The sequence below is a fragment of the Mesorhizobium sp. M7A.F.Ca.CA.001.04.2.1 genome, assembly GCF_003998485.1.
In the GTDB taxonomy this organism is placed as follows: domain Bacteria; phylum Pseudomonadota; class Alphaproteobacteria; order Rhizobiales; family Rhizobiaceae; genus Mesorhizobium; species Mesorhizobium ciceri.
The window spans coordinates 1-49,164 of the sequence record NZ_RZQT01000039.1; the positions used below are offsets into that span (position 1 = coordinate 1).

A 49,164-nucleotide genomic window follows, 5' to 3' on the forward strand; every position below is an offset into this window, starting at 1 on the left:
GCTCGCCGAAGCGGCGGGGCAGCTGGCCGGCGTCGGCGGCTCGACGTCGCTGCTGGAAAACCTGCGCAGCGCCATTGGCGTCGACGATCTCGACGTCACCACCGACGATCAGGGCGGCACGGCGGTTTCGGCCGGCAAATACCTCAACGACCGCACCTATGTCACCATCCAGAAGGGCGACAAGCCTGGCTCGGGCAAGGCGACGATCGACCTCAATGTCGGGCGCGGCGTCAAGCTGCGCGGCGAGGCCAACGATGCCGGCGAAGCCAAGGGCGGCATCTTCTACGAGAAGGAATACTGACAGTTCGGCGGGGCTTTTGGCCTCATGGTGGATCGATTCTGGTGCTGTGCGGGCCAGAGTAAATGTCTCAGTTTAATCGACTATCGCGATTCCAGAAGAATCCGTCGGGCAGTAGCAAATTTGCGCCAAGACTGTCGTTATCACGCGAACCGCTCCCCTTTCAAAGTTGCACATTCCCTAACATGTTCTCAATCCACGCCGTCTTTGACATCATGGCCTGGATGCGGAATGTTAAAAGGCGGAAAGCCAACAATGGGAGTTAAGTCATGACAATTTATAAGAGTAATGGCGATCGCGTTCCGGATCACATCCTGGCCATGGCCGAAGAAGCCAAGGCAGGCAAGGTGGACCGCCGCGAATTCCTGGCCATGGCCAGCGTCTTCGGCGCATCGACGGCAATGGCTTACGGCTTGCTCGGCCTCGCCGATCCGACGCCGGCGAAGGCCGAAGAGGTAAAGGGCAAGAAGGGCGGCACGCTGAAGATCGCCCAGTGGATCAAAGATCCCAAGGACCCGCGCAAGGCCGACTGGTCGGAAATCGCCAATGCCGAGCGCCAGGCGCTGGAGCCGCTGGTCAAGTACACCTCCGAATACACGTTTCGCCCCTATCTGCTGGAAAGCTGGGACGTCAACGACGACGCCACGCAGTATACGCTGCATGTGCGCAAGGGCGTCACCTGGTCGAATGGCGATGCCTTCACCGCCGATGACGTCATCTTCAACCTGAAGCGCTGGGCTGACAAGAAAGCCGAAGGCAATTCCATGCCCGGCCGTCTCGGCTCGCTGGTCAAGGACGACAAGCTCGACGAAAGCGCCGTGACCAAGCCGGACGACCACACGGTCGTGCTTAAGCTCAGCAAGCCGGACATCGCGCTGATTCCGAACATGTGCGACTATCCCGGGCTGATCGTCCACAAGACCTTCGATGAGAAGGGCGGCGACTTCAAGGCCTGCCCGATCGGCACCGGTCCGTTCGAACTCGTCTCCTACGATGTCGGTCAGAAGGTGGTCTACAAACGCCGCACCGATGACAAGTGGTGGGACGGCGAAGTGTTCCTCGATGGCCTGGAATTCATCGACTACGGCACCGATCCGGCAGCCATGGTCAGCGCTTTCGAGGCCGGCGAAGTGCACACCAACTTCGAGACTTCGGCCGACTATGTGTCGATCCTCGACGGCATGGACCTGGTGAAGTCGGAAATCGTCACCGCGTCGACCATCGTCTGCCGCACCAACGTCAACAACAAGCCCTATGGCGACCAGAAGGTGCGCAACGCGCTGCAGCTTGCGGTCGACAACAATGTCGTCTTGCAGCTCGGCTACGGCAATGCCGGCTCGGTCGCCGAAAACCACCATGTCTGCTCGATCCATCCGGAATATTACGAGCTGCCCAAGGTTGCCCGTGATCCGGCCAAGGCGAAGGCGCTGATGGCGGAAGCCGGCCAAGCCGACTTCGAACACGAGCTGATCACCGTCGACGAAGACTGGCACAAGAACACCGGCGATGCGATCGCCGCCCAGCTGCGCGACGCCGGCATCAAGGTGAAGCGCACCGTTCTGCCGGGTTCCACGTTCTGGAACGACTGGACGAAGTATCCGCTGTCGATGACCAACTGGAACATGCGTCCGCTCGGCGTCCAGGTTCTGGCCATCGCCTATCGCACCGGCGAGGCCTGGAACGAGGCCGGCTGGTCGAATCCGGACTGGGATGCCAAGCTCAATGCGGCGCTCGCCGTTGCCGACGCCGCCAAGCGCAAGGACATGATGAAGGACATCGAGCAGATCCTGCAGGATTCCGGCATCATGATCCAGCCGTACTGGCGCAAGCTCTACAGCCACTCGGTGAAGGCGGTGCAGAACTATAAGATGCACCCGACCTTCGAGCGCGACTACGGCAAGGTCTGGCTCGACCAGGCTTGATATCGCATCGACATGGAGGGAAGGGGCTCGCTCCCTTCCCTCGCTCTTTGCATTGTCCGTCCCTGCTGGTCCGCACATTCTCAAAAAAGTTGCGGACTCGCGGGCAAGGCCATGCAACAAAAACAGGGTTGATCGCATCCGAAGGCCTGTTTGACAGCCAGCCCCGCCGGTCACGGCAGGGTTGGCTTTCATAGCCGGCTCAAACCCCAACCCATCGGCAGGGGGCCGCCATGCTTTCCTTCGTTATCAGGCGTCTTGGCACCATGGCATTGACGATGCTGTGCCTGACCATGGTCGTCTTCTTCCTGATCAACCTCGAACCCAATCTGAAGAAGCTGGCGATCAGCCAGACCGAAATGCATACGTCGGCCGAGCAGCTCGAGAGCTGGCTGGTCAACCATGGCTACCGGCAGAACTTCTTCGTCCGCTACGGCCAGTGGCTTGGTGTCTTGCCCAAGCAGCCGGTAACCGACCCGGCGACCGGTAAGCCGGCGCAGCGTTTCTCCTTCTGCAACGATCCGCTAGTGCCGACCTTTGCCGGCGTTTTCCAGGGCGATTTCGGCTGCTCGACCAAGTTCAAGGCGACCGTCGCCTCAAAACTGTTTCCGGCACTCGGCGCTACCGGCATCCTGATGTTCTGGGTGCTGGCGGTGATGGTGCCGATCTCGCTGCTGATCGGCATTCTGGCCGGCATGCGTGAGGGGTCGCGAACCGACCGGGTGCTGTCCGTGGCGTCGATCGCCTCGACGGCGACGCCTGAATATGTGTCGGGCGTCATCTTCACCGTCATCTTCGCCTCATGGCTAGGCTGGCTGAACGGCTCGGCGGCTTCGGCCAGCCAGGGCATCACCTTCTACAATTTCACACTGCCGGTGATGACGCTGGCGATCTACGGCATCGGCTATATCGCCCGCATGACGCGAGCTTCGATGGTCGAAGTGATGACGCAGCAATATATCCGTACCGCGCGGTTGAAGGGTCTCTCCTTCGGCAGCGTGGTGGTCAAACATGCCTTGCGCAACGCGCTGATCGCACCGTTCACCGTCATCATGCTGCAGTTCCCTTGGCTGCTCACCGGCGTCGTCATCGTCGAGGTGATGTTCCGCTACCAGGGCTTCGGCTACACGCTGGTCGAGGCGGCCGGCAACAACGATATCGACCTTTTGCTCGGCTGCTCGCTGGTCTCGGTGTTCATCGTCTTGATCACGCAGCTCATTTCCGATGTCGGCTACGCATTTCTCAATCCGCGTATCAGAGTTCAGTAGGGAGCGAAGCCGATGCCGGTTCAATACATCAGTGGCTTCACCGTCGTTTTCGAAGTGCTGTCGCGCTTCTGGCCGGTCTGGATCGCGCTCGTCATCGTCATGGGCGCGAGCTTCGCCTACAAGAAGAAGCTGGCGCTCTACGGCCAGCTGTTCGACAGCGGTGTCGGCATCGTCGGCGTCGGCATCTGCCTGTTCTGGCTGTTCACGGCGATCTTCGCCGCGACCATATCGCCCTTCGATCCGCTGGCCCAGATTCCGATCATGAAGGACGTGCTGCCGGGCGCCGTCGAACCGCAGTCGGGGCTGACCTATCTGTTCGGCGGCGACAAGCTGGCGCGCGACGTGTTTTCGCGCATGGTCTATGGCAGCCAGATCGTGCTGATCATCGCGCCTGCCGCGACCGGCTTCGCGCTGATGGTCGGCATCACGCTCGGCCTGCCCGCCGGCTATTACGGCGGCAAGATCGACACCGTGCTGTCGTTCCTGGCCAACCTTGTGCTCGCCTTCCCGGTGATCCTGCTGTTCTACCTCTTGGTGACGCCGGGTATCATGGACACGCCGATCCCGTACGGCATGGCCGGCGTGTTCTTCCTGTTTCCGATCATCTTCTTCAGCGTGCTGTTCTGGACCCGCTACAAGAACCGGCCCGACCGGCTCTACATCCTGCTCGGCATCACCCTGATCCTCGGTGGCTGGATCTATCTCGGCCTTGTGTTCGATAAGGACCCGCTGCACATCGTCCATATCGATCCAAACCAGCTCAACATCTTCGTGGCGGTGGTGTTCGCCTCCAGCCCCGGCGTGTTCCGCATCGTGCGTGGCCTGGTGATGGACATCAAGACGCGCGACTATGTGGCGGCGGCGCAGACGCGCGGTGAATCGCCCTGGTACATCATGCTGTGGGAGATCCTGCCCAATGCGCGCGGGCCATTGATCGTCGATGCCTGCCTGCGCATCGGCTACACCACGATCCTGCTCGGCACGCTCGGTTATTTCGGCCTTGGCCTGGCGCCGGAAAGTCCGGACTGGGGCACCGCGATCAAGGACGCCAGCCGCCTGCTGCGCTCCTTCATCCATCCGGCGCTGCCGCCGACCATCGCACTGATGTCGTTCGTGCTGGGCTTGAACCTGCTCGCCGACTCGCTGCGCGAACAATCGATGAAAGACTGATGTCGCGGGTTTCGACCCGATGGGCCTGAGAGAAACAGGCCTGGAAGAACCAGGATTGGAGCGACCCATGAACGAGGCAGTTCGAAATCCCGCCAAGCCGACCCCCGGGCCAACCAAAGGGCCGATCATCGAGATCGAGAACCTGTCGATCTCCTTCTTCACCCGCAAGGGCGAGATACCGGCGGTCATGGATTTTTCCTGCACCGTCATGCCGGGCGAGGCGATGGGCATCGTCGGCGAATCCGGCTGCGGCAAGTCGACCGTGTCGCTCGGCATCATGCGCGACCTCTCCAACATCGGGAAGATCGTCGGCGGCAAGATCAAGTTCCAGGGCAAGGACATGGGCGAACTCTCCGACGAGGAGTTGCGTTCCATCCGCGGCAACAAGATCGCCATGATCTACCAGGAGCCGATGGCGAGCCTGAACCCGGCGATGAAGGTCGGCCAGCAGCTGATGGAAGTGCCGCTGATCCACGACAAGGTGTCGAAGGAAGAGGCCTATAAACGCGCCCTCGATATGGTGCGCTCGGTCAAATTGCCCGATCCCGAGCGTATGATGCGCTCCTATCCGCACCAGCTCTCCGGCGGCCAGCAGCAGCGCATCGTCATTGCCATGGCGCTGCTGTCGAAGCCGGCGCTGCTTTTGCTCGACGAGCCGACGACGGCGCTCGACGTGACGGTGGAGGCGGGCATCGTCGATCTGGTCAAGGGGCTGGGCGAAAAGTTCGGCACGTCGATGATCTTCGTGTCGCACAATCTCGGCCTGATCCTGGAAACCTGCGATCGCATCACGGTGATGTATTCGGGCGAAGCGGTGGAGACCGGCAAGATCAAGGACGTGTTCGACCGGATGCGCCACCCCTATACGCAAGGGCTGTTCCGCTCGATCCCGCTGCCGGGCGCCGACAAGAACTCACGGCCGCTGATCTCCATCCCCGGACAGCTGCCGCTGCCGCACGAGCGGCCCAAGGGCTGCAATTTCGGCCCGCGCTGCCACCATTTCGTCGAGGGTGTCTGCAACGCCGCCGAAATCCCGATGATCGAGGTCGCTGGTCACGAAGGCCATTTCTCGCGCTGCGTGCGCTTCAACGAGATCGACTGGGAAGCGCTGCCACCCGGTGCCAAGAAGGTCAATGAGCGCGTCGTGCCCGGCGCGCCGGTGCTCAAGATCGAGGACCTCAGAAAATATTACAGGGTCGGCGGCAGCGAGGTGTTCGGCTCAAGCGAGGGCCGCGTCGTCAAGGCCAACGAGACGATCTCGTTCATGGCGCGCGAATCCGAGACGGTCGCCATCGTCGGCGAATCCGGCTGCGGAAAGTCGACGCTGGCCAAGGTGCTGCTCGGGCTGGAGACGGCAAGTGCCGGCACGGTGACGCTGGGCAACACGGAAATCCAGTCGACGGGGATCGACAAACGGAGCGTCGACACGGTGTCGTCGATCCAGATGGTGTTCCAGAATCCGTTCGACACGCTCAATCCCAGCCATTCGGTCGGTTCGCAGATCATCCGCACGCTGGAGAAGTTCAATGTCGGCAAGACGGTTGCCGATCGCCGCAAGCGCATGCTGGAGCTGCTCGACCTGGTGAAGCTGCCGCGGGCATTCGAAACCCGCAAGCCGCGTCAGCTTTCGGGCGGCCAGAAGCAGCGCATCGGCGTGGCGCGAGCCTTTGCCGGTGACGCCAAGGTGGTGGTGGCCGACGAGCCGGTCTCGGCATTGGACGTGTCGGTGCAGGCGGCGGTGACCGAACTGCTGATGGACATCCAGCGCAAGAACAAGACGACGATGCTGTTTATCAGCCACGATCTGTCCGTCGTTCGCTACATCGCCGACCGCGTCGTCGTCATGTATCTCGGCTACATCGTCGAGCAAGGCACGACCGACCAGATCTTCGCACCACCCTATCATCCCTATACCGAGGCGCTGCTGTCGGCGATTCCGATCGCCGACACGAGTGTCGTGAAGAAGCACATCGTGCTGGAAGGCGACATCCCGTCGGCGATGAACCCGCCATCCGGCTGTCCGTTCCAGACCCGTTGCGGCTACAAGAAGCTGGTGCCGGACAATCTCTGCGAGACCAAGGTGCCGCCGGTCAAGCATCTCGGCGACGGTCATATGAGCCTGTGCTGGCTCTCCGACGACGTGCTGGCCAAGATGGAGCCCGTGATCAAGTTCGACAAGGAACACGCCGCGCACGAAGGTATGCCGGACGACGCGCCGCATGGCGATGGCCCCGGTTTTGCCGGCACGCCACCAAAGCGTCCGCGCGGTAAAAGGCCGAGCTGACCGTCCGAAGATCGAGATCAACGATGCGGCAAGATCAGTTCCCGCACTCGCTCAACTGCTGGGCATAGTCCCGCGCCATCTTGTCGGTGGCCCGGGCATAGCCCTGCACACCGGCATCGCCCCTGTTGCCGCGGCCATAGGCGGTCCAGCCGAGATAGTAGGCAAGGTAGAGATTGTAGGTGTCGTTGCGGGCGACGCCGTAGGTGTCAGATGTCTTGGAATGATACCAGCCGACGAAATCGACCGCATCGGCGAATTTCGTCCGCCGCGCCGCCCAGTTACCGGTCTCGCGCTGATATTGCGACCAGGTGCCGTCCAGCGCCTGCGAGAAGCCGGTGGCCGTGGAGACGTGCTTCCACGGAATGAAGCCGAGCAGCTTGGTACGCGGCGGCCTTGCATTGCTCTTGAAGCCCGATTCCTTGCGCACCGTCGCCATCAGTACGGGAACGGGGATGCCGTATTTCTGCTGCGTGCGCTCGGCGGCAGACTGCCAGTTGTCGAACCAGCCGTCATTCTGGTCGAAGACGGCGCAAACATTGTTGATGTGGCTGGGCGGCGTGGCGCAGGCCGAAAGCGCCAGCAGCACGCAAACCGCACCAATTTTACTAAAACTCGAACTACGCATCGGCAGAGCAATAGGCCGAAATCATAAAGGGAATCTTGCAGCGTCCATTAACGCTTCGCCCGAGCGGTCGCTCGAGGAAATCCCGTATCAACAATCCGACATACTTCGTCGTATTCTATAAATGGATACTGCGGAAATGCCGCCGTGGCTAAAATCACGCCCGCAAACGGCGTATTTATGACAGCTTGCCTGGTTTGCCGGGGCTTTGATGCCAGGCATGAACGAACCAAGACGCAAACGCGGCGCCGAGCGCACCAGCAATCGGGGGCCATCGGCCATTCCGCAACTGCCGCTCAGGCGGGTGACCAATCCCTATCCGCCAATGGCCATGCTGTCGCCCGATCAGATCGAGCAGATCCATCAGGCGTCGATGCACATATTGGAGAATTTCGGCATCGAGGTGATGAGTCCGCGGGCGCTGTCGCTGTTCGAGAAGGCCGGCGCCAGGGTCGATCATGCCTCAGCGAATGTCCGCATCGATCGCGGCTTGATCGAAGACGTGCTGAAGACCACGCAGCCCAGCTATGTGTTGACGCCGCGCAACCCGGCCAACGCGGTTCATCTGGGCGGCAACACCATCAATTTCACCCTCGTTGCCGGGCCGCCCAATGTCCATGACATGGAGCGCGGCCGCCGCGCCGGCAATTTGCGCGACTATTCGGATCTCACACGGCTGGCGCAGCATTTCAACTGCATCCACATGCTGGGCAACCAGGTCTGCGCGCCGGTGGAGCTGCCGGCAAACTCCCGCCATCTCGACACTTATTTCACCAATCTGACGCTGACCGACAAGAGTTTCCATGTCTCGGCGATCGGCCGGGGCAGGGCATTGGACGGCATCGAGATGATGGCGATTTCGCGTGGGCTGACGCTCGACCAGATGCGCGACGATCCCGGTATCACCACCATCATCTCGGTCAACTCCCCGCGCCGCTTCGACGAGATGATGGCCGAAGGCCTGATGACCATGGCCGAGTTCGGCCAGTCGGTGGCGGTGACGCCGTTCACGCTGATGGGGGCGATGAGCCCGGTGACGCTGGCCGGGGCGCTGGCGCAGCAGAATGCCGAGGCGCTGTTCGGCGTCGTGCTGACGCAGCTTGTCCGTCCGGGCGCGCCGGTCATGTATGGCGCCTTCACCTCCAATGTCGACATGAAGTCGGGCGCGCCGGCCTTCGGCACGCCCGAGAACACCAAGGCCAACATTGCGTCAGGGCAACTGGCGCGGCGCTACGGGCTGCCCTACCGCACGACGCCGGGCTCGGCTTCCAATGCCGCCGACGCGCAGGGCGCCTATGAGACGCTGATGGCACTGTGGGGGGCGGTGCTCGGCCACGGCAACCTCGTCTACCACGCCGCCGGCTGGCAGGAGGGCGGGCTGACGGCGTCGTTCGAAAAACTCATCATCGATGTCGAGATGATCCAGCATATGATGGAGTTCTTGCGCCCGATCGAAGTCAATGAGGCGGAACTCGCCGTCGAGGCTTTGGGTGCGGTGCCAACCGGTGGGCATTTCTTCGGCGAGCCGCACACGCTGGAGCGCTACGCCACTGCCTTCTACCAGCCGATGCTGTCCAACTGGCAGAATTACGAAGCCTGGCAGGAAGCCGGCGGCCTCGACGCCACGGCACGCGCGACGCGGCTGTGGAAGAAAGCGCTGGAGGACTATGTCGAGCCGGTGATGGATATCGCCGTGCGCGAGGCGCTAGAGGCTTACATGGCCAGGCGCAAGGAAGCGATCGGGCAGGGCGAGCCGTGATCGTTCCCAGCTTGAATCCATTCACCCATTCAACTCACTGATATCAGAGAAAAAATCCATGAAATCGCATGCAAAGGTCGTGGTCATTGGCGGTGGCGTCGTCGGATGCTCCGTGTTGTTCCATCTCGCCCGCCACGGCTGGACCGACGTTGTCCTGCTCGAGCGCGACGAGCTGACCTCAGGCTCGACCTGGCACGCGGCCGGGGGCATGCACACCATCAATGGCGACCCCAACGTCGCCAAGCTGCAGAAATACACGATCAATCTCTACAAGGAGATCGAGGAGCTTTCCGGCCAGGCGACCGGCGTGCATCTGACCGGTGGCGTGCTTCTGGCAGCGACCGAGGCGCGGCTCGACTGGCTGCGCGGCGTCGTCGCCAAGGGCCGCTATCTCGGCATCGAGCTCGAGGAGATCTCGCCCAACGAAGCGGCCGAACTGATGCCGCTGCTCGATCCCAAACAGTTCGTCGGCGCGGTCAGGAACAAAGAGGACGGCCATCTCGATCCCTCCGGCGTCACCCACGCCTATGCCAAGGCCGCGCGGAAACTCGGCGCCGAGGTCGAGCGTTTCACCAAGGTCGAGGACATCGTGCGGCGCCCTGACGGGCTGTGGCGGGTCATCACCAACAAGGGCGAGGTGGTGGCCGAGCATGTCGTCAACGCCGGCGGCCTGTGGGCGCGCGAGGTCGGCCGCATGGTCGGCCTCGAACTGCCGGTGCTGGCCATGGAGCACATGTACCTGATCACCGAGGACATGCCGGAGGTCGCCGCCTGGAACGCCAAGACCGGCACCGAGATCATCCACGCGGTCGACTTCGATGGCGAGCTTTACCTGCGCCAGGAGCGCGGCGGCATGCTGATGGGCACTTACGAAAAGGCCAACAAGCCATGGTCCGAATACCAGACGCCATGGAATTTCGGCCATGAATTGCTGGCGCCCGACATCGACCGCATCGCGCCGTCGCTTGAGGTCGGCTTCCGCCATTTCCCGGCCTTCCAGAACACGGGCATTAAGCAGATCATCAACGGGCCTTTCACCTTCGCGCCCGACGGCAACCCATTGGTCGGGCCGGTGCGCGGGCTGCCGGGCTTCTGGGTCGCCTGCGGTGTCATGGCCGGGTTTTCGCAAGGCGGCGGCGTCGGCCTCGCTTTGTCGAACTGGATGATCGAGGGCGATCCCGGCGCCGACATCTGGGCGATGGATGTCGCGCGCTACGGCGACTGGGCGACGATGGCCTATACCAACGCCAAGGTGCGCGAGAATTATTCCAGGCGCTTTTCGATCCGCTTCCCCAATGAGGAGCTGCCCGCCGGGCGGCCGCTGAAGACGACGCCGGTCTACGACCTGCTGTCGGCCAAGGGTGCGCAATGGGGCGTTGCCTATGGGCTGGAAGTGCCGCTGTGGTACGCGCCGGAAGGCGTCAAGGACGAATTCTCCTGGCGCCGCTCGAGCGATTTCACGCAGGTCGCCAAGGAGGTCGCCACAGTTCGCGACGGTGTCGGCCTGTCGGAGATTTCGAGCTTCGCCAAATACAAGGTGACGGGTGAGGGAGCGGCCGCCTGGCTCGACCGGATGCTTGCCTGCAAACTGCCCAAGCCCGGCCGCATGACGCTGGCGCCGATGCTGAAGGAAGACGGCAGACTGATCGGCGATTTCACCCTCGCCAATCTCGGAAGTGAGGGCTGGTTCCTCGCCGGCTCCGGCATCGCCGAGCAATACCATATGCGCTGGTTCGAGAAGCACCTGCCTGACGATGGATCGGTCCGCATCGAGGCGCTGGGCGCGAAGCTCACCGGTCTGTCGATCGCCGGCCCGAAGGCGCGGGATGTGCTGGCAAAGGCGACGCGCTCGGATGTCTCCAACGCGGCCTTTTCCTTCATGGCCATTGGCCGGATGGATATCGGCATGGCGCCGTGCCTGGTCGGCCGTGTGAGCTATACCGGCGATCTCGGCTACGAGATCTGGGTGGCGCCGGAATACCAGCGCGCCGCCTATCAAGCGCTGATGGCGGCGGGCGGGGAATTCGGCATCGGCCTGTTCGGCTCGCGCGCCCTCAATGCGCTGCGGCTGGACAAGAATTACGGCTCATGGGGGCGCGAGTACCGGCCGATCTACGGGCCGCTGGAAGCGGGGCTCGACCGCTTCGTTGCTTACGGCAAGGACGCCGATTTCATAGGCAAGGCCGCGGCGCTGGCCGAGCGCAGGCAGGGCGGCAAATTGCGCCTGCGCGCTTTTATCGTCGATGCCGACGATGCCGATGTCATTGGCGATGAGCCGATCTGGTTCGATGGTGCGGTGCGCGGCTGGGTGACGTCGGGTGGCTATACGCATCATTCGAAGAAATCCGTCGCCGTCGGCTATGTGCCGAAGGAGATCGCTGATGAGAGCGACGGCTTCGAGATCGAGCTGCTGGGCAAGCGCCATGCGGCGCGCATTCAGGCGGTGCCGCTGTTCGACGCCAATTTCGAACGGATGCGTGCTTGAAGCGCTTCGGCTTCGCCGATGCGCTTCAGATTCCTGTTTTGTGGATGTCGTTGTCCCAAGACCGCCGGGCACTTTTGGGCGACATGCACCAGGCCCGCATCCTCTTTCTGGCGTCAGGCGCTGCGGCGGCTGTCCAGCGCGAAAGCGCCGGCGCCGGCAAACACCAGATAGAGGAAGATGAAGCAGAACGAGATCGCCGAATCGCCGCCATTGTTGACCGGGAAGAAGTCGCGCGGCATGTGCGCCATGAAATAGGCGATCGCCATTTCGCCGGCCAGAAGGAATGCCACCGGTCGCGTGAACAGGCCCAGCGCGAGCAGGATGCCGCCGGCGAATTCGAGGATGGCGGCAGTCGTGGTCAGCCCGGAAAGGGCGTGGGGATCGACGCTGACGGGGAAGTTGAACAGTTTCTGGCTGCCATGCTCGATGAACTGCAGCGCGGTCATGATGCGCAACACGCCGAGCGCCTGCGGCTGGTATCTGGAGAGGCTTTCGAAAAGCTTCATAATGACTCCATTTTCAATCCGTCCGGCCATAGATTATCGCCCAGGAATGGACCATTCACTTCCCATGGCCTGGCGTCAACAATCGGTGATTGAAAATGTCCCCAGCTTGACCCTTCATATTTTTCCCGCAAAGGTTGCATTTCTATCGTTTTGGTTGTATTAGTGCGGCCACTCTAGAAATGTGGGTTCCCTTTGCCATGAAAAAAGTCGCCATCAGCCTCTTCGCAATTCTTGCAGGCACCAGCTTTGCCATGGCCGAGGACGCCGGCTGTGAGGCCTTCAAGTGGCCCGTGACGCGGGAGCAGACCCTGTTTGCCGCGGCACCGGCAACGCCGTCCGGAGCGGCACTGGCGGTTGGTGCGGCTGCGGACCTGGCGCTGGTGCCGGTAGAGAAAGCCGGTTTTGCGGTAGCGCCCGAACGTGCGCCGGCATCAGACAGTTTCGGGGCCGTCGCCAGCGTGGAGGTGCCGTCCGAGGGAGCCATCCAGATAAGTCTCTCGGGGGAGGCCTGGATCGATGTGATCCAGGATGGCCAGGCCATCAAGTCGGCGGGCTATAGTGGCGTGAAAACATGCCCTGGCATCCGCAAGAGCGTGCGCTTCAAGCTTGCGCCCGGCCCGGCCACCGTCCAGTTCAGCGGCGCGAAAAAAGCTGAGTTGAAGGTTGCGGTGCTGGCGCCGGAATGAGGCGGCGCCAGGCAGGGGAGAGGCCTTCATCGGTGGTCCGATGAAAGCCCGCACTTTGTGTCAGCGGTGTTCGATCGCCGTCAGCGGACTGGCGCCATCAAGGCGAAGTGCGCGCCTTGCGGGTCCTGGCACTGCACGATCCAACTGCCGCCGGGGACCTCCATCGGCCCCATCAGGATCTTGCCGCCATTGTCGGTGACCCGTTTGGCCGCCGCGTCGATGGCCGCAACGTTGAAGTAGAATTGCCAGACCGGGACCGGGATCTGCGCGGGCTTGTTCATGATGCCGCCGCCGGATTCGGGGCCGGCCGTAAAAGTCTGGTACGTGCCCATCGGGCCCATGTCGAAATCGCCGGCGTCGACCCAGCCGAACTGGTCGGAATAGAAATCGAACGCGGCTTTCCAGTCCGACGTGTAAAGCTCGTGCCAGCCGATGTGGCCCGGCGTGCTGGCCGGCACGACAGGCTGGTCGGGACCGTTCGGCTGCAGGAACATGAAGGTCGCGCCTTGCGGATCGGCGACGACAGCAAAGCGGCCGACGCCCGGAATGTCGTCGGGCTGGCGGTGAACGGTGCCGCCGGCTTTCTCCAGCGATGCAGTTGCGGCATCGACATCCCTGGTGTGGATATAGCCGAGCCAGGCAGGCGGCATGCCCATCTTGGCGGCATCCTCGGGCAAGGTCATCAGGCCGCCGACGCCACGTTCGCCGACATTCATGACGATGTAGCGCGGCATGCCGGGTGCCTTATCGAAGGGCTGCGCCGTCCAGCCGACCACTTGGGTGTAGAACGCCTCGGCGGCGTCGAGATCTGATGTCATCAATTCGTACCAGAAGAAGGGCATCGGGGTTTTTGGCATTTTCGGTCTCCTCACCTTTCATGGATCGATCGTCGTCCATCATAGGACGATCCTCACGACGGAAATCCGACACCGCCCGGACAACAATGGGTGTGTGTGCCAAGCGTTCCCTGATTGCGCATCCAGCGGTTTTCGATTTCTCATGCGGTCATGAGGGGTTGTCGTCCATGCGCTTGATGTCGCTCACGCCCGAGCTTGTCGCACTGTGCCATCGGGAAGAGGCCGATCCCGGTCCGGACCCGAGCTGGACAGACATGAACGACGAGGACTTTCGAACCCTCGCCTTGCGACTGTCCAATGAAGCCGATGAGGGACCGTTATGGGTGTTCGCCTATGGGTCGCTGATCTGGAAGCCGGAATTCGAGTCGGTCGAGCAACAGCTCGCCACCGCGTTCGGCTGGCACCGCTCCTTCTGCCTCGACATGGTGCGCTGGCGCGGCAGCGCCGAGCAGCCTGGGTTGATGATGGCGCTCGAGCGGGGCGGGCGCTGCAACGGCGTGATCTATCGCTTGCCGGAGGGTGAGAAGCCGGCGCAGATCGAAAGGCTGTTGCGGCGCGAGATCAGCGACCATGAAAGCATCGAGACGGTTCGCTGGCTGCCGGTGCATACGCCGCAGGGTAAGCTGCGCGCGCTCGGCTTCTGGGTCGGCGTGAAGGGCAGGGGAACGTCGCTGAACCAGCCGCTGGACAGAGTGGCGAGCGTGCTGGCCAGAGCCTGCGGGCATATCGGATCCGGCGCCGAATATCTCTACAACACGGTCAGCCATCTCGAAGCATTCGGCATCCGCGACCGCAATCTGTGGCGATTGCAGGAATTGGTGGCGCAGGAGGTCAGGGCCATCCATGGCCGCAAGCTTGAGCCTGGCCTTTCGCTCGCACTGCAAGCCCGACCGCAGTCGCAATAATATGAGTAAAAAAATCATGTTATTGCCGAGCCTTTTCAGGGACTTGCGTCGAAAATTGACCAATTGATAAAAAAATAAAACGTGCTAGCCTTCTAAGAAAACATGGGGAACTGACGATGCCAGAAGGCCAATTCAGGGAAGGCATTGCGGGCGGCAGGCTCTCGGCCGACCAGTATGCGGATAATTTTTCCGACCTGCACCCGCCGCTCGACCACCACGAGGCGCTGGTCGAATCCGACCGCTGCTATTTCTGCTACGACGCGCCGTGCATGAATGCATGCCCGACCTCGATCGACATTCCGCTGTTCATCCGCCAGATCTCGACCGGCAATCCGATCGGTTCGGCCAAGACCATCTTCGACCAGAACATATTGGGCGGCATGTGCGCCCGCGTCTGCCCGACCGAGACGCTGTGCGAGGAAGTCTGCGTGCGCGAGGTGGCGGAAGGCAAGCCGGTGCAGATCGGCCGCCTGCAGCGCTACGCCACCGACGTCGCCATGGGCGAGAACAAGCAGTTTTATCCGCGCGCCGAGCCGACCGGCAAGACGGTCGCCGTGGTCGGCGCCGGGCCGGCCGGCCTTGCCGCCGCGCACCGGCTCGCCCGCCACGGCCATGACGTGACCATCCTGGAGGCGCGCGCGAAGGCCGGCGGCCTCAACGAATACGGCATCGCCGCCTACAAGAGCGTCGACGATTTCGCCCAGGCCGAAGTCGACTACGTGACCGCGATCGGCGGTATCGACATCCAGAACGGCAAGGCGCTCGGCCGCGACTATCAGCTGTCGGATCTGATCCGCAATTACGACGCGGTGTTTCTCGGCATGGGCCTTGGCGGTGTCAATGCGCTGCGTGCCGATGGCGAGGACGCTGACGGCGTCATCAACGCGGTCGAGTTCATTGCCGAGCTGCGCCAGGCCAGCGACCTTTCCGGCCTGCCGGTTGGTCGCCGCGTCGTCGTCATCGGTGGCGGCATGACGGCCATCGACGCCGCGGTACAGTCGAAGCTGCTCGGCGCCGAGGAGGTGACGATCTGCTACCGGCGCGGCCAGGAGCACATGAATGCGTCTGAGTTCGAGCAGGATCTGGCCGCTGCCAATGGCGTCAGCATCCGTCACTGGCTGCAGCCGAAGCGGGTGATCGCCGAGAGCGGCAAGGTCACTGCCGTCGAACTCGAATACACCGCCCTCAACGGCGACAGGCTTGCCGGCACCGGCGAGACGCTGACGCTCGTTGCCGACCAGGTGTTCAAGGCGATTGGACAGAGCTTTGTCCCGGCCGCCCTCAATGGCAGCGGTGCATCGATCGAGCTCGAAGCCGGCCGCATCAAGGTGGATTCGGAAGGTCGCACGTCGCTTGCCAAGGTCTGGGCCGGTGGCGACTGCATCTTCGGTGGCGACGACCTCACCGTCTCGGCGGTCGCGCAGGGACGCGACGCTGCGGAGAGCATCAATCGGGCACTGACCTCGAACGGGAGGGCATGAGCATGGCGGATATCAGAAACAATTTCGTTGGCATCAAGTCGCCCAATCCGTTCTGGCTGGCCTCGGCGCCGCCGACCGACAAGGCCTACAACGTCATCCGCGCCTTCAAGGCCGGCTGGGGCGGCGTGGTGTGGAAGACACTGGGCGAGGAGGGCCCACCGGTGGTCAACGTCAACGGTCCGCGCTACGGCGCGATCTGGGGCGCCGACCGCCGCCTGCTCGGCCTCAACAACATCGAACTGATCACCGACCGCGACCTGCAGGTCAATTTGCGCGAGATCAAGCAGGTCAAGAAGGACTGGCCCGACCGCGCCATCGTCGTCTCGCTCATGGTGCCTTGCGTCGAGGAAGCCTGGAAGGCGATCCTGCCGGTGGTCGAGGAGACGGAGGCCGACGGCATCGAGCTCAATTTCGGCTGTCCGCACGGCATGTCGGAACGCGGCATGGGCGCCGCCGTCGGCCAGGTGCCGGAATATATCGAAATGGTGGTGCGCTGGTGCAAGCAGAACACCCGTATGCCCGTCATCACCAAGCTGACGCCCAACATCACCGATGTGCGCAAGCCCGCGCGCGCAGCACATGCCGGCGGCACCGACGCGGTGTCGCTGATCAACACCATCAATTCGATCACTGGTGTCGATCTCGACAGCTTCGCGCCGCAGCCGACCATCGACGGCAAGGGCTCGCATGGCGGCTATTGCGGGCCGGCGGTGAAGCCGATCGCCATGAACATGGTGGCCGAGATCGCGCGCGATCCGGAAACGCAGGGCCTGCCGATCTCCGGCATCGGCGGCATCACCACCTGGCGTGACGCGGCCGAATTCATGGCGCTCGGCGCCGGCAATGTGCAGGTCTGCACGGCGGCGATGACCTACGGCTTCAAGATCGTGCAGGAGATGATCGCGGGCCTGGAAAACTGGATGGACGAGAAGGGGCACGCCTCGCTCGACGACATCGTCGGCCGCGCCACGCCCAATGTCACCGATTGGCAGTATCTCAACCTGAACTACGTCGCCAAGGCGCATATCGACCAGGATGCCTGCATCAAATGCGGCCGCTGCCACATCGCCTGCGAGGACACTTCGCACCAGGCGATCACCAGCATGGTCGACGGCGTCAGGCACTTCGAGGTCATCGAGGCCGAGTGTGTCGGCTGCAATCTCTGCGTCAATGTCTGCCCGGTCGAGAACTGCATTACCATGGAGCCGCTGGCAGCCGGTGTGATGGACCAGCGCACCGGCAGGCCGGTATCGCCGGTCTACGCCAACTGGACCACGCACCCGAACAACCCGATGGCCAAGGTGGCTGCGGAGTAGGAACTACCCCAAGAGAAAAGCGGCGCTTTCGAGCGCCGTTTTTCATTTTCCTATTGCAGATAGGAATTATCCACGATAGTATGTATCCATGAATAAGGAACCTGTTCGATGAAGCTGGGCGAGGGTGTTGAAGCAGCCATCCATTGCGCCGCCACGCTGGCCAGTGTGGAAGGCAATAGCACCATGCCGGGCGCCGCTCTCGCCGAGGCCTTTGGCCTTTCGCCGAGCTATCTGCTCAAGCATCTCAACATGCTGAGCGCGGCGCGCATCCTGGAATCGGTGCCCGGGCCTGCCGGTGGCTATCGGCTGGCGCGGCCAGCCGAGCGCATCACGCTGCTCGACATCGTGCTGGCCGTCGAGGGCCGCGAGCCGGCCTTCCGCTGCGGCGAGATCCGCCAGCGCGGTCCGGTGAAGCTCGATGCGTCGGCCTATGTGAAACCCTGCGGCATCAACGCCGCGATGCTGAAGGCCGAACGCGCCTATCGCGCCGCGCTCGCCGAGACCAAGCTGTCCGATATCGTGGCCACCTATGCGGCAGAAGGCGATCCCAGGTCGCTTGCTGCGAGCTGCGCCTTTGTCGAGCGCCACCAGCGGCCGCAGAAATCCAGTTAACCCCAAAACCTCAAAACCCAAGCAGACGTGAAAGGACGAGACGATGAAACAGAGGCTGCAATTTTTCGCCAAGGCGCCGGAGATCATGAAGGCGGTGTCGGCGCTCAACAAGGCGGTGGACGAATGCGGGCTCGAGGTGAGCCTGCTGCACCTGATCAAGCTCAGGGCTTCGCAGATCAATGGCTGCTCGTTCTGCGTCGAGATGCACAGCCGCGAGGCCAGGCGCGACGGCGAGACCGAGCAGCGGCTCTATCTGGTTTCAGCCTGGAAGGAATCGCCGCTGTTCTCGGAGCGTGAACGCGCTGCTTTGGCCTGGACCGAAGCCGTCACCCTGATCGCCAACAACGGCGTGCCGGACGAACTTTATGCACGTACGCTGGAGCATTTCTCAGAAGAGGAGCTGGTCAAGCTGTCCGTTGCGCTCGGCATGATCAACACCTGGAACCGGCTGTGCATCCCGTTCCAAGCCATACATCCGATGCCGGCGGCCAAGGCCGCCTGATTGTCCAATCATGTTGGGAGCGCCGTGGAGAGCGCGCTCCCACTGCCTTAAACCTTTAAAGGGGAGAGTTTGATGCCTGCGGATTTGCCTTCGACCTTGTTGTTTCTCGCTCGCTTGCTGCTCGGCGGCGCCTTCGTTTTCGCCGGCCTGCGCAACATCCAGAACGCGGCCTTCCTGACCCAGCTGATGGCCGCGCGCGGTGTGCCGCAGGCGCGGTTGGCACTGTGGACTGGTATCGTGCTTCAGGTCGCCGCCGGTGTGCTGGTCATCGCAGGATTGTGGACGGCACTCGCGGCCACGGTGCTGCTGCTGTTCCTCATCGTCGCCACGCCGATGTTCCACAATTTCTGGGACCATCAGGGTCCGGACCGTGCGTCCCGCATCAATGGCTTCGTCGGGAATGTTGCCCTGAGCGGTGGCTTTCTGACCCTGATCGCGCAATCCGTTTGACGCACAGTTCCATGCCGACTGCGGCCTCTGGTGCCGACGGCTCGACCATAAAATCGGAACCAATCGAGCCGTTGACGCATTTCACACCTGCATGCCCAGCATCCAGGATGAAATATGAAAATCGCCCATGTCGCGCCGCTTTATGAATCGGTGCCGCCAAGGCTCTATGGCGGCACCGAGCGCATCGTCTCGTATCTGACCGAAGCGCTGGTCGATCTGGGTCATGAGGTGACGCTGTTTGCCAGTGGCGACAGCCAGACCTCCGCGAAGCTGGTACCCAGCCGGGAACGCGCGTTGCGCCTCGATCCGCGTCCGCTCAAATCCGAGATCGCGGCGCATCTTTCGATGCTTGCGCAGGTGAGGGAACGGGCGTCGGAGTTCGACGTCATCCACTTCCACCTCAGCCACTTCCTGCACTTTTCCTTCTTTGAGGATATTGCGGAGCGGACGGTGACGACGCCGCATGGCAGGCTGGATTATGTCGACCTGGCGCCGGCCTATGAAAGGTTCCCGCGCTTTCCCCTGATTTCCATTTCGCACAGCCAGAAGGCGGGCCTTGCCAACGCCAACTGGTTGGCGACGATCCATCACGGATTGCCGACTGCTCTCTACGAGCCGACGTTCGAGACGGCCGCCGAAGAACCCTACCTTGCCTTCCTCGGCCGGTTCTCACGCGACAAGCGCCCGGATCGCGCCATCGAGATCGCCTTGCGTTCGGGGCTCAAGCTCAAGCTCGCGGCAAAGATCGGCGACGACGATCGCGCCTATTTCCGTGAGGTGGTCGAGCCTTTGATCGATGGCGATCGCGTTGTCTATGTCGGTGAGATCGAGGAAAACCAGAAGGCGGAATTTCTCGGCAAGGCGGCCGGCCTGCTGTTCCCGATCGACTGGCCGGAGCCGTTCGGCCTTGCCGCCATCGAGGCAATGGCCTGCGGCACACCGGTCATCGGCTGGAGTTGCGGTGCGCTGCCGGAGATCATCGATCAAGGCGTCACCGGTTTTATCGCTGACACAATGGATAGCGCGGTCGCTGCGGTGCCGGACTTGCTGCAACTCGACAGGCGAAAGGTGAGGGCCGTTTTCGAAAAGCGGTTCTCCGCCAGGAGAATGGCCGGCGACTATCTGGCCGCCTATGCGGGCCTGATCGGCGTCCCGAGCACGGCGAAGGCGTCTTGAGCGGCGACGTGCTCGAGCCACGGCAACGAAACAACAGGGATCTGTGACGAATGGCCCAACTCGATGAGCGCCAGCTCGATCCTGCGGTTGCGCTTGCATCGCTCGACGCCACCGCCCCTCGCGAGCCGCATCGGTTGTTTGCGCTCAAGCAGGGCGATTGCTTCGCCGTTGCCGACGCCTATGGCGACATACGTGGCGCCGGCGACGGTTTCTTTCGCGACGACACGCGGGTCCTTTCCGAGTTCCGGCTGACCGTCGGCGGCAGGCAGACATCTCTGCTCGGCGCCTCGCTCAGCCAGGACAATGTGCTGTTCACCACCAATTTGACCAATCTGCCGATACAGAGCGCCGGTGGACGCGACATCCCGCAGGGAGCCATTCACATCGAACGCGTCAGACTGCTTTGGCAGGACAGGCTGTTTGAACGCATCACCCTTTCCAATTACAGCCGGGAACACTCGACGATCAGCGTTTCCCTGCACTACTCCGCCGATTTCCGCGACATGTTTGAAGTGCGTGGCTCGACACGGCTGAAGCGCGGGCTGGCCCATGCCGCCGAAACAAACGCGACGTCGGTCCTGCTGCGCTATGATGGGCTCGATGGCCTGGCCCGCCTCTCGGCGATATCGTTCTCGCAGGCGCCGGACCAACTGAGTGCCAACCGTGCCGATTTCCTGATCGCCGTGACCAAGCGTAGCAGGAAGGTGCTTTATGTCGAGGTCGGTCCCGAGGTAGCCGACAAGCCCGACCGCGACCGGTTCCGCGCCGCTGCCGCCCGCGCCCGCTTTGGCATGCGGGCCAAACGTCGCCATGGCGCGACGGTGCGCAGCTCGGGCCGTGTCTTCAACGACTGGGTCGAGCGCGCCCGCGCCGATGTCGCGCTGCTGACCACCGAGCTGGCGACCGGCCCCTATCCCTATGCCGGCATCCCCTGGTTCTCGACGGCGTTCGGCCGCGACGGTGTCATCTCGGCACTGCAGATGCTGTGGCTCAATCCGGGATTGGCGCGGGGCGTGTTGGCCTTTCTGGCCCAGCATCAGGCGACCGAGACATCGCCGTTCAGCGATTCGCAGCCGGGCAAGATCATGCACGAGACCCGCAAGGGCGAAATGGTGGCGCTGCGGGAGCTTCCCTTTGGCCGCTACTACGGTGGCGTCGATACGACACCGCTCTACATCTATCTTGCCTGTGCCTACGCCGATCGTACCGGTGACATGGCGTTCATCGACGGCCTGTGGCCGTCGCTGTGCGCCGCGGCCGAATGGACGGAGGAGGCGGGCCGGGAGACCGGATTCGTGACTTACCAGCGAGCGGCCGAGTCCGGCCTCGCCAACCAGGGATGGAAGGACAGTTTCGATTCGGTCTTCCATGCCGATGGCCGCATTCCCAAGGGCCCGATCGCCCTTGTCGAAGTGCAGGGCTACGTCTTTGCCGCCTTCCGGGGGCTGGCGGCACTTGCCCGTCGCCGGGGCGAGAACGACAGGGCCGACCACTGGGATGATCGCGCCGAAGCGATGCGGGTTGCCGTGGAACGGGATTTCTGGCTTGACGATCTCGGCTTCTATGCGCTGGCAATCGACGGTGCCGGCGAGCCCTGCAAGGTGCGGACCTCGAATGCGGGGCATCTGCTCTTTGTCGGATTGCCTGAGCCTGCGCGGGCCCAGATGGTGGCTGACCAGCTGCTTTCCGCCTCCTTCCATTCGGGCTGGGGACTGCGGACGCTCGCCGACGATGCCGTGTTCTTCAATCCGATGTCGTACCACAATGGCTCGATCTGGCCGCACGATACCGCCCTTTGCGGTGCCGGGCTGGCGCGCTATGGCGAGCGCGAAAGCGTGGTTCGCCTGATGAGCGGCACGTTCGAATCCGCGGTCCATTTCAACATGCGGCTGCCCGAACTGTTCTGCGGTTTTACACGTGCGCCGGGCGAAGCACCCATCGCCTATCCCGTCGCCTGCCTGCCGCAAGCGTGGTCGGCGGGCTCCGCTTTCATGTTGATGCAGGCCTGTCTTGGCCTGGAGATCGACGGCTGGGAGGGTGAGATTCGCGTCGGCCGCCCCAGGCTGCCGATCGGCATCGACACGCTGACACTGCGGCACCTGGGCGTCGGCGACCGGGTCGTCGATCTCACCTTCCAGCGCGTCGGCGACCGGGTCGTCGCTTTCCTGGCCGACCGCCATGAAGGGCTGGTGCCGCTCATAGTAAGAACATGATCCGAACAAAATTGGCGGAACCGATCCAGGCCTTGTGCGTTGCAAAAACACTGGTCCGAACGCCGACCACGTGGCCGGCGGACCGTTTCAAACGGGAAACACGAACAAACGGTCGCCGACGGCCGGGGTGAGTTGACGTTCAATGACAAACTACGGTGCGGACCTGCTCTGGGTTCTGATTTTCGCGAGCCTCGGTTTTTCCGCTCTTGCCGTATTCCTCTCCATATCGCGGCACCGTCGCCGTCATCCTCCTGCCGTCCCACATACGGCAGGCGAAGATGTGGCGGCGGAGGCCGCGCGCAAGGTGATACGGGAGTTCGAAAAGAACGGCCAATCGGCCGATGCCGCGCTGGTGACCTGGTCGCCAGAAACATTGCGCAAGATCCTGGCCGACGATCTGCCCGATGCGCAGGTTATCGTGGTGTCCAATCGCGAGCCGTACATCCACAATGTGAAGGACGACGGCGTCGAGTTGCTCGTCCCGGCCAGCGGGCTGGTGTCGGCGCTCGAGCCCATTACCCGCGCCTGTGCGGGCACCTGGATCGCCTATGGCGGCGGAACGGCGGACCGCCTTACCGTCGACGACCACGATCGCGTGCAGGTGCCGCCTGGCAACCCGTCCTACACGCTGCGCCGGGTCTGGCTGACGGAGGAAGAGCATCAGGGCTATTATCTCGGTTTCGCCAATGAGGGCCTTTGGCCGCTTTGCCATATCGCCTTCACCCGGCCGATTTTTCGCGCCTCCGACTGGGCTGCCTATGAAGCCGTCAACCGGAAGTTTGCCGATACCGTGGTTGCCGAGGCGCGCAACGAGCGGCCGATCGTGCTGGTTCAGGATTACCATTTCGCGCTGCTGCCGCGCATGATCCGCGAGCGCCTGCCGGAGGCGATCGTCATCACTTTCTGGCACATCCCGTGGCCAAATTCGGAAGTGTACAGCATCTGCCCATGGCGTGAACGCATCCTCGAAGGCCTGCTCGGCAGCTCGATCATCGGCTTCCACACCCAGTTCCATGCCAACAATTTCACCGAAAGCGTCGATCGCTTCCTGGAAAGCCGCATCGAGCGGGCCGATGCGGCCATCTCCTACGGCGGACGGACCACATTGGTGCACGCCTATCCCATCTCGATAGAATGGCCGGCGGACCTGCTGGCGAAACTTCCCGCTGTCGACGATTGCCGCGCTCGCATGCGCGAGAGGTTCGGCCTTAAAGCGGATGTGAAGCTGGCCGTCGGGGTCGAGCGCCTCGATTATACCAAGGGCATTCTCGATCGGTTTCACGCTTTGAACGAATTGTTCAAGCGACAGCCTGAGTGGATCGGAAAACTGGTCTTCCTGCAGATCGCGGCACCCAGCCGCGGCACGCTGCCTGCCTACAAGCTGCTCCATGACGAGTGCCACCGTTATGCCGAAGAGCTCAACCGGCGTTATGGCAGCGAGGGCTACAGGCCGGTGATCATGGTGGCCGAACATCACTCGCAAGAACAGGTCTACGAGATCTATCGGGCCGCCGACATATGCATGGTCACCAGCCTGCATGACGGCATGAACCTCGTCGCAAAGGAATTCGTCGCCGCGCGCGACGACGAGCAGGGCGTTTTGATGCTCAGCACATTCGCCGGCGCCTCGCGCGAATTGCTGGAGGCGCTTATCGTCAACCCTTACGATGCCGCCATGATGAGCGGAGCGCTGTTGCAGGCACTGACCATGTCGCCCGAAGAACAGCGCGAGCGCATGCGCCCCATGCGCGAGACAATCCGCAACAACAATGTCTATCGCTGGGCCGGCAGCATGCTTCTGGATGCGGCACGTTTGCGCAAGCGCGGGGACCTCGATCGGGTGACCGGTGCCGTCAGCGACCCGCCGCCCAGCGTCGACAATGTCGTCTCCATTTTTGAGCGCAGACGGGTGGCGATGTCATGAGCGATGCGCTGCAAAATATTGTTGGCGAGACCCTGCACAAGCCGCAGGCCGTCATGGAGAAACCGCACACTGTGCTGACCGGCGAATGGGCGTTGTTCCTCGATATCGACGGCACCCTGCTGGAACATGCCGAACACCCGGACGCGGTCTCGGTCAGCGACGAGCTCCGCTCCTTGCTGCAAGGCCTGGATCGCAAGCTGAACGGGGCATTGGCCTTCATAACAGGCCGTTCCGTCGCGGCTGTCGATCATCTGTTTCAGCCTTTGAAGCTGCGCGCCGCCGGGCTCTATGGCCTGGAACATCGGCTCCTACCGAACGACGACGTCGAAGTCGCGGATGAGCCGGCGGATATTTCTGCGCTTGCCGACGAGATCGAGGCCGAGCTCGGTCGTGGCGCCTATATCGAGCGCAAAGGACGGGTGCTGGCCATCCACACGCGCGCCGCCCCGCATCTGCTTCCGCGCGCGACGCAGCTTGTCGAGCAGGCGCTGGCCACGCTGCCAAAGGGCTACCGGGTGGTTCCCGGCAATGCCGGTGTGGAACTGCTGCCGCTCGAGGCCGCTAAGGGCGCCGCGATCCGGCGTTTCATGGAAATTGCGCCATTCACGGGCCGTCGCCCGGTCTTCCTGGGCGACGACACGTCGGATGAAAACGGTTTTGAGGCCGTCAATGATGCCGGCGGCATATCGATCCGCGTCAAACCACCAGCGCACACCGCAGCGCGGTACGGGCTTGCCGACGTTGTCGAGACGCTGGCCTGGCTGAGAGGTCAACTTTAGATCCAGCCGACGCAACCGCGATCGCGCCTCCTGGAAAGGGCAAGGAAAGGAACGGTTTCGATGGGACGCTTTGCACAATTGGTCCGAGAGATCACCCCGAACTGGCTGCACTCTCGCTCCTCCCGCCATGACATTGCCGACGTTTCACCGTCCGACGCGGATTTCAGCTGGCAAGAGGCGATCGACAACAAGATGTATGGGGCTGATACGCCTGATTATTCCTATGTTCCGGAAAAGACCGCTTCAGATGCGGTGAGACCGGGCGGTGACAGCCCCGGCGAAAAGAGCGTGCGGGGCGGTCCAAAAAGAGCCAATTGAGGGTGAAAAGCCTGTCGGCGCCCGAGGAACGCTACGCCGCAAATCGCAGTCCGCCGTCGCAGGTCAGCACCTGACCGGTCATGAAGCCGTTGGAGACGAGGAAAGCTATTGCCGCGGCAACGTCTTCGGCGCGACCGATGCGGCCGACCGGGGTCCTGCCGGCATAGTCGGCAAACAGCGCCTGCCTCTGCTCCTCGGCCAGAAAGTCCCACCAGGGCGTGTCGATGACGCCTGGCGCCACGACATTGACGCGCAGCGGTTTCAACTCCATCGCCAGGATCGGCACCACGGTCAACAGCATGCCGTTGATGGCGGCGATACCGGCGACGCCGGGCGTTGCGAGCTGCGCCGACACCGCCGAGATGAAGGTGACCGATCCGGCCTTGTTGAGTGTCGGCAAGGCGGCCTGCAGGCAGGACAGCTGCGGGCGGACCTTTTCCTCCACGCCACTGCCGATGTCACTCAGGTCAAGCGCCGGGAACGGGCCGAGGCCCTTGCCGCCGCTGGCCGCGAGCACCAGATGGTCGAATGGACCAAGGCGCTCGAAGAACCGGGTGACTTCATCCGGCTTCGAGGCGTCGAATGCAGCCTTCCCGGCAGCGCCGCCAAGACTCTTCCAAGCGCTCTTCAGCTTGTCCTCGTTGCGGCCGGTGATGGTTACCTTCATGTCCGGGCCAAGCAGTTTGCGCGCCGTCGCCAGCCCGATGCCGGACGAGCCACCGATGATGACGGTGTGTTGGATTGCCTTGGTCATCAATGCTGTTCCTTCGATGTGGGGGAGGCCGGGCCGATGAGATCGAGGCTCAAGCTTCTCAGCTGTTGCCTTGCCTTGGCGTCGTAGGCCTGAGCATCGGCGCGGGATTCCCGCAGGCCGTCGAAATAGAGGCCGCTTTTCCCGTTAAGCGTGGGTGAGGTGGCGAGATTGAGGATGGCATCGGCGCCGGTCTCGACCGAGCTCCACGGCGTCACCCCGGCCTGCCGGACCATGGTTGTGTTCATGTAGCTCGCCGGATGCAATGCGTTGACGGTGACGCCGGTGCCTTTCAACTGTTCGGCCAAATCGACGGTGAACAGGATCTGCGCCAGCTTGCTCTGGCAATAAGCGCGCACCCCGTCATAGGAGCGGGTCAGCATGACATCGCTGAAGTCGATCGCCTGCTGCCCCGCAGAGGCGACATTGACGATGCGCGCCGGCGCACTGGCCTTCAGCAATGGCAGGAGCTCCGATGTCAGCAGGAAACCGGCGAGATAGTTGACCGCGAAGCGCAGTTCATAGCCGTCGGCACTCACCTGCCTTTTGGCACCTTGGCCCGCTGTGCCGATGCCGGCATTGTTGATGAGGATGTCCAGCCGGTTCGTCCGGGCGCGCACCGCCTCGGCGAGGTGGCGCACCTCGGCCAGCGAAGAGAGGTCGGCGACCAGAAGCTCTGCCTTGCCGCCGGCGGCTTCGATCTCGGTGACAACAGCCTTGCCGCGCATCGCATCGCGGCCGTGCACCAGCACACGGGCGCCCGCGGCGCCGAGCCGTTGCGCGACAACGCGGCCGACGCCGTCTGTCGAGCCGGTGATGAGGATCGTCTTGTCTTTGAGTTCCATGTTCAGAGCCTCCGTTCTGTTGCTCTGAACGGAAGATGGGCCAGTTGGCGCTGGCCAAACAGTTCAAACTTTATCCTGGTATCAATACTGCTATAATACGCGCATGGAGTCCCAACCTCACGCGGCCCCCACACGTTCGGCTGAAGACAGCCGCCGACGCGAACTCGGCGCCTTCCTGCGCTCGCGCCGGGAAAGGCTGACGCCCTCGGCCGCAGGCATCGCCACCGGTCTCAGACGGCGTACGCCGGGACTACGGCGCGAGGAGGTGGCGATGATCGCCGGCGTCGGCACGACCTGGTACACATGGCTGGAGCAGGGGCGGGAGGTCAGGCCCTCGGTCGAGGTGCTGACGGCGCTCGCCGAAGCACTGCGCCTCGACGCCGCCGAACAACAGCATCTGTTCATCCTTGCCGACCGCCAACAGCCGGAGCGCCGTGCCGTAGCGCCGGAAAAGGTCGATGGCCCGTTGCTGCACATGCTGCAGAGCCTGGTGCTGCAGCCGGCCTATGTCGTCGGGCGGCGCTGGGACGTGCTGGCCTGGAACCCGGCGGCGGTGGCGGTGTTCGGCGATTATGGCCTGCTGGAGGGTGACGCCCGCAACATCGTCCACATGGTGTTCACGAGCCCGCATCACCGGCACCTGCTGGTCGACTGGGAGCAACTGGCGCGCACCGTGCTGGCCTCGTTCCGGGCCACGAGCGCCCGCTATGTCGGCGATCCGGATTTCGAGCGGCTGATCGAGTTGATGACCCGTTCGAGCCCCGAATTTCGTGCCTGGTGGCCGCAGCGCGACGTCGCGCATCGGTTGTCGGGGGTGAAACATGTCCGGCACCCGAGCGCGGGCGCCATGACCTTCGAGCATATGAGCCTGTCGATCGGCGACGGCTCGGACATGAAGCTGATCGTCTACACGCCGTTAGCCGAGCAGAATTCGATCGCCAAGCTGCAGGCATTGCTGGACGCGCTGCCGGCCGAGCGGCGCAGCGCCTGAGGTTGGCTGGCGTCCCCCTCGGCTTCGTCATCCACGGGCGAAGCGGACGCGGAGACCCGAGGATCCATGCCGGGACGTTTGCCGAAGAGTACTACGGAGCAGAATTTGGACCTTTGCGGCGCGTTGAAGTCGCGGCATGGATTGTAGGGTCTGCGCCGCGTCGCTTCGCTCCTTGCTTCGCCCTAGAATGACGAAACCATTTAGCCCTTCGGCTTCAGCCCATCGAGGAACAACTGCTCGAGAAATCTTGCCGCATCCTCGAAGCGGCCGTCGCCGCCACGGTTCGGTCCGAGCACGGCGCGGACCTGGACGTCGAAATCGGCATAATGCTGCGTCGTCGCCCAGATCGAGAAGATCAGGTGCCACGGGTCGGTCTTGGCGATCTTGCCGGCGCGCATCCAGCCCTTGATGACGGCGGCCTTCTCGTCGACCAGCGTTTTCAGTTCGCCCGCCAGCAGCGGCATGATGCGTGGCGCGCCTTGCAGGATCTCGTTGGCGAACAGCCGGCTCTCGCGCGGAAAATCGCGCGCCATCTCCAGCTTGCGCCTGATGTAGCTGCGCAGTTCGGTTAGGGGATCGCCAATGTCGTCGAGTTCGCGCAGTGGCGCCAGCCAGGTGTCGAGCAGGCGCTGCATCAGCGTTTCGTGGATGTCTTCCTTGCGCCGGAAATAATAGAGCAGGTTCGGCTTCGACATGCCGGCGGCTTCGGCGATCTGGTCGATGGTCGAGCCGCGAAAGCCGTTGGTGGAGAAGACCTCAAGCGCCGCCTCCAGGATGAGTTCGCGCTTTTCCTGCTGGATGCGGGTGCGGCGAGGGGCATCCGTGCCGATGGTCACCGTTGCAAGCCCTCGTGTTGAGGCTCATCTGGACCAATTCTCTGGACCAGTTTTTCCCTAGCCTGTGGAACGCACTTCAGGTGCCGCATTTCCGCTAGTAATCCTTGACCGCCTAAAGGGCGGTGCTAACGTTTGTCCAATCGGTCAAAAATTTCCGTAGCATGAAAACGCGGCAAAGACCAAGCGTTGGGCGCAGCGAAACAGTTTACAAGGGGAAGTCCTGGTCATGTCCAACCGGCTGAAAGTCACGCCGAACGATCTCAGTGCATTCTGGATGCCGTTCACGGCAAACCGGCAGTTCAAGCAGGCGCCGCGCATGATGGTGTCCGCCAAGGACATGCATTACACAACCAGCGACGGCCGCAAGGTGCTCGACGGCACCGCCGGCCTGTGGTGCGTCAATGCCGGCCACTGCCGTCCGAAGATCACCGAGGCGATCCAGCACCAGGCTGCCGAACTCGATTATGCGCCGGCCTTCCAGATGGGCCATCCGATCGTGTTCGAACTGGCCAACCGCCTGGTCGACCTGGCGCCCAAGGGCATGGACCATGTCTTCTTCACCAATTCCGGCTCGGAATCGGTCGAGACCGCGCTCAAAATGGCGATCGCCTATCACCGTGTGAAGGGCGAGGGCTCGCGCACCCGGTTGATCGGCCGCGAGCGCGGCTATCACGGCGTCAATTTCGGCGGCATCTCGGTCGGCGGCATCGTCACCAACCGCAAGATGTTCGGCACGCTGCTCGGCGGCGTCGACCATATGCCGCACACGCATCTGCCGGAAAAGAACGCCTTCACCAAGGGTGTGCCGGAGTATGGCGCGGAACTCGCCAACGAGCTGGAGCGTATCGTCGCCCTGCACGACGCTTCGACCATCGCCGCCGTCATCGTCGAGCCGGTCGCCGGCTCCACCGGCGTCATCCTGCCGCCGAAGGGTTATCTGGAGAAGCTGCGCGAGATCTGCACCAAGCACGGCATCCTGTTGATCTTCGATGAGGTCATCACCGGTTTCGGCCGTCTCGGCACACCGTTCGCCGCCGACTATTTCGGTGTCACGCCCGACATCATGACCACCGCCAAGGGCGTCTCCAACGGCGTCATCCCGATGGGCGCGGTGTTTGTGAAGAAGGAGATCCACGACGCCTTCATGACCGGCCCCGAGCACATGATCGAGTTCTTCCACGGCTACACCTATTCGGGCAACCCGATCGCCTGCGCGGCCGCACTCGGCACGCTTGACACCTACAAGGAAGAGGGCTTGCTGACCCGTGGCGAGGAGCTGGCGCCGTACTGGGAAGACGCGCTGCATTCGCTGAAAGGCGAGCCGAACGTCATCGATATCAGGAACATCGGCCTGATCGGTGCGATCGAGCTGGCGCCGATCGCCGGCCAGCCGACCAAGCGGGCCTTCTCGGCCTTCGTCAAGGCGTTCGAGCGCGGCGCGCTGATCCGCACCACCGGCGACATCATCGCGCTGTCGCCGCCGCTGATCATCACCAAGGGCCAGATCAACGAATTGATCGACCATGTTCGCGATGTGCTGAGGTCAATCGATTGACGGACTGACGCGGTCGGTTGAGGTCGGCGCGGCAGCGCGCCGACCTGACCTTTTGCTTGCAACGAACCATTACAGTCAGGCGGGCAACGCACCGATCCCGGTCAGGATCACCCGCTTGATATTTTCCTTGGCTTCCCGCCATTGCCGGTCGGACAGAGGTTTTCCGCCATTGAGTGTCTCGATCTGATGGCCGAAATCGGCGTAGTGCTGGGTCGTAGCCCAAAGCATATAGAGCAGATGGCGCGGATCCACCGGGTCCATCTTGGCTTCCTCGATCCAGCGCCTGATGATCTCGACGCGGCCGTCGGTCCATTCGCGCAGCGTCGATTCCATATAGTCCTGAAGCACCGGCGCCCCGTGCATCACTTCGGAGGCCCAGACCTTCGAGCCGTCGGGATGGCGGCGTGATATTTCCATCTTGGCGTCGATATAGGCACTGATGCCGTCTATGGGCCCGCGCGCCGCGTCGAAGCAATTGGCCGCCTGTAGCCAGATTTCAAAGATGTTTTGAACGACCGACCGGTAAAGCTCTTCCTTGGTGGCGAAATAGTAGTGGAGATTTGCCTTCGGCAGTCCGGCCAGATCCGCAATCAACTGCATCGTGGCGCCGCCAAACCCTGCCTCCGCAAACACCTTCTCTGCAGCGACGAGAATGGTTTTTTCATTCTCTCGGCGGATCTCCTGTCGCCGCATGGGGCGGGTGGGTTCTGCCATGTCTACCCCAAGATTCTAGTTGACCGCTTGGTCAGGTTGTGTAGTTTAAAAGCTGACCATACGGTCAAGCTGTAAATCACTCAAGGGGCGACAAGACCCCCGGTGTAGATGGGAACTCGAGATGGCCGCACCCGGCGAGAATCTGCGAATCAATTCAGACCGTTTGTGGGATTCCATCATGGAGATGGCGAAGATTGGCCCCGGCATTGCCGGCGGCAACAATCGCCAGACCGTGACCGACGAAGACGGCGAAGGGCGGCATCTGTTCAAGCGCTGGTGCGATGCGGCCGGGCTCGAAATGGGCGTCGATGAAATGGGCACGATGTTTGCCCGCCGCGAAGGCACCGATCCCAGCCTGCCGCCGGTCTATGTCGGCAGCCATCTCGATACGCAGCCGACCGGCGGCAAGTATGACGGCGTGCTCGGCGTACTGGGCGGGCTTGAAGTGGTGCGCTCGCTCAACGATCTCGGCATCAAGACCAAACATCCGATCGTCGTCACCAACTGGACGAACGAGGAGGGCTCGCGCTTCGCGCCGGCTATGATGGCGTCCGGCGTGTTCGCCGGCGTGCTCGACCAGGCCGATGTGTACGGGCATGTCGACAAGCAGGGCAAGAAATTCGGCGAGGAACTGGAGCGCATCGGCTGGAAAGGCCCCGAGAAGGTCGGCGACCGCAAGATCCATGCCTTCTTCGAACTGCATATCGAACAGGGTCCGATCCTCGAGGACGAGGATATCGACATCGGTGTCGTCACCCATGGCCAGGGCCTTAAATGGCTGCAGGTGACGCTGACCGGCAAGGAAGCCCATACCGGCTCGACGCCGATGCCCAAGCGCCGCAATGCCGGGCTCGGCATGGCGCGGGTGATCGAACTGGTGCACGAGATCGCCATGGACTACCAGCCCGATGCCGTCGGCGCGGTCGGCCACATGGAGGTCTATCCCAATTCGCGCAACATCATCGCCGGGCGCACCGTCTTCACCGTCGATATCCGCTCGCCGGAAAAAGAAGTGCTGGACGCGATGGATGGCCGCATCCGCGAAGGCATCGACACGATCTGCGATGCACTCGACATCCGCTACGAGATCGAACAGGTCGGCGCTTTCGATCCGGTGACTTTCGATGCCGGCTGCGTCAAGGCGATCCGCGATGCCGCCGACCGCCTTGGCTATTCCCATCGCAACATCGTTTCCGGTGCCGGCCACGACGCCTGCTGGATCAACCGCGTCGCGCCCACCGCGATGGTGATGTGCCCTTGCGTCGATGGCCTCAGCCACAACGAGGCCGAGGAGATCACCAAGGAATGGGCTTCGGCGGGTGCCGATGTCTTGTTCCACGCGGTGGTGGAGACGGCTGTCATCGTGGAGTGAGCTTAGAATCCACCTTCCAAACGACGCTCGTAAAGAAGCGCGAAGAGAACAAGGGAACAGTCAATGACCAAAGTCATCCGAAACGGCACCATCGTCACCGCCGACCGCACCTGGAAGGCCGATGTGCTGATGCAGCACGGCAAGATCGTCGCCATCGGTTCGGGCCTGCATGGCGACCATGAGTTCGACGCCACCGGCTGCTACGTCATGCCGGGCGGCATCGACCCGCACACCCATCTCGAAATGCCGTTCATGGGCACCTATTCGGCCGATGACTTCGAGTCCGGCACGCGCGCGGCGCTCTCCGGCGGCACGACCATGGTGGTCGATTTCTGCCTGCCGGCGCCTCAGCAGTCGCTGCTCGAAGCCTTGCAGATGTGGGACAACAAGACCTCGAAGGCGTCGTGCGACTATTCCTTCCACATGGCGATCACCTGGTGGGGCAAGCAGGTGTTCGACGAGATGGCCACGGTCGTCGACAAGGGCATCACCTCGTTCAAGCATTTCATGGCCTACAAGGGCGCGCTGATGGTCGACGACGACGAGATGTATGCGTCGTTCCAGCGCTGCGCCGATCTCGGCGCGCTGCCGCTCGTTCATGCCGAGAATGGCGACGTGGTGGCGGCACTGTCGCAGAAGCTGCTGGCTGCCGGCAACAACGGCCCCGAGGGCCACGCCTATTCACGGCCGCCCGAAGTGGAAGGCGAGGCGACCAACCGCGCCATCATGATCGCCGACATGGCCGGCGTGCCGCTCTATGTCGTGCATGTCTCCTGCGAGCAGAGCCACGAAGCGATCCGCCGGGCGCGCCAGAAGGGCATGCGGGTGTTCGGCGAGCCGCTGATCCAGCACCTGACGCTGGACGAGAGCGAGTATTTCGACAAGGACTGGGACCATGCGGCACGCCGCGTGATGAGCCCGCCCTTCCGCAACAAATCGCACCAGGACTCGCTGTGGGCCGGCCTCCAGGCGGGGTCGCTGCAGGTGGTGGCGACCGATCATTGCGCTTTCACCACCAAACAGAAGCGCAACGGCGTCGGCGATTTCACCAAGATCCCGAACGGCACCGGCGGGCTTGAAGACCGCATGCCGGTGCTGTGGACCACAGGCGTCAACACCGGCCGGCTGACGATGAACGAGTTCGTCGCGGTGACCTCGACCAACATCGCCAAGATCCTCAACATGTATCCGAAGAAGGGCGCCATCGTAGAGGGCGCCGACGCCGACATCGTCGTCTGGGATCCCAAGCGCAAGAAGACAATTTCGTCCAAGAAGCAGCAATCGGTGATCGACTACAATGTCTTCGAGGGTTTCGAGGTGACCGGCCTGCCGCGGTTCGTGTTCTCGCGTGGCGAACTGTCGATCCAGGAGTCCGAGGTCAAGGCCAAGCCCGGCCATGGTGAATTCGTCGGCCGCGAGCCGAATGCGGCCGTCAACCGGGCGCTGTCGACGTGGAAGGAAATCTCCGCGCCGCGCAAAGTGGAACGCACCGGCATCCCGGCGACCGGGGTTTGAGGTGCGGCGCGGGGGACTTCTTTTCGCGGCAGTTTTGGTTCTGGTGGCCAGCCAAGTGTCGGCGGCCGGCATCGACCTAGCCAAACCTTATGGCAACAAGTCCGGCTGCATCAACAAGAACGGCCAGGAAGTCTACGCCGAGGACATGCTGCTTCTAACCAACACCGACTTCATCACGGCGACGAGCGCTTGCACCTTCACCGGCAAGAGGGTCCAGGCCGACGGCTCGCTTGTGGTGAAGGCGGAGTGCAAGGCCGAAGGCGAAGAGGGCAAGGCGCCCGCCACCTTCATCATCAAGCACAGCACCAAGAACGCCAAGAAACTGGTGATCGCGGATGCGGACGGCACCGTCTATGGGGAAGTGTCTCGGTGCCGATGATTGCCGAAGCTGGCGGGCGCAAACCTCTAGCAATTGGCCGACGGGCGCCTAGCCCGGCGAAGTCAGCTTCCGGCGACCAGCGCATCCAGTTCCGGCAGCAGGACGACGCTCTCCTGTTCGTTGGGATCGGTGCGCGCAATGACGGCAGAGGACGGGGCGCCGCTCAGGTTGGCCGGCAGATGCGGCACGCCGGCGGGGATGTAGAAGAGATCACCGGCCTTGACGACGATATGATGCTCGAGCCGGTCGCCATACCAGGTGTGGACTTCGCCGGAGAGCACATAGATCGCCGTCTCGTGGCTCTCGTGCATATGCGCCTTGGCGCGGGCGCCGGGCGGCATGGTGAGCATGTGCATGCAGATGCCGGACGCACCGACGGTCTCGGCGGCAATGCCGGCGAAATAGGTCAGCCCCTGCTTGCCTTCATAAGTGCTTTCAGGGCGGATAAGATGACAAGTGGGTTTGGGCGACATCGGGGAAACTCCGGGCGTCGATCGCGTGGGACAAGGTCAGAGGGACAGGGCCAAATGGGACAGGGCAAGTGGAAAACAACATCGCGATAAAAGCAATCGGATTCCAGCCGCCGCGGGAACGGAAACAGGCAGGCGGCAACCGATGACGGGGAATTCGCCAGCCGTCGTCGCGGCAAGCAAACTCGGGCTGACTTTCCAGACCAATGACGGGCCGGTGCAGGCGCTGTCCAATGTCGATCTCACCATCGGCAAGGGCGAGTTCGTCTCCTTCATCGGGCCTTCGGGCTGCGGCAAGACCACGCTGCTGCGCGTCATCGCCGATCTGGAGAAGCCGACCTCGGGGGCGATTTCCGTCAATGGCATGACAGCAGAGCAGGCGCGCGAGAAACGCGCCTATGGCTATGTCTTTCAGGCGGCGGCGCTGTTTCCGTGGCGGACCATCGAGCGCAATGTGGGGCTGCCGCTGGAGATCATGGGCCTGTCCAGGGCGGAGCAAGGCGAGCGGATCAAGCGCACGCTCGGCCTCGTCAACCTCTCTGGATTCGAGAAGAAATATCCCTGGCAGCTCTCGGGCGGCATGCAGCAGCGCGCCTCGATTGCCCGTGCGCTGGCCTTCGACGCCGACCTGCTGCTGATGGACGAGCCGTTCGGCGCGCTGGACGAGATCGTGCGCGACCATCTCAACGAGCAGCTGCTGGAATTGTGGGGACGCACCAACAAGACCATCTGCTTCGTCACCCACTCCATTCCGGAGGCCGTCTATCTGTCGACGCGCATCGTCGTCATGTCGCCGCGCCCGGGCCGTGTCAGCGACATCATCGAATCGACGCTGCCGAGAGAGCGGCCGCTCGACATCCGCGAGACGCCGGAGTTTCTGGCGATCGCAGCGCGGGTGCGGGACGGGCTGCGCGCGGGGCACAGCTATGACGATTGAGGGAGCAAACGACGGGCTCCCTCCTCTCCCCAACGGGGAGAGGGTGGCCGGAGCGAAGCGGAGGTCGGGTGAGGGGGCGGCGCCGACGGATCCGACCAAGAGAAAGGTCGGGGCAACCGCTCGCGCCCGAAAGCTGCGGGTTGACGAGACCGAGGCTGAATACAGGCTTTGGGGGGAACTGAGAGGCCGTCATCTCAATGGCTACAAATTTGTGAGGCAAGTGCCGCTTGGACCGTTCATCGCGGATTTTGTTTGTCGCGAGGTAAGCCTGATTGTCGAACTTGATGGTAGTCAGCACGCAGATTCTCCAACCGACCCTTCCAGGACAGCTTGGCTGAACGGACAAGGTTATTCGGTTCCCCGGTTCTGGAATCATGAGGTTTTGGCCGAACGTCGAGCGGTCCTGGATACGATCTTGGCTTGCCTTGACGGAAAGATTTCCACCCCCTCACCCGACCTCCGCTTCGCTCCGGCCATCCTCTCCCCGTTGGGGAGAGGAGGGCGCCAGTCGGCTGAGGCCCGCTAGATGGACACCTTCCGCGACAAGCTCGTTCCCGTCACCTCCATCCTCGTTGGCGTGGTCGCGCTCTGGTATGTCTTCGCCGTCATCCTCAACACGCCGTTCCAGCGCGATCTCGATCGTCGCGCCGGTGAAACATCCACGTTCAGCCAACTCATCGGCAAGACGCTGTCGCAGCCGAAGCCGACATTGCCGGCGCCGCACCAGGTGGCGGTGAATTTCTTCGAGAACACCTTCCTGCGGCCCATCACCTCCAACCGCAGCCTGGTCTACAATGCCTGGGTGACGCTTTCGTCGACGCTGCTCGGCTTCGCTTTCGGCACGGCGCTCGGCATCATCATCGCCGTCGGCATTGTCCATGTGGCGACGCTCGACCGCAGCCTGATGCCGTGGATCATCGCCTCGCAGACCATTCCCATCCTGGCTGTGGCGCCGATGATCATCGTCGTGCTGGGGGCGATCGGCATCAGCGGGCTAGTCCCGAAGGCGATGATTTCGACCTATCTGTCGTTCTTCCCGGTGACTGTCGGCATGGTGAAGGGCCTGCGCTCGCCCGAGATCATGCATCTCGACCTGATGCACACCTACAATGCCAGTCGCGCGCAGACCTTCTGGAAGTTGCGCGTGCCTGCTTCGGTGCCGTTCCTGTTCACCTCGATGAAAGTGGCGGTGGCGGCAAGCCTGGTCGGCGCCATCGTCGGCGAACTGCCGACTGGCGCTGTCGCCGGCATCGGCGCCAAGCTGCTCGCCGGCGCCTATTACAGCCAGTCCATCGACATCTGGTCGGCGCTGGTCGCCGGTTCGGTGGTGGCCGCCCTTCTGGTCATGGTGGTCGGCATTGCCGGGCGCCTCGTCGACCGCGCCATGGGCGGGAGGCCGGCATGAACTGGCTGAAACCCTCCTGGCAGGCAGTGCTGGCGATCGTGCTGTGCCTGATCGCAGTGGCGCTCGGCCCGATCGCCGCGCCGAAAGTCGATGCACTGGCGCAGCCTGCAGGGACGTTGATATATCCCTATGTGGCGACGACCTGGCTGATCTTCGGCGTTCTGCTTGTCGCTGCTTTGATCTCGATGGCCAGAATACCGTCCATCGTCGAAGCCGTTGTGCTTTTCATCGGCGCGCATTTGCTCGCGTGGCTGCTGATTGGAGGCATCACCGGTTTCGAAGGCCTGGCGCGGACGCCGTACTTCCTGCTTCTCACCGCCGCATGGCTGCTTGGCTGGCGCTGCGTGGCGGTGCTGTCATCATTGCGTCCGTTCGCCAAATGGGCTCGCACCGCGCTGCGCCTGATCATCCCGGCCATCTTCGGCGCCTGGATCCTGATCATCTGGGAAGCGGTGACGCGTGGGGCCGGCATACCCTTCATCCTGCTGCCGCCGCCAAGCGCCATCGGCGCGCGCATAGCCGGTTCGCTGCCGGTGCTCGGTGCCGATGTCCGGCAGACCATCTTCAAGGCGGTCATCTTCGGTTATGTCGTGGGCAGCGGCGCCGGCTTCATCACCGCCGTGCTCGCTGACCGCGTGCCTTTCCTGCGGCGCGGCCTGCTGCCGATCGGCAATATGGTCTCGGCGCTGCCGATCATCGGCGTCGCGCCGATCATGGTGATGTGGTTCGGCTTCGACTGGCAGTCCAAGGCGGCGGTGGTCATCATCATGACCTTCTTCCCGATGCTGGTGAACACGGTCGCCGGTCTGGCCGCCTCCGGCCATATGGAGCGCGACCTGATGCGCACCTACGCGTCGGGCTACTGGCCGACGCTCTTGAAGCTTCGGCTGCCGGCAGCAGCTCCCTTCATCTTCAACGCGCTGAAGATCAACTCGACGCTGGCGCTGATCGGCGCCATCGTTGCCGAGTTCTTCGGCACGCCTGTCGTCGGCATGGGCTTCCGCATCTCGACCGAGGTCGGGCGGATGAACATCGACATGGTCTGGGCCGAAATCGCAGTTGCAGCACTTGCGGGTTCGGTCTTTTATGGCGTGGTCGCTCTTGTCGAAAGAGCCGTCACGTTTTGGCATCCCTCTGTCCGTGGTGGATAGGGGCGGTGGGTTTAGGGCACTAACTTCAGAGGGTAACAAAATGAAAAGACTGATTATTCCCGTTCTGGCTGGCGCGATGTCGCTTGCCGCTTTCCAGGCAATGGCCGCCGACAAGGTGACGTTGCAGCTGAAATGGGTTACGCAGGCCCAGTTTGCCGGCTACTATGTCGCCAAGGCCAAGGGTTTCTATGAGGCCGAGGGTCTCGACGTCGACATCAAGCCGGGCGGTCCCGATATCGCGCCCGAGCAGGTGATCGCCGGCGGTGGTGCCGACGTTATCGTCGACTGGATGGGCGGTGCGCTGGCTGCCCGCGAAAAGGGCGTGCCGCTGGTCAACATCGCCCAGCCGTTCAAGAAGGCCGGCATGGAGCTGGTCTGCCCGAAGGACGGCCCGATCAAGACCGAAGCCGACTTCAAAGGTCACACGCTCGGCGTCTGGTTCTTCGGCAACGAGTATCCGTTCTACGCCTGGATGAACAAGCTCGGCCTGAAGACCGAGGGCGGCCCGGACGGCGTCACGGTGCTCAAGCAGAGTTTTGACGTGCAGCCGCTGATCCAGAAGCAGGCGGACTGCATCTCGGTCATGACCTACAACGAATACTGGCAACTGATCGACGCCGGCTACAAGCCGGAACAGCTGACCGTGTTCAACTACTCGGCCATGGGCAACGACCTGCTCGAGGACGGGCTCTATGCGTCCGAAGACAAGCTCAAGGATCCGGCCTTCGAAGACAAGATGGTGCGTTTCGTGCGCGCCTCGATGAAGGGCTGGAAATATGCCATCGACAACAATGACGAAGCCGCAGGCATCGTCATGGACGGCGGCGGTCAGGACGAGAACCACCAGAAGCGCATGATGAGCGAAGTCGCCAAGCTGATCGACAATGCCGACGGCAAGCTTGACCCGGCGACCTACGAGCGCACCGCCAAGGCGCTGCTCGACCAGAAGATCATCACCAAGGAGCCGACCGGCGCCTACACCACCGCCATCACCGACAAAGCGGTCAAGTAAGCCTAGCCGGCAACACATCTATCCAGAAAGCGGCGCCTCCGGCAGAAATGTCAGAGGCGCCGTTCCTTTATGGTGTTCATGACGAAGCTGGTCTCGATCGAGGCGACGCATTTCAGCCGCGCGATCTTTTCCTTGATGAAGCGCTCGTATTGTTCGAGGCTTCCCGTCACCACTTTCAGCACATAGTCGCGCGAACCGGTGACGAGGTGGCATTCCAGCACCTCTTCCCAGCCGCGGATCGCGTCCTCGAACATCACGATCTCGTCTTCGTTCTGGCGGCTGAGCCGGATGGTGGCGATGGCGACCATGCTCCAGCCGAAGGCTGAGGGATCGACCAGCGTGGTGTAGCCTCTGATGACCCCGGTCTCCTCCAGCCGCCGCACACGCCTCAGGCAGGGCGACGGCGACAGGCCGATGCGCTCGGCAAGCTCGTTGTTGGTGATGCGGGCGTCGGCCCGCAGCTCACGCAGGATTTTCAGGTCGAAATCGTCGGCTATCTTCTGCTGCACTTTCGGTGTCTCCAGGCAATTTGTTGCGGGGATGCAGCCATGTGAGCCCAAAAATAGCAAGGACTGGCGGAACGAGATCGCATAAATTGCCGTTCACTATTTCACTCGAACAGGCAGGAAAAGCCATGACCGCGCCACGCCCGTCGAAGACCCATATCGGCAACCACAAGCTCCATCCGGAGACGCTGATGCTGAGCTATGGCTTCGATCCGCAGCTGTCGGAGGGCGCCGTCAAGCCGCCGGTGTTCCTGACCTCGACCTTCGTGTTCAAGTCGGCGGAGGAGGGACGCGACTTCTTCGACTACACATCCGGCAGGAAGGAGCCGCCGAGCGGCACCGCCTCCGGCCTGGTCTATTCGCGCTTCAATCATCCCAACAGCGAGATCGTCGAGGACCGGCTGGCGATTTATGAGGGGACGGATGCCTGTATCCTGTTTTCATCGGGCATGTCGGCGATCGCCACGACACTGCTCGCCTATGCCCGTCCGGGCGACGTCATCCTGCATTCGCAGCCACTCTACGGCGGCACGGAGACGCTTTTGACGCGCACGCTCTCCGGTTTTGGCATCGGTGCTGTCGGTTTCGCGGATGGCGTGGATGAGTCGGCGGTGCGCACGGCCGCCGACGCGGCCGTCGCGAAAGGCCGCGTGTCGGTCATCCTGATCGAGACGCCGTCAAACCCGACCAACAGCCTGGTCGACCTCGCGCTGATGCGCAAGATCGCCGACGAGATCGGCGCGAGCCAAGGGTCAACGCCGATCATCGTGTGCGACAACACATTGCTGGGTCCGGTGTTCCAGCGGCCGATCGAACATGGTGCCGACGTGTCGGTTTATTCGCTGACCAAATATGTCGGCGGCCATTCCGACCTGATCGCAGGTGCCGCCATGGGCAGCAAGGCTATCACCAAGCCGATCAAGGCGCTGCGCGGCGCGATCGGCACGCAGCTCGACCCGCATTCCTGCTGGATGCTCGGCCGCTCGCTGGAGACGCTGTCGATCCGCATGGAGCGGGCCAACGACAATGCTCGCCTGATCGCCGAATTCCTGCGCGACCACGCCAAGGTCGACAAGGTGCACTACCTGCCGTTTCTGGGCGAGAATACGCCGGCCGGCCGCGCCTACAGGGCGCAATGCAGCGGCGCCGGATCAACCTTCTCCTTCGACATCAAGGGCGGGGAGAAGGCGGCTTTCGCCTTCCTCAACGGATTGCAGATCTTCAAGCTGGCGGTGAGCCTCGGCGGAACGGAATCGCTGGCCAGTCACCCCGCGGCCATGACCCATTCGGGCATTCCCTTCGAGGTGCGCCAGCGCATCGGCGTGCTGGAGACCACGGTCAGGCTGTCGATCGGCGTCGAGCATCCGGACGATCTGATCGCCGACCTGACGCAGGCGCTGGCGGCGGTCTGACCGCTATCGCTAAAGCCGGACAGGACGGCCCCTAGGATCTCTATACGTCATCACAAAAACGTGTGGTTGGATACATTGTGCCGCCAGGCCGTTCCGTTGGCGCATGCGCGCGCCGGGGAGCCGCGACGCGTGCACAGTCAATCGGAGGTTCTTCATGCGCACCCAATCCTTCTTACCGGCGCTGTCGGCGCTGGCCATTTCGACCGCTTTCCTGTTCGCATCGCCGGCCCTGGCAGCCATGGAAAAGTTCAAGGCGACACTAGACGGCAGCCAGCAGAGCCCGCCCGTCACCACGAAGGGTAAGGGCACGGCCACTTTCACCTTCGACACGACCAAGAAGAAGCTCAACTGGAACGTCAAATATTCCGGCCTCAGCGGACCGGCGACGGCCGCGCATATCCATGGCCCTGCGGCGATGGGTGAAAACGCCGACCCTGTCATCCCGTTCAAAAAACTCAAGAGCCCGATCAAGGGGTCGGAGACGCTCACTGATGCCCAGGCGGCTGACCTTGAGGCCGGCAAGTATTACGTCAACGTCCACACCAAAGCGAACCCGAATGGGGAGGTCCGCGGCCAGATCGAGAAGGCGAAGTAGCTGACCGTTGAAGGTTGGCGGGACAGCGCCCCCCTCTGTCCTGCCGGACATCTCCCCCTCAAGGGGGGAGATCGAATGTACTTCGGGTTTCGCCAATCGCCAGTGTTGGAAGAAGGGCGAGACGACGAAACTGCCAATCTCCCCCCTTGAGGGGGGAGATGCCCGGCAGGGCAGAGGGGGCGTGAAGGAACTCGACTTGCCCCGGTCGGCTCTCAAACCTTGTCGCGGATCTGGGTCATCGTCCGGGTCGGGGTGATCGCTTCGGGGTCGAGCCTGATCTCGACGATCGCCGGCTTGCCGCTGGCGCGGGCGCGTTCGAAGGCCGGGGCGAAGTCCGCCGTCTTCTCAACCGTTTCGCCATGGCCGCCATAGGCGCGGGCGAGAGCCGCGAAATCGGGGTTCTTGAGGTCGGTGGCCACCACGCGGCCGGGATATTCGCGCTCCTGATGCATGCGGATGGTGCCGTAGATACCGTTGTTGACGACGACGACGACGATCGGCAGATCGTATTGCACGGCAGTGGCGAATTCCTGCCCGTTCATCAGGAAGCAGCCGTCGCCGGCGAAAGCGACCACGGTGCGCTCTGGAAACAGCTCTTTGGCGGCGACTGCCGCAGGCGTGCCATAGCCCATCGAGCCTGACGTCGGCGCACCTTGAGTGGCGAAGCGGCGGAAGCGATGGAAGCGATGCACCCAGCTGGCGTAATTGCCTGCGCCGTTGGTGAGAATGGCGTCGTCGGGCAGCATCTTTTCGAGATAGTTCATGATCGGGCCCATCTGGACCGGGCCGGGGCCGCTTTCGGGTGGTGTCGACCAGTCGAGATAGGCGGCATGCAGCTTTGGCGTCTCGGCTGCCCAGACGGGTGCGGAGGCCGGCTTGCGTTTGGCGAAAGCGTCGACGAAGGCGGACGGCGAGGCGTTGATCGCCAATGCCGGCCTGTAAACGCGGCCGAGCTCGCCGGAATCGGCATGGACATGGACCAGTGTCTGGGCCGGGTAGGGGCTTTTCAGCAGCGTGTAGTCCGAGGAGGGCATTTCGCCCATGCGGCCGCCGATCAGCAGCACGAGGTCGGCCTGCTTGATCGCTGTGGCCAGCTTCGGGTTGATGCCTATGCCGACATCGCCGGCATAGTTCGGATGCAGATGATCGAACAGCATCTGGCGGCGGAAGGAACAGCCGACCGGCAGCGACCAGGCCTCGGCGATCGTGCGCATTTGTGCAACCGCCTCGGCGTCCCAGCGCGTGCCTCCAAGGATGACGAAAGGCCGCTTGGACTTAGCCAGCAGCTTTTCCAGCGCATCGAGTTCCGCTTCGCCGGCCCGTGTTTCCACCGGTGTGTGCGGCAAGGCGACGGGCGCCTCGACGACACTGGTCAGCATGTCTTCGGGCAGCGAGATCACCACCGGGCCGGGACGGCCCGATGTCGCCACGGCGAAGGCGCGGGTGACGAATTCTGGGATGCGCGAGGCGTCGTCGATCTCGACTACCCATTTGGCGATGTCGCCGAAGAACCTCTTGTAATCCACCTCCTGGAAAGCCTCGCGCTCTTTGGCGTGGCCGGCGACCTGGCCGATGAACAGGATGACGGGTATCGAATCCTGCATGGCGATGTGGATGCCGGCCGAGGCATTGGTGGCGCCGGGGCCGCGGGTGACGAAGCAGATGCCGGGCTTGCCGGTCAGGCGGCCGTGGCAATCGGCCATCATGGCGGCACCGCCTTCCTGGCGGCAGACGATGGTGCGGATCGCTGAATCGTGCAGCGCGTCGAGCACCGCCAGATAGGATTCACCGGGCACGCAGTAGATGCGGTCGGTGCCGTTGGCTTCGAGCGCGTCGACGATGAGTTGTCCGCCGGTCTTCATTGTCCAGACTTCTCCAGTTCGGCAAGGATTTCTTGCGTGTGCTCGCCCAGGCGCGGCGAGGGGCGCTCATAGACCAGCGGCGTGCCCGACATCACCATCGGCGCGCGCACCGAAGGCAGAAGATTGCCATGGCCGTCGTCCAGGTCGAGCCGCATGCCGCGCGCGATCGTCTGCGGGTCGGCGAACATCTGGCCGATCGTGTTGATCGGGCTCGCCGGCACGCCGGCCGCTTCGAGCTTTGCCAGCAGCGGATCGCGGTCGAAGATCTTCAGCGCCTCGATCATGCGCTCACGCAGCTTGACCCGGTTGGCGACCCGGGCAGGATTGGTGGCGAAGTCGGGATTGGCAGGCAGGTCGTCCAGTCCGACGGCAGCGCAGAATTTGGCGAACTGGCCGTCATTGCCCACCGCAAGGATGATGTGCCCGTCCCGGACCGGCACCACCTCGTAGGGGGCGATGTTCATATGCGCATTGCCCATCTGCACCGGCGATTTGCCGGAGACGAGATAGTTCAAATTCTGGTTGCCGAGCGCCGAGATCTGGGTGTCGAAAAGCGCCATGTCGACATGCTGGCCGTCGCCGGTCTGCTCGGCATGGCGCAGTGCTGCCTGGATGGCGATGACCGAATAAAGGCCGGTGAAGATGTCCGAGATGGCAACGCCCGCCTTTTGCGGCTCGCGGCCGACCTCGCCGGTGATCGACATCATGCCGGCCATGGCCTGGATGATGAAGTCGTAGCCGGCGCGCGGTGCGTACGGACCGTCCTGGCCGAAACCGGTGATCGAGCAGTAGACGAGGCGCGGGTTGATCTTGCGCAGGCTGTCATAGTCGAGGCCGTATTTCTTCAGGCCGCCGAGCTTGAAGTTCTCGATCAGCACGTCCGAAGTGGCGACCAGCCGGCGCACCGTCTCGGCGCCTTCCGGGGTCGAGAAATCGATGGCGATGGAGCGCTTGCCGCGATTGCAGGAATGGTAATAGGCGGCCGACAGGTTCTCGCCGTCCTTGCCCATGACGAAGGGCGGGCCCCATTTGCGGGTGTCGTCGCCGCCATCGGGGCTCTCGACCTTGATGACATCGGCGCCGAGATCGGCAAGCAACTGCCCGGCCCATGGCCCGGCAAGGATGCGGGCGAGTTCGACGACGCGGACGCCTTTCAGCGGGGGCTCAGCCATGGATCACCGTGGTTGCCGCAATCACTGCGATTGCTGCGAAAGCAGAGCCTCTATCAAGCCCTGCAACGGCTGTCACGGCTCTTGCAATGGGCCAATCCGTCACGCTTTGAGGACTTCGTCGGCCCAGGCGGCGAAATCATCCATGATAATGTCGCGATTCACCTCGTTCAGGCTTTCGTGGCGGGTGTCGGCGTAAACCTTTGAAACCAGATTCGAAAAGCCCATCTTGCGCATGCGATCGGCAAGATGGGTGATCCCTTTGCCATAGTCGGAAGCCGGATCCTTCTCGCCGCCGACGATGCTGACGGGCAGGTCGCGCCGGATACCGGCAAAGCCGGCATCCTTGCCGCCGTTCAGCGCCATACCGACGACGTCGCGCCACATCGACACCGAAGCGTCCCAGCCGCACAAGGGATCGGCAATGTATTTCGCCACTTCCGCTTCGTCGCGCGACAGCCAGTCGAACACTGTGCGGTGATTGGGCACCGCCTTGCCCCAGGCCTGGAAGGTGAGTTTCGGCAGCAGGCGCGATGGCACGTCGGAGCCGAGCCGCATCCGTTCCCAGGCAAGGATGCCGAGCGCAAGCTGCCCAAGCGGGCCTTGGGAGAAATTGCCGTTCCAGATTGCTGCCGCGTGAACGCGTGGCGAGTGGCGCAACAGGTAGTTCAGCGCCACCGACGCACCCATCGAATGGCCAAACAGGATGACCGGTCTGTTTGGCCGTTCGCGGGCGATAAGATCATGGATGACGTCGACGTCGGCGATCACCTTGGCGGCACCGTCCCTGTCGGCGAACCTGCCGAGCGGAGCGTCGGACGCCTTGGTCGCGCCGTGGCCGCGATGATCGTGGACATAGACGTCGAAACCGCGCGAGCCAAGAAAATCGGCAAAGCGGGCATAGCGCGCTGCGTGCTCGGCTAGCCCGTGATTGATCTGGACGACGGCGCGTGCCCGGCCATCGGCCTGCCTGACGAAAAGATTGAGCTCGGCACCGGTCGGCGAGGCAACCACGCGCTGCTGGCTGAATGACATGCCGCCTGGTCCCGCCCTTGCTTTTGTCGTCGTTGGCTTTGTTTGCGCCGGCCCACATTATGCGTCAATCCGGCAAACCCGCTTTTCGCGACGATGTTTCTTGCGTTCGGTCAGCAAAATATCGCAATTCTGACATGGAGGCAGCTTCAGTCTGTCGCCCACTTCTTCAGCCGGGGATTCTCCATGCGCATCGGTGTCGTTTTCGGATTGGCCATGTTGGCGGCGTCGCTGGCCGGGGCCGCGCATGCCGACGTGAAGATGAGCGGCAGCTTCGTCGCCGACGCCGCCTGTCCGGCGACGCAAGCGATCAAGAACGGCAAGAACCCCGGCAATGTCTCGACCGATGCCGGGCAGAGCTATCAGTTGCTTGCCGGCAACAAGGATACGCCGACGCATTATCTCATCCTGGTGCCGGGCGCCGATCCGGAGCGCCGCTGGGTGAAGGTCAGCTGCGGCCATGTTTCCGGCAGCAGCGCGGCGACCGTGCCGGCCGCGCCTGACGGGCAAGGCAAGCCGGCGGCATCGGGGAAGCCCGAATACGTCTTCGCGCTGAGCTGGCAGCCGGCGTTTTGCGAGACAAAGTCGAACAAGACCGAATGCAGGGCACAAAGTGCCGGCGATTTCGACGCCACGCATTTCACCTTGCACGGCCTGTGGCCGCAGCCGAATGGCAATTTCTATTGCCAGGCGACGGCGAGCGACAAGGCCAACGACAATCCGGCCCACTGGAAAGACCTGCCGTCGGTCAATCTTGACGCCAACACCCGCACGGAACTCGACCAGGTGATGCCTGGAACGGCCTCCCACCTCGAACGGCATGAATGGATCAAGCACGGCACCTGCTACGGCAAGAGCCAGCAGGACTATTTCTCCGACGCGCTGAATTTGATGCGCGCGGTGAACAGTTCGCCGGTGCGCGATCTCTTTGCCAAGAACATCGGCGGCAAGCTGACGGCCGACCAGATCCGCGGCGCTTTCGACACTGCCTTCGGGGCGGGAGCAGGGGACCGCGTGCGCGTTTCCTGCGTCATCGATCCGTCGAGCGGCAGGCGGCTGATCGGCGAACTGACCCTCGGCCTCGCCGGCCCGATCGGCCCGAACAGCGCGCTCAAGGACCTGCTGCTGGCTTCGGTGCCGACCAACAAGGCAGGCTGCCCGACCGGCACCGTCGACGCTATCGGGTTCCAGTAAGGGCGGCTGAACGGCCCCCAGACTGCACGAGCAGCGGTCCACACTTGTCCGTGTGATTGGCCTGATCTGGCAAAAGCGATTGCCGTTCGCCGCCGCATCGCCTACATAGCGGCCAACCTCCATTCAATTCGACAAATCCAGTCGGTTTTTCAGGGAAAGCGCGCGTGGCACGCCAGTTCATCTATCACATGGCCGGCCTCAACAAGGCCTATGGCACCAAGAAGGTGCTCGAGAATGTCCATCTCTCCTTCTATCCGGACGCCAAGATCGGCATCCTCGGCCCCAACGGTTCGGGCAAGTCGACGATCCTCAAGATCATGGCCGGGCTCGACAAGGAGTGGAACGGCGAAGCGTGGCTCGCCGAAGGCGCCACTGTCGGCTACCTGGCGCAGGAGCCGGCGCTCGATCCGGACAAGACCGTGTTCGAAAACATCATGGAAGGCGTCGCCGCCAAGACCGCCATCATCGAGCGCTACAACGAATTGATGATGAACTATTCCGACGAGACGGCCGACGAGTCGGCCAAGCTCCAGGACGAGATGGACCGGCTGAACCTGTGGGATCTCGAACAGCAGGTCGAGATGGCGATGGAAGCGCTGGGCTGCCCGCCCAAGGATTCGGAAGTCACCAAGCTGTCGGGCGGCGAACGCCGCCGCGTCGCACTTTGCCAGCTTCTGCTGCGCCAGCCCGACCTTCTGCTGCTCGACGAACCGACCAACCATCTCGACGCCGAAACCACGGCATGGCTGGAAAAGCATTTGCGTGCCTATCCGGGCGCCGTGATGATCATCACCCACGATCGCTACTTCCTCGACAACGTCACCGGCTGGATCCTCGAACTCGATCGCGGCCGCGGCATTCCCTATGAGGGCAACTACACCAAGTACCTCGAAGCCAAGGCCAAGCGGCTCAAGCAGGAAGGCCGCGAGGACGATGCCCGCCAGCGCGCCATCGGCCGCGAGCGCGAATGGATCCAGTCGAGCCCGAAGGCCCGCCAGACCAAATCCAAGGCGCGTATCCAGGCGTTCCAGGATCTTTTGGATGCAGCCGACAAGCGGCGTCCGAGCGATACGCAGATCGTCATCCCGCACGGCGAACGGCTCGGCAATGTCGTGATCGAGGCGGAAGGCCTGTCGAAGGGCTTTGGTGACACGCTGCTCATCGACGGCCTGGAATTCAAGCTGCCGCCCGGCGGCATCGTCGGCGTCATCGGCCCGAACGGCGCCGGCAAGACGACGCTGTTTCGCATGATCACCGGCCAGGAAAAGCCGGATGCGGGTTCTGTGCGCGTCGGCGAAACGGTGAAGCTCGGCTATGTCGACCAGAGCCGCGATGCTCTCGATCCGTCGAAGACGGTGTGGGAAGAGATTTCCGGCGGCGCAGAAGTGGTCAAGCTCGGCAAGTTCGAGGCCAACACGCGCGCCTATTGCGCGTCGTTCAACTTCCGTGGCGGCGACCAGCAGCAGAAGGTCGGCAACCTCTCCGGCGGCCAGCGCAACCGCGTGCATTTGGCCAAGATGTTGAAGACCGGCGGCAATGTGCTGCTGCTCGACGAACCGACCAACGATCTCGACACCGAAACGCTGGCCGCGCTCGAAGACGCGCTGGAAAATTTCGGTGGCTGCGCGGTCATCATCTCGCACGATCGCATGTTCCTCGACCGCCTGGCGACGCATATCCTCGCCTTCGAGGGCGACAGCCATGTCGAATGGTTCGAGGGCAATTTCGAGGATTACGAGCAGGACAAGATCCGCCGCCTCGGGCCGGATGCCGTCAACCCGCACCGCATGACCTACAAGAGGCTGACGCGGTAAGGGGGTTTTCCGGGCGGCGATCTCAACCGGCATGAGGAGCTCAAATGGCTGATTGGTCCGCCGCCCAATATCTGAAATTTGAAGACGAGCGCACGCGGCCCGCGCGGGATCTTGTGG

The 49,164-nt window shown here is 62.9% G+C and carries 44 protein-coding genes and 1 pseudogene; 33 read left to right on the forward strand and 12 right to left on the reverse strand.

All coding sequences use genetic code 11. From position 1 onward, the window contains the following. From EN955_RS14845 to EN955_RS14865, 5 genes are all read left to right on the forward strand, one after another. Positions 1 to 301, forward strand: a 301-nt coding sequence (locus EN955_RS14845; RefSeq protein WP_164769880.1) for a translocation/assembly module TamB domain-containing protein, incomplete at its 5' end; no start/stop codon positions are given. 266 nt (positions 302 to 567) lie between these two features. Then, positions 568 to 2,220 (forward strand): ABC transporter substrate-binding protein, encoded by a 1,653-nt coding sequence (locus EN955_RS14850; protein ID WP_013530882.1) that lies wholly within the window; start codon positions 568 to 570, stop codon positions 2,218 to 2,220. A gap of 230 nt (positions 2,221 to 2,450) precedes the next feature. Beyond that, complete coding sequence (locus EN955_RS14855; protein WP_013530883.1) at positions 2,451 to 3,485, forward strand: ABC transporter permease; 1,035 nt, start codon at positions 2,451 to 2,453, stop codon at positions 3,483 to 3,485. Positions 3,486 to 3,497: 12 nt separating this feature from the next. Beyond that, entirely contained in the window at positions 3,498 to 4,655 is a 1,158-nt protein-coding gene (locus EN955_RS14860) for an ABC transporter permease (protein ID WP_013530884.1), read from the forward strand. Positions 4,656 to 4,722: 67 nt separating this feature from the next. After that, the gene (locus EN955_RS14865; protein ID WP_024501517.1) at positions 4,723 to 6,939 is read left to right on the forward strand and encodes an ABC transporter ATP-binding protein; all 2,217 of its coding nucleotides are present in this window, start codon (positions 4,723 to 4,725) and stop codon (positions 6,937 to 6,939) included. A gap of 34 nt (positions 6,940 to 6,973) precedes the next feature. Here EN955_RS14865 and EN955_RS14870 read toward each other — a convergent pair whose 3' ends face one another. After that, on the reverse strand, positions 6,974 to 7,564 hold the full coding sequence (locus tag EN955_RS14870) for a transglycosylase SLT domain-containing protein (protein WP_024501516.1): 591 nt from the start codon (positions 7,562 to 7,564) through the stop codon (positions 6,974 to 6,976). 217 nt (positions 7,565 to 7,781) lie between these two features. On the opposite strand from EN955_RS14870, the gene EN955_RS14875 reads away from it, so the two are divergent. Continuing rightward, positions 7,782 to 9,320 (forward strand): trimethylamine methyltransferase family protein, encoded by a 1,539-nt coding sequence (locus tag EN955_RS14875; RefSeq protein ID WP_024501515.1) that lies wholly within the window; start codon positions 7,782 to 7,784, stop codon positions 9,318 to 9,320. Between the two features lie 58 nt (positions 9,321 to 9,378). Next, entirely contained in the window at positions 9,379 to 11,805 is a 2,427-nt protein-coding gene (locus EN955_RS14880; protein WP_024501514.1) for an FAD-dependent oxidoreductase, read from the forward strand. Between the two features lie 113 nt (positions 11,806 to 11,918). Here EN955_RS14880 and EN955_RS14885 read toward each other — a convergent pair whose 3' ends face one another. Beyond that, entirely contained in the window at positions 11,919 to 12,311 is a 393-nt protein-coding gene (locus EN955_RS14885; protein ID WP_013530889.1) for a DoxX family protein, read from the reverse strand. 197 nt (positions 12,312 to 12,508) lie between these two features. Here EN955_RS14885 and EN955_RS14890 point away from each other — a divergent pair, with 197 nt between their 5' ends. Then, on the forward strand, positions 12,509 to 12,997 hold the full coding sequence (locus tag EN955_RS14890; RefSeq protein WP_084652544.1) for a hypothetical protein: 489 nt from the start codon (positions 12,509 to 12,511) through the stop codon (positions 12,995 to 12,997). 80 nt (positions 12,998 to 13,077) lie between these two features. Here the strand turns inward: EN955_RS14890 and EN955_RS14895 are convergent, their stop codons facing one another. Continuing rightward, positions 13,078 to 13,854, reverse strand: coding sequence for a VOC family protein (locus tag EN955_RS14895; protein WP_013530891.1), 777 nt, complete (start codon positions 13,852 to 13,854; stop codon positions 13,078 to 13,080). 167 nt (positions 13,855 to 14,021) lie between these two features. Between EN955_RS14895 and EN955_RS14900 the strand changes: the two genes are divergently transcribed. The 11 genes from EN955_RS14900 (at position 14,022) to EN955_RS14950 (ending at position 25,530) form a co-directional block, all read left to right on the forward strand. Further along, positions 14,022 to 14,759, forward strand: coding sequence for a gamma-glutamylcyclotransferase (locus tag EN955_RS14900; RefSeq protein WP_024501513.1), 738 nt, complete (start codon positions 14,022 to 14,024; stop codon positions 14,757 to 14,759). Positions 14,760 to 14,875: 116 nt separating this feature from the next. Then, positions 14,876 to 16,240 (forward strand): NAD(P)-dependent oxidoreductase, encoded by a 1,365-nt coding sequence (locus tag EN955_RS14905; protein ID WP_024501512.1) that lies wholly within the window; start codon positions 14,876 to 14,878, stop codon positions 16,238 to 16,240. 2 nt (positions 16,241 to 16,242) lie between these two features. Then, positions 16,243 to 17,556 (forward strand): NAD-dependent dihydropyrimidine dehydrogenase subunit PreA, encoded by a 1,314-nt coding sequence (gene preA, locus EN955_RS14910; RefSeq protein WP_013530894.1) that lies wholly within the window; start codon positions 16,243 to 16,245, stop codon positions 17,554 to 17,556. 108 nt (positions 17,557 to 17,664) lie between these two features. Then, positions 17,665 to 18,168, forward strand: coding sequence for an Rrf2 family transcriptional regulator (locus tag EN955_RS14915; protein ID WP_024501511.1), 504 nt, complete (start codon positions 17,665 to 17,667; stop codon positions 18,166 to 18,168). Between the two features lie 43 nt (positions 18,169 to 18,211). Then, positions 18,212 to 18,670, forward strand: coding sequence for a carboxymuconolactone decarboxylase family protein (locus EN955_RS14920; RefSeq protein WP_024501510.1), 459 nt, complete (start codon positions 18,212 to 18,214; stop codon positions 18,668 to 18,670). Between the two features lie 72 nt (positions 18,671 to 18,742). After that, on the forward strand, positions 18,743 to 19,120 hold the full coding sequence (locus EN955_RS14925) for a DoxX family protein (protein ID WP_013530897.1): 378 nt from the start codon (positions 18,743 to 18,745) through the stop codon (positions 19,118 to 19,120). A 114-nt stretch (positions 19,121 to 19,234) separates the two neighbouring features. Beyond that, positions 19,235 to 20,296, forward strand: coding sequence for a glycosyltransferase family 4 protein (locus tag EN955_RS14930; protein ID WP_013530898.1), 1,062 nt, complete (start codon positions 19,235 to 19,237; stop codon positions 20,294 to 20,296). A 50-nt stretch (positions 20,297 to 20,346) separates the two neighbouring features. Then, positions 20,347 to 22,509 (forward strand): amylo-alpha-1,6-glucosidase, encoded by a 2,163-nt coding sequence (locus EN955_RS14935; protein ID WP_024501509.1) that lies wholly within the window; start codon positions 20,347 to 20,349, stop codon positions 22,507 to 22,509. Between the two features lie 142 nt (positions 22,510 to 22,651). After that, on the forward strand, positions 22,652 to 24,433 hold the full coding sequence (locus EN955_RS14940) for a trehalose-6-phosphate synthase (protein ID WP_013530900.1): 1,782 nt from the start codon (positions 22,652 to 22,654) through the stop codon (positions 24,431 to 24,433). 53 nt (positions 24,434 to 24,486) lie between these two features. Continuing rightward, positions 24,487 to 25,212 (forward strand): trehalose-phosphatase, encoded by a 726-nt coding sequence (otsB, locus tag EN955_RS14945; protein WP_032898633.1) that lies wholly within the window; start codon positions 24,487 to 24,489, stop codon positions 25,210 to 25,212. 60 nt (positions 25,213 to 25,272) lie between these two features. Next, positions 25,273 to 25,530 (forward strand): hypothetical protein, encoded by a 258-nt coding sequence (locus tag EN955_RS14950; RefSeq protein ID WP_024501507.1) that lies wholly within the window; start codon positions 25,273 to 25,275, stop codon positions 25,528 to 25,530. A 31-nt stretch (positions 25,531 to 25,561) separates the two neighbouring features. Here EN955_RS14950 and EN955_RS14955 read toward each other — a convergent pair whose 3' ends face one another. Then, on the reverse strand, positions 25,562 to 26,284 hold the full coding sequence (locus tag EN955_RS14955) for an SDR family oxidoreductase (RefSeq protein ID WP_024501506.1): 723 nt from the start codon (positions 26,282 to 26,284) through the stop codon (positions 25,562 to 25,564). Further along, entirely contained in the window at positions 26,284 to 27,126 is an 843-nt protein-coding gene (locus tag EN955_RS14960; protein WP_024501505.1) for an SDR family oxidoreductase, read from the reverse strand. Before EN955_RS14960 ends, EN955_RS14955 begins: the two co-directional genes overlap by 1 nt. A gap of 103 nt (positions 27,127 to 27,229) precedes the next feature. On the opposite strand from EN955_RS14960, the gene EN955_RS14965 reads away from it, so the two are divergent. Continuing rightward, on the forward strand, positions 27,230 to 28,117 hold the full coding sequence (locus tag EN955_RS14965) for a helix-turn-helix transcriptional regulator (RefSeq protein ID WP_024501504.1): 888 nt from the start codon (positions 27,230 to 27,232) through the stop codon (positions 28,115 to 28,117). A 200-nt stretch (positions 28,118 to 28,317) separates the two neighbouring features. On the opposite strand, the gene EN955_RS14970 is transcribed toward EN955_RS14965, so the two are convergent. Then, complete coding sequence (locus EN955_RS14970) at positions 28,318 to 28,953, reverse strand: TetR family transcriptional regulator C-terminal domain-containing protein (RefSeq protein ID WP_013530906.1); 636 nt, start codon at positions 28,951 to 28,953, stop codon at positions 28,318 to 28,320. 226 nt (positions 28,954 to 29,179) lie between these two features. Here EN955_RS14970 and EN955_RS14975 point away from each other — a divergent pair, with 226 nt between their 5' ends. Next, complete coding sequence (locus EN955_RS14975; RefSeq protein ID WP_013530907.1) at positions 29,180 to 30,508, forward strand: aspartate aminotransferase family protein; 1,329 nt, start codon at positions 29,180 to 29,182, stop codon at positions 30,506 to 30,508. Between the two features lie 75 nt (positions 30,509 to 30,583). Here EN955_RS14975 and EN955_RS14980 read toward each other — a convergent pair whose 3' ends face one another. Further along, positions 30,584 to 31,222, reverse strand: coding sequence for a TetR/AcrR family transcriptional regulator (locus EN955_RS14980; protein WP_013530908.1), 639 nt, complete (start codon positions 31,220 to 31,222; stop codon positions 30,584 to 30,586). Positions 31,223 to 31,343: 121 nt separating this feature from the next. Here EN955_RS14980 and EN955_RS14985 point away from each other — a divergent pair, with 121 nt between their 5' ends. The 3 genes from EN955_RS14985 (at position 31,344) to EN955_RS14995 (ending at position 34,488) form a co-directional block, all read left to right on the forward strand. After that, positions 31,344 to 32,594: a Zn-dependent hydrolase gene (locus EN955_RS14985; RefSeq protein WP_013530909.1), complete on the forward strand. Its 1,251-nt coding sequence runs from the start codon at positions 31,344 to 31,346 to the stop codon at positions 32,592 to 32,594. A 63-nt stretch (positions 32,595 to 32,657) separates the two neighbouring features. After that, positions 32,658 to 34,109 carry a dihydropyrimidinase gene (hydA, locus tag EN955_RS14990; protein ID WP_024501503.1) on the forward strand — a complete coding sequence of 484 codons (1,452 nt, stop codon included), beginning with the start codon at positions 32,658 to 32,660 and terminating at the stop codon, positions 34,107 to 34,109. Between the two features lie 43 nt (positions 34,110 to 34,152). Further along, positions 34,153 to 34,488 (forward strand): hypothetical protein, encoded by a 336-nt coding sequence (locus EN955_RS14995; protein WP_245265282.1) that lies wholly within the window; start codon positions 34,153 to 34,155, stop codon positions 34,486 to 34,488. Positions 34,489 to 34,550: 62 nt separating this feature from the next. Here the strand turns inward: EN955_RS14995 and EN955_RS15000 are convergent, their stop codons facing one another. Further along, the gene (locus tag EN955_RS15000; RefSeq protein ID WP_013530912.1) at positions 34,551 to 34,961 is read right to left on the reverse strand and encodes a cupin domain-containing protein; all 411 of its coding nucleotides are present in this window, start codon (positions 34,959 to 34,961) and stop codon (positions 34,551 to 34,553) included. Between the two features lie 142 nt (positions 34,962 to 35,103). Between EN955_RS15000 and EN955_RS15005 the strand changes: the two genes are divergently transcribed. The 5 genes and pseudogenes from EN955_RS15005 to EN955_RS15025 all read left to right on the forward strand — a co-directional run bounded on the left by EN955_RS15005 (position 35,104) and on the right by EN955_RS15025 (position 39,463). Next, positions 35,104 to 35,895, forward strand: a complete 792-nt coding sequence (locus EN955_RS15005; RefSeq protein ID WP_013530913.1) for an ABC transporter ATP-binding protein — start codon at positions 35,104 to 35,106, stop codon at positions 35,893 to 35,895. A gap of 115 nt (positions 35,896 to 36,010) precedes the next feature. Beyond that, positions 36,011 to 36,421, forward strand: a pseudogene (locus EN955_RS15010) (DUF559 domain-containing protein); the annotation flags it as partial. Beyond that, positions 36,422 to 37,300 carry an ABC transporter permease gene (locus tag EN955_RS15015; protein WP_024501500.1) on the forward strand — a complete coding sequence of 293 codons (879 nt, stop codon included), beginning with the start codon at positions 36,422 to 36,424 and terminating at the stop codon, positions 37,298 to 37,300. Continuing rightward, complete coding sequence (locus EN955_RS15020) at positions 37,297 to 38,451, forward strand: ABC transporter permease (protein WP_024501499.1); 1,155 nt, start codon at positions 37,297 to 37,299, stop codon at positions 38,449 to 38,451. The genes EN955_RS15015 and EN955_RS15020 overlap by 4 nt, the downstream gene beginning before the upstream one ends. Before the next feature lie 40 nt (positions 38,452 to 38,491). Then, positions 38,492 to 39,463, forward strand: a complete 972-nt coding sequence (locus EN955_RS15025; protein ID WP_013530916.1) for an ABC transporter substrate-binding protein — start codon at positions 38,492 to 38,494, stop codon at positions 39,461 to 39,463. A gap of 50 nt (positions 39,464 to 39,513) precedes the next feature. On the opposite strand, the gene EN955_RS15030 is transcribed toward EN955_RS15025, so the two are convergent. After that, positions 39,514 to 39,972 carry an Lrp/AsnC family transcriptional regulator gene (locus tag EN955_RS15030; protein ID WP_024501498.1) on the reverse strand — a complete coding sequence of 153 codons (459 nt, stop codon included), beginning with the start codon at positions 39,970 to 39,972 and terminating at the stop codon, positions 39,514 to 39,516. Positions 39,973 to 40,097: 125 nt separating this feature from the next. On the opposite strand from EN955_RS15030, the gene EN955_RS15035 reads away from it, so the two are divergent. Next, a complete protein-coding gene (locus EN955_RS15035; RefSeq protein WP_024501497.1) occupies positions 40,098 to 41,381 on the forward strand; it encodes a cystathionine gamma-synthase family protein in 1,284 nt (427 codons plus the stop codon). A gap of 154 nt (positions 41,382 to 41,535) precedes the next feature. Continuing rightward, positions 41,536 to 41,976 carry a CHRD domain-containing protein gene (locus EN955_RS15040; RefSeq protein WP_013530918.1) on the forward strand — a complete coding sequence of 147 codons (441 nt, stop codon included), beginning with the start codon at positions 41,536 to 41,538 and terminating at the stop codon, positions 41,974 to 41,976. A gap of 212 nt (positions 41,977 to 42,188) precedes the next feature. Here EN955_RS15040 and EN955_RS15050 read toward each other — a convergent pair whose 3' ends face one another. From EN955_RS15050 to EN955_RS15060, 3 genes are all read right to left on the reverse strand, one after another. Beyond that, positions 42,189 to 43,838: a thiamine pyrophosphate-binding protein gene (locus EN955_RS15050; RefSeq protein ID WP_024501496.1), complete on the reverse strand. Its 1,650-nt coding sequence runs from the start codon at positions 43,836 to 43,838 to the stop codon at positions 42,189 to 42,191. Next, positions 43,835 to 45,010 carry a CaiB/BaiF CoA-transferase family protein gene (locus EN955_RS15055; protein ID WP_024501495.1) on the reverse strand — a complete coding sequence of 392 codons (1,176 nt, stop codon included), beginning with the start codon at positions 45,008 to 45,010 and terminating at the stop codon, positions 43,835 to 43,837. Before EN955_RS15055 ends, EN955_RS15050 begins: the two co-directional genes overlap by 4 nt. 99 nt (positions 45,011 to 45,109) lie before the next feature. Continuing rightward, a complete protein-coding gene (locus EN955_RS15060) occupies positions 45,110 to 46,042 on the reverse strand; it encodes an alpha/beta hydrolase (RefSeq protein WP_024501494.1) in 933 nt (310 codons plus the stop codon). 183 nt (positions 46,043 to 46,225) lie between these two features. On the opposite strand from EN955_RS15060, the gene EN955_RS15065 reads away from it, so the two are divergent. Together EN955_RS15065 and ettA are read left to right on the forward strand one after the other, a co-directional pair. Further along, entirely contained in the window at positions 46,226 to 47,233 is a 1,008-nt protein-coding gene (locus EN955_RS15065) for a ribonuclease (protein WP_024501493.1), read from the forward strand. Between the two features lie 164 nt (positions 47,234 to 47,397). Next, positions 47,398 to 49,047, forward strand: a complete 1,650-nt coding sequence (gene ettA, locus EN955_RS15070; RefSeq protein ID WP_013530923.1) for an energy-dependent translational throttle protein EttA — start codon at positions 47,398 to 47,400, stop codon at positions 49,045 to 49,047. The last annotated feature ends 117 nt before the right edge of the window (positions 49,048 to 49,164 follow it).

What these genes read in the sequence shown, in the direction of transcription:
- EN955_RS14980 (WP_013530908.1), bottom strand. Translation starts at nt 31,222, where the DNA reads ATGGCAGAACCCACCCGCCCCATGCGGCGACAGGAGATCCGCCGAGAG.
- EN955_RS15020 (WP_024501499.1), top strand. Translation starts at nt 37,297, where the DNA reads ATGAACTGGCTGAAACCCTCCTGGCAGGCAGTGCTGGCGATCGTGCTG.
- EN955_RS14915 (WP_024501511.1), top strand. Translation starts at nt 17,665, where the DNA reads ATGAAGCTGGGCGAGGGTGTTGAAGCAGCCATCCATTGCGCCGCCACG.
- EN955_RS14920 (WP_024501510.1), top strand. Translation starts at nt 18,212, where the DNA reads ATGAAACAGAGGCTGCAATTTTTCGCCAAGGCGCCGGAGATCATGAAG.
- EN955_RS15035 (WP_024501497.1), top strand. Translation starts at nt 40,098, where the DNA reads ATGACCGCGCCACGCCCGTCGAAGACCCATATCGGCAACCACAAGCTC.
- EN955_RS15065 (WP_024501493.1), top strand. Translation starts at nt 46,226, where the DNA reads ATGCGCATCGGTGTCGTTTTCGGATTGGCCATGTTGGCGGCGTCGCTG.
- hydA (WP_024501503.1), top strand. Translation starts at nt 32,658, where the DNA reads ATGACCAAAGTCATCCGAAACGGCACCATCGTCACCGCCGACCGCACC.
- EN955_RS14880 (WP_024501514.1), top strand. Translation starts at nt 9,379, where the DNA reads ATGAAATCGCATGCAAAGGTCGTGGTCATTGGCGGTGGCGTCGTCGGA.
- EN955_RS15005 (WP_013530913.1), top strand. Translation starts at nt 35,104, where the DNA reads ATGACGGGGAATTCGCCAGCCGTCGTCGCGGCAAGCAAACTCGGGCTG.
- EN955_RS14955 (WP_024501506.1), bottom strand. Translation starts at nt 26,284, where the DNA reads ATGACCAAGGCAATCCAACACACCGTCATCATCGGTGGCTCGTCCGGC.
- EN955_RS14850 (WP_013530882.1), top strand. Translation starts at nt 568, where the DNA reads ATGACAATTTATAAGAGTAATGGCGATCGCGTTCCGGATCACATCCTG.
- EN955_RS14905 (WP_024501512.1), top strand. Translation starts at nt 14,876, where the DNA reads ATGCCAGAAGGCCAATTCAGGGAAGGCATTGCGGGCGGCAGGCTCTCG.
- EN955_RS15040 (WP_013530918.1), top strand. Translation starts at nt 41,536, where the DNA reads ATGCGCACCCAATCCTTCTTACCGGCGCTGTCGGCGCTGGCCATTTCG.
- otsB (WP_032898633.1), top strand. Translation starts at nt 24,487, where the DNA reads ATGGAGAAACCGCACACTGTGCTGACCGGCGAATGGGCGTTGTTCCTC.
- EN955_RS15025 (WP_013530916.1), top strand. Translation starts at nt 38,492, where the DNA reads ATGAAAAGACTGATTATTCCCGTTCTGGCTGGCGCGATGTCGCTTGCC.
- EN955_RS14965 (WP_024501504.1), top strand. Translation starts at nt 27,230, where the DNA reads ATGGAGTCCCAACCTCACGCGGCCCCCACACGTTCGGCTGAAGACAGC.
- EN955_RS15015 (WP_024501500.1), top strand. Translation starts at nt 36,422, where the DNA reads ATGGACACCTTCCGCGACAAGCTCGTTCCCGTCACCTCCATCCTCGTT.
- EN955_RS14870 (WP_024501516.1), bottom strand. Translation starts at nt 7,564, where the DNA reads ATGCGTAGTTCGAGTTTTAGTAAAATTGGTGCGGTTTGCGTGCTGCTG.
- EN955_RS14935 (WP_024501509.1), top strand. Translation starts at nt 20,347, where the DNA reads ATGGCCCAACTCGATGAGCGCCAGCTCGATCCTGCGGTTGCGCTTGCA.
- EN955_RS14860 (WP_013530884.1), top strand. Translation starts at nt 3,498, where the DNA reads ATGCCGGTTCAATACATCAGTGGCTTCACCGTCGTTTTCGAAGTGCTG.
- EN955_RS14885 (WP_013530889.1), bottom strand. Translation starts at nt 12,311, where the DNA reads ATGAAGCTTTTCGAAAGCCTCTCCAGATACCAGCCGCAGGCGCTCGGC.
- EN955_RS14875 (WP_024501515.1), top strand. Translation starts at nt 7,782, where the DNA reads ATGAACGAACCAAGACGCAAACGCGGCGCCGAGCGCACCAGCAATCGG.
- EN955_RS15055 (WP_024501495.1), bottom strand. Translation starts at nt 45,010, where the DNA reads ATGGCTGAGCCCCCGCTGAAAGGCGTCCGCGTCGTCGAACTCGCCCGC.
- EN955_RS14925 (WP_013530897.1), top strand. Translation starts at nt 18,743, where the DNA reads ATGCCTGCGGATTTGCCTTCGACCTTGTTGTTTCTCGCTCGCTTGCTG.
- EN955_RS14855 (WP_013530883.1), top strand. Translation starts at nt 2,451, where the DNA reads ATGCTTTCCTTCGTTATCAGGCGTCTTGGCACCATGGCATTGACGATG.
- EN955_RS14900 (WP_024501513.1), top strand. Translation starts at nt 14,022, where the DNA reads ATGCGCTTGATGTCGCTCACGCCCGAGCTTGTCGCACTGTGCCATCGG.
- EN955_RS14975 (WP_013530907.1), top strand. Translation starts at nt 29,180, where the DNA reads ATGTCCAACCGGCTGAAAGTCACGCCGAACGATCTCAGTGCATTCTGG.
- EN955_RS14940 (WP_013530900.1), top strand. Translation starts at nt 22,652, where the DNA reads ATGACAAACTACGGTGCGGACCTGCTCTGGGTTCTGATTTTCGCGAGC.
- EN955_RS14895 (WP_013530891.1), bottom strand. Translation starts at nt 13,854, where the DNA reads ATGCCAAAAACCCCGATGCCCTTCTTCTGGTACGAATTGATGACATCA.
- EN955_RS14865 (WP_024501517.1), top strand. Translation starts at nt 4,723, where the DNA reads ATGAACGAGGCAGTTCGAAATCCCGCCAAGCCGACCCCCGGGCCAACC.
- EN955_RS15050 (WP_024501496.1), bottom strand. Translation starts at nt 43,838, where the DNA reads ATGAAGACCGGCGGACAACTCATCGTCGACGCGCTCGAAGCCAACGGC.
- EN955_RS14930 (WP_013530898.1), top strand. Translation starts at nt 19,235, where the DNA reads ATGAAAATCGCCCATGTCGCGCCGCTTTATGAATCGGTGCCGCCAAGG.
- EN955_RS14950 (WP_024501507.1), top strand. Translation starts at nt 25,273, where the DNA reads ATGGGACGCTTTGCACAATTGGTCCGAGAGATCACCCCGAACTGGCTG.
- EN955_RS15000 (WP_013530912.1), bottom strand. Translation starts at nt 34,961, where the DNA reads ATGTCGCCCAAACCCACTTGTCATCTTATCCGCCCTGAAAGCACTTAT.
- EN955_RS14985 (WP_013530909.1), top strand. Translation starts at nt 31,344, where the DNA reads ATGGCCGCACCCGGCGAGAATCTGCGAATCAATTCAGACCGTTTGTGG.
- EN955_RS14890 (WP_084652544.1), top strand. Translation starts at nt 12,509, where the DNA reads ATGAAAAAAGTCGCCATCAGCCTCTTCGCAATTCTTGCAGGCACCAGC.
- EN955_RS15060 (WP_024501494.1), bottom strand. Translation starts at nt 46,042, where the DNA reads ATGTCATTCAGCCAGCAGCGCGTGGTTGCCTCGCCGACCGGTGCCGAG.
- preA (WP_013530894.1), top strand. Translation starts at nt 16,243, where the DNA reads ATGGCGGATATCAGAAACAATTTCGTTGGCATCAAGTCGCCCAATCCG.
- EN955_RS14960 (WP_024501505.1), bottom strand. Translation starts at nt 27,126, where the DNA reads ATGGAACTCAAAGACAAGACGATCCTCATCACCGGCTCGACAGACGGC.